General features: G+C 67.2%; 54 protein-coding genes, 2 tRNA genes and 1 pseudogene. 28 read left to right on the top strand and 29 right to left on the bottom strand.

The genetic code is table 11. The features are described from left to right. Positions 1 to 59 precede the first annotated feature (59 nt). Positions 60 to 2,447, bottom strand: a complete 2,388-nt coding sequence (locus C5F46_RS05050) for a ligase-associated DNA damage response DEXH box helicase (protein ID WP_107324271.1) — start codon at positions 2,445 to 2,447, stop codon at positions 60 to 62. Between the two features lie 125 nt (positions 2,448 to 2,572). On the opposite strand from C5F46_RS05050, the gene C5F46_RS05045 reads away from it, so the two are divergent. The 3 genes from C5F46_RS05045 to pdeM are packed head-to-tail and all read left to right on the top strand — an operon-like array spanning position 2,573 to position 6,279. Continuing rightward, a complete protein-coding gene (locus tag C5F46_RS05045; RefSeq protein WP_107324270.1) occupies positions 2,573 to 2,758 on the top strand; it encodes a zinc-finger domain-containing protein in 186 nt (61 codons plus the stop codon). Between the two features lie 51 nt (positions 2,759 to 2,809). Then, positions 2,810 to 5,635 (top strand): DNA polymerase I, encoded by a 2,826-nt coding sequence (gene polA, locus C5F46_RS05040; RefSeq protein WP_107324269.1) that lies wholly within the window; start codon positions 2,810 to 2,812, stop codon positions 5,633 to 5,635. After that, positions 5,632 to 6,279 carry a ligase-associated DNA damage response endonuclease PdeM gene (pdeM, locus tag C5F46_RS05035; protein ID WP_107324268.1) on the top strand — a complete coding sequence of 216 codons (648 nt, stop codon included), beginning with the start codon at positions 5,632 to 5,634 and terminating at the stop codon, positions 6,277 to 6,279. Before polA ends, pdeM begins: the two co-directional genes overlap by 4 nt. Here pdeM and C5F46_RS05030 read toward each other — a convergent pair. Then, on the bottom strand, positions 6,168 to 7,076 hold the full coding sequence (locus C5F46_RS05030; RefSeq protein ID WP_133618419.1) for a LytTR family DNA-binding domain-containing protein: 909 nt from the start codon (positions 7,074 to 7,076) through the stop codon (positions 6,168 to 6,170). The genes pdeM and C5F46_RS05030 overlap by 112 nt on opposite strands. Positions 7,077 to 7,191: 115 nt before the next feature. Between C5F46_RS05030 and C5F46_RS05025 the strand changes: the two genes are divergently transcribed. Next, a complete protein-coding gene (locus C5F46_RS05025; protein WP_107324266.1) occupies positions 7,192 to 7,626 on the top strand; it encodes a PaaI family thioesterase in 435 nt (144 codons plus the stop codon). 13 nt (positions 7,627 to 7,639) lie between these two features. Here C5F46_RS05025 and folD read toward each other — a convergent pair whose 3' ends face one another. From folD to tatA, 18 genes are all read right to left on the bottom strand, one after another. Continuing rightward, complete coding sequence (folD, locus tag C5F46_RS05020) at positions 7,640 to 8,530, bottom strand: bifunctional methylenetetrahydrofolate dehydrogenase/methenyltetrahydrofolate cyclohydrolase FolD (protein WP_107324265.1); 891 nt, start codon at positions 8,528 to 8,530, stop codon at positions 7,640 to 7,642. Next, complete coding sequence (locus C5F46_RS05015; protein WP_107324264.1) at positions 8,527 to 8,832, bottom strand: chorismate mutase; 306 nt, start codon at positions 8,830 to 8,832, stop codon at positions 8,527 to 8,529. Before C5F46_RS05015 ends, folD begins: the two co-directional genes overlap by 4 nt. Before the next feature lie 62 nt (positions 8,833 to 8,894). Continuing rightward, the gene (locus C5F46_RS05010) at positions 8,895 to 10,562 is read right to left on the bottom strand and encodes a formate--tetrahydrofolate ligase (protein ID WP_168796836.1); all 1,668 of its coding nucleotides are present in this window, start codon (positions 10,560 to 10,562) and stop codon (positions 8,895 to 8,897) included. Between the two features lie 33 nt (positions 10,563 to 10,595). Then, entirely contained in the window at positions 10,596 to 11,366 is a 771-nt protein-coding gene (locus C5F46_RS05005; RefSeq protein WP_107324262.1) for a methyltransferase domain-containing protein, read from the bottom strand. A gap of 12 nt (positions 11,367 to 11,378) precedes the next feature. Continuing rightward, the gene (gene ftsH, locus C5F46_RS05000) at positions 11,379 to 13,283 is read right to left on the bottom strand and encodes an ATP-dependent zinc metalloprotease FtsH (RefSeq protein WP_107324261.1); all 1,905 of its coding nucleotides are present in this window, start codon (positions 13,281 to 13,283) and stop codon (positions 11,379 to 11,381) included. A gap of 79 nt (positions 13,284 to 13,362) precedes the next feature. Further along, a complete protein-coding gene (gene tilS, locus C5F46_RS04995) occupies positions 13,363 to 14,592 on the bottom strand; it encodes a tRNA lysidine(34) synthetase TilS (RefSeq protein WP_107324324.1) in 1,230 nt (409 codons plus the stop codon). A 44-nt stretch (positions 14,593 to 14,636) separates the two neighbouring features. Beyond that, positions 14,637 to 15,464, bottom strand: coding sequence for a tol-pal system protein YbgF (gene ybgF, locus C5F46_RS04990; RefSeq protein WP_107324323.1), 828 nt, complete (start codon positions 15,462 to 15,464; stop codon positions 14,637 to 14,639). A 10-nt stretch (positions 15,465 to 15,474) separates the two neighbouring features. Beyond that, the gene (gene pal, locus C5F46_RS04985; protein ID WP_107324260.1) at positions 15,475 to 15,993 is read right to left on the bottom strand and encodes a peptidoglycan-associated lipoprotein Pal; all 519 of its coding nucleotides are present in this window, start codon (positions 15,991 to 15,993) and stop codon (positions 15,475 to 15,477) included. An 84-nt stretch (positions 15,994 to 16,077) separates the two neighbouring features. Beyond that, positions 16,078 to 17,409, bottom strand: coding sequence for a Tol-Pal system beta propeller repeat protein TolB (tolB, locus tag C5F46_RS04980; protein ID WP_107324259.1), 1,332 nt, complete (start codon positions 17,407 to 17,409; stop codon positions 16,078 to 16,080). A 55-nt stretch (positions 17,410 to 17,464) separates the two neighbouring features. Then, positions 17,465 to 18,601, bottom strand: coding sequence for a cell envelope biogenesis protein TolA (locus tag C5F46_RS04975; protein WP_107324258.1), 1,137 nt, complete (start codon positions 18,599 to 18,601; stop codon positions 17,465 to 17,467). 20 nt (positions 18,602 to 18,621) lie between these two features. Beyond that, positions 18,622 to 19,107 (bottom strand): ExbD/TolR family protein, encoded by a 486-nt coding sequence (locus C5F46_RS04970; protein ID WP_107324257.1) that lies wholly within the window; start codon positions 19,105 to 19,107, stop codon positions 18,622 to 18,624. Positions 19,108 to 19,110: 3 nt separating this feature from the next. After that, entirely contained in the window at positions 19,111 to 19,806 is a 696-nt protein-coding gene (gene tolQ / locus C5F46_RS04965) for a protein TolQ (protein ID WP_107324256.1), read from the bottom strand. A 111-nt stretch (positions 19,807 to 19,917) separates the two neighbouring features. Next, positions 19,918 to 20,319, bottom strand: a complete 402-nt coding sequence (gene ybgC / locus C5F46_RS04960) for a tol-pal system-associated acyl-CoA thioesterase (RefSeq protein WP_107324255.1) — start codon at positions 20,317 to 20,319, stop codon at positions 19,918 to 19,920. 70 nt (positions 20,320 to 20,389) lie between these two features. Then, entirely contained in the window at positions 20,390 to 21,013 is a 624-nt protein-coding gene (locus tag C5F46_RS04955) for a hypothetical protein (protein WP_107324322.1), read from the bottom strand. 23 nt (positions 21,014 to 21,036) lie between these two features. Further along, entirely contained in the window at positions 21,037 to 21,876 is an 840-nt protein-coding gene (locus C5F46_RS04950; protein ID WP_107324254.1) for an ATP-binding protein, read from the bottom strand. Beyond that, positions 21,873 to 22,775 (bottom strand): twin-arginine translocase subunit TatC, encoded by a 903-nt coding sequence (tatC, locus tag C5F46_RS04945; RefSeq protein ID WP_107324253.1) that lies wholly within the window; start codon positions 22,773 to 22,775, stop codon positions 21,873 to 21,875. Before tatC ends, C5F46_RS04950 begins: the two co-directional genes overlap by 4 nt. Further along, positions 22,772 to 23,179 carry a Sec-independent protein translocase protein TatB gene (gene tatB, locus C5F46_RS04940; protein WP_107324252.1) on the bottom strand — a complete coding sequence of 136 codons (408 nt, stop codon included), beginning with the start codon at positions 23,177 to 23,179 and terminating at the stop codon, positions 22,772 to 22,774. The genes tatC and tatB overlap by 4 nt, the downstream gene beginning before the upstream one ends. Positions 23,180 to 23,231: 52 nt before the next feature. After that, the gene (gene tatA / locus C5F46_RS04935) at positions 23,232 to 23,450 is read right to left on the bottom strand and encodes a twin-arginine translocase TatA/TatE family subunit (RefSeq protein ID WP_107324251.1); all 219 of its coding nucleotides are present in this window, start codon (positions 23,448 to 23,450) and stop codon (positions 23,232 to 23,234) included. Positions 23,451 to 23,630: 180 nt separating this feature from the next. Between tatA and C5F46_RS04930 the strand changes: the two genes are divergently transcribed. Together C5F46_RS04930 and C5F46_RS04925 are read left to right on the top strand one after the other, a co-directional pair. Further along, positions 23,631 to 24,248 carry a MarC family protein gene (locus C5F46_RS04930; RefSeq protein WP_107324250.1) on the top strand — a complete coding sequence of 206 codons (618 nt, stop codon included), beginning with the start codon at positions 23,631 to 23,633 and terminating at the stop codon, positions 24,246 to 24,248. Positions 24,249 to 24,298: 50 nt separating this feature from the next. After that, positions 24,299 to 24,877, top strand: coding sequence for a retropepsin-like aspartic protease family protein (locus C5F46_RS04925; RefSeq protein ID WP_107324249.1), 579 nt, complete (start codon positions 24,299 to 24,301; stop codon positions 24,875 to 24,877). 32 nt (positions 24,878 to 24,909) lie between these two features. On the opposite strand, the gene C5F46_RS04920 is transcribed toward C5F46_RS04925, so the two are convergent. Continuing rightward, positions 24,910 to 25,383, bottom strand: a complete 474-nt coding sequence (locus tag C5F46_RS04920) for a DNA polymerase III subunit chi (RefSeq protein WP_107324248.1) — start codon at positions 25,381 to 25,383, stop codon at positions 24,910 to 24,912. Between the two features lie 5 nt (positions 25,384 to 25,388). Continuing rightward, positions 25,389 to 26,861, bottom strand: coding sequence for a leucyl aminopeptidase (locus C5F46_RS04915; protein WP_107324247.1), 1,473 nt, complete (start codon positions 26,859 to 26,861; stop codon positions 25,389 to 25,391). Between the two features lie 176 nt (positions 26,862 to 27,037). Here C5F46_RS04915 and lptF point away from each other — a divergent pair, with 176 nt between their 5' ends. From lptF to C5F46_RS04875, 8 genes are all read left to right on the top strand, one after another. After that, positions 27,038 to 28,183 (top strand): LPS export ABC transporter permease LptF, encoded by a 1,146-nt coding sequence (lptF, locus tag C5F46_RS04910; RefSeq protein WP_107324246.1) that lies wholly within the window; start codon positions 27,038 to 27,040, stop codon positions 28,181 to 28,183. Continuing rightward, entirely contained in the window at positions 28,180 to 29,295 is a 1,116-nt protein-coding gene (gene lptG, locus C5F46_RS04905) for an LPS export ABC transporter permease LptG (protein ID WP_107324245.1), read from the top strand. The genes lptF and lptG overlap by 4 nt, the downstream gene beginning before the upstream one ends. Then, the gene (locus C5F46_RS04900) at positions 29,295 to 31,475 is read left to right on the top strand and encodes an LPS-assembly protein LptD (RefSeq protein WP_107324244.1); all 2,181 of its coding nucleotides are present in this window, start codon (positions 29,295 to 29,297) and stop codon (positions 31,473 to 31,475) included. The genes lptG and C5F46_RS04900 overlap by 1 nt, the downstream gene beginning before the upstream one ends. A gap of 84 nt (positions 31,476 to 31,559) precedes the next feature. Continuing rightward, positions 31,560 to 32,783 (top strand): peptidylprolyl isomerase, encoded by a 1,224-nt coding sequence (locus C5F46_RS04895; protein ID WP_107324243.1) that lies wholly within the window; start codon positions 31,560 to 31,562, stop codon positions 32,781 to 32,783. A 1-nt stretch (position 32,784) separates the two neighbouring features. Next, positions 32,785 to 33,783, top strand: coding sequence for a 4-hydroxythreonine-4-phosphate dehydrogenase PdxA (pdxA, locus tag C5F46_RS04890; RefSeq protein ID WP_107324242.1), 999 nt, complete (start codon positions 32,785 to 32,787; stop codon positions 33,781 to 33,783). Positions 33,784 to 33,863: 80 nt separating this feature from the next. Beyond that, positions 33,864 to 35,009: a Hint domain-containing protein gene (locus C5F46_RS04885; RefSeq protein ID WP_107324241.1), complete on the top strand. Its 1,146-nt coding sequence runs from the start codon at positions 33,864 to 33,866 to the stop codon at positions 35,007 to 35,009. 63 nt (positions 35,010 to 35,072) lie between these two features. After that, positions 35,073 to 36,452 (top strand): L-serine ammonia-lyase, encoded by a 1,380-nt coding sequence (locus tag C5F46_RS04880; protein WP_107324240.1) that lies wholly within the window; start codon positions 35,073 to 35,075, stop codon positions 36,450 to 36,452. 90 nt (positions 36,453 to 36,542) lie between these two features. Then, complete coding sequence (locus C5F46_RS04875; protein ID WP_107324239.1) at positions 36,543 to 37,376, top strand: GNAT family N-acetyltransferase; 834 nt, start codon at positions 36,543 to 36,545, stop codon at positions 37,374 to 37,376. Between the two features lie 35 nt (positions 37,377 to 37,411). Here the strand turns inward: C5F46_RS04875 and C5F46_RS04870 are convergent, their stop codons facing one another. Then, positions 37,412 to 38,581, bottom strand: a complete 1,170-nt coding sequence (locus C5F46_RS04870) for an FAD-dependent oxidoreductase (RefSeq protein WP_107324238.1) — start codon at positions 38,579 to 38,581, stop codon at positions 37,412 to 37,414. 87 nt (positions 38,582 to 38,668) lie between these two features. Next, a complete protein-coding gene (gene dksA, locus C5F46_RS04865) occupies positions 38,669 to 39,091 on the bottom strand; it encodes an RNA polymerase-binding protein DksA (protein WP_107324237.1) in 423 nt (140 codons plus the stop codon). A 195-nt stretch (positions 39,092 to 39,286) separates the two neighbouring features. Here dksA and C5F46_RS04860 point away from each other — a divergent pair, with 195 nt between their 5' ends. From C5F46_RS04860 to C5F46_RS04840, 5 genes are all read left to right on the top strand, one after another. After that, on the top strand, positions 39,287 to 40,123 hold the full coding sequence (locus tag C5F46_RS04860; RefSeq protein ID WP_107324321.1) for an AAA family ATPase: 837 nt from the start codon (positions 39,287 to 39,289) through the stop codon (positions 40,121 to 40,123). A gap of 138 nt (positions 40,124 to 40,261) precedes the next feature. After that, positions 40,262 to 42,292 (top strand): ASKHA domain-containing protein, encoded by a 2,031-nt coding sequence (locus C5F46_RS04855; protein WP_107324236.1) that lies wholly within the window; start codon positions 40,262 to 40,264, stop codon positions 42,290 to 42,292. A 116-nt stretch (positions 42,293 to 42,408) separates the two neighbouring features. Then, the gene (locus C5F46_RS04850) at positions 42,409 to 43,089 is read left to right on the top strand and encodes a type 1 glutamine amidotransferase (protein ID WP_107324235.1); all 681 of its coding nucleotides are present in this window, start codon (positions 42,409 to 42,411) and stop codon (positions 43,087 to 43,089) included. Positions 43,090 to 43,123: 34 nt separating this feature from the next. Further along, on the top strand, positions 43,124 to 44,479 hold the full coding sequence (locus tag C5F46_RS04845) for a glutamine synthetase family protein (RefSeq protein ID WP_107324234.1): 1,356 nt from the start codon (positions 43,124 to 43,126) through the stop codon (positions 44,477 to 44,479). After that, on the top strand, positions 44,476 to 45,780 hold the full coding sequence (locus tag C5F46_RS04840; RefSeq protein WP_107324233.1) for an NAD(P)/FAD-dependent oxidoreductase: 1,305 nt from the start codon (positions 44,476 to 44,478) through the stop codon (positions 45,778 to 45,780). Before C5F46_RS04845 ends, C5F46_RS04840 begins: the two co-directional genes overlap by 4 nt. A 4-nt stretch (positions 45,781 to 45,784) precedes the next feature. On the opposite strand, the gene C5F46_RS04835 is transcribed toward C5F46_RS04840, so the two are convergent. The 3 genes from C5F46_RS04835 to rlmB all read right to left on the bottom strand — a co-directional run bounded on the left by C5F46_RS04835 (position 45,785) and on the right by rlmB (position 47,745). Then, positions 45,785 to 46,240, bottom strand: coding sequence for a CoA-binding protein (locus tag C5F46_RS04835; RefSeq protein WP_107324320.1), 456 nt, complete (start codon positions 46,238 to 46,240; stop codon positions 45,785 to 45,787). Positions 46,241 to 46,430: 190 nt separating this feature from the next. Continuing rightward, positions 46,431 to 46,889, bottom strand: a complete 459-nt coding sequence (locus C5F46_RS04830) for a YHS domain-containing (seleno)protein (RefSeq protein WP_107324232.1) — start codon at positions 46,887 to 46,889, stop codon at positions 46,431 to 46,433. 73 nt (positions 46,890 to 46,962) lie between these two features. Beyond that, a complete protein-coding gene (gene rlmB / locus C5F46_RS04825) occupies positions 46,963 to 47,745 on the bottom strand; it encodes a 23S rRNA (guanosine(2251)-2'-O)-methyltransferase RlmB (protein WP_107324231.1) in 783 nt (260 codons plus the stop codon). A 133-nt stretch (positions 47,746 to 47,878) separates the two neighbouring features. On the opposite strand from rlmB, the gene C5F46_RS04820 reads away from it, so the two are divergent. The 9 genes and pseudogenes from C5F46_RS04820 to C5F46_RS04780 all read left to right on the top strand — a co-directional run bounded on the left by C5F46_RS04820 (position 47,879) and on the right by C5F46_RS04780 (position 53,704). Further along, positions 47,879 to 47,962, top strand: a tRNA-Tyr gene (locus C5F46_RS04820). A gap of 167 nt (positions 47,963 to 48,129) precedes the next feature. Then, a pseudogene (locus tag C5F46_RS04815) lies at positions 48,130 to 48,243 on the top strand (IS3 family transposase); the annotation flags it as partial. A 138-nt stretch (positions 48,244 to 48,381) separates the two neighbouring features. Further along, positions 48,382 to 48,457, top strand: a tRNA-Ile gene (locus C5F46_RS04810). Positions 48,458 to 48,771: 314 nt separating this feature from the next. Beyond that, positions 48,772 to 49,647: a glycosyltransferase family 2 protein gene (locus C5F46_RS04805; RefSeq protein WP_235820084.1), complete on the top strand. Its 876-nt coding sequence runs from the start codon at positions 48,772 to 48,774 to the stop codon at positions 49,645 to 49,647. Next, the gene (locus C5F46_RS04800; RefSeq protein WP_107324230.1) at positions 49,647 to 49,964 is read left to right on the top strand and encodes a lipid-A-disaccharide synthase N-terminal domain-containing protein; all 318 of its coding nucleotides are present in this window, start codon (positions 49,647 to 49,649) and stop codon (positions 49,962 to 49,964) included. The genes C5F46_RS04805 and C5F46_RS04800 overlap by 1 nt, the downstream gene beginning before the upstream one ends. Positions 49,965 to 50,029: 65 nt before the next feature. Then, complete coding sequence (locus tag C5F46_RS04795; protein WP_133618417.1) at positions 50,030 to 50,401, top strand: hypothetical protein; 372 nt, start codon at positions 50,030 to 50,032, stop codon at positions 50,399 to 50,401. Next, positions 50,398 to 51,180: a phosphatase PAP2 family protein gene (locus tag C5F46_RS04790; protein WP_107324228.1), complete on the top strand. Its 783-nt coding sequence runs from the start codon at positions 50,398 to 50,400 to the stop codon at positions 51,178 to 51,180. Before C5F46_RS04795 ends, C5F46_RS04790 begins: the two co-directional genes overlap by 4 nt. Then, a complete protein-coding gene (locus tag C5F46_RS04785; RefSeq protein ID WP_168796835.1) occupies positions 51,177 to 52,829 on the top strand; it encodes an ArnT family glycosyltransferase in 1,653 nt (550 codons plus the stop codon). Before C5F46_RS04790 ends, C5F46_RS04785 begins: the two co-directional genes overlap by 4 nt. A 155-nt stretch (positions 52,830 to 52,984) precedes the next feature. Then, positions 52,985 to 53,704 (top strand): phosphatase PAP2 family protein, encoded by a 720-nt coding sequence (locus tag C5F46_RS04780; RefSeq protein WP_168796834.1) that lies wholly within the window; start codon positions 52,985 to 52,987, stop codon positions 53,702 to 53,704. Positions 53,705 to 53,906: 202 nt separating this feature from the next. Here C5F46_RS04780 and C5F46_RS04775 read toward each other — a convergent pair whose 3' ends face one another. Continuing rightward, positions 53,907 to 54,824, bottom strand: coding sequence for a DUF6635 family protein (locus tag C5F46_RS04775; RefSeq protein ID WP_235820083.1), 918 nt, complete (start codon positions 54,822 to 54,824; stop codon positions 53,907 to 53,909). A 721-nt stretch (positions 54,825 to 55,545) separates the two neighbouring features. Next, positions 55,546 to 55,890, bottom strand: a 345-nt coding sequence (locus C5F46_RS04770; RefSeq protein WP_107324224.1) for a hypothetical protein, incomplete at its 5' end; no start/stop codon positions are given.

The following is a 55,890-nucleotide window of genomic DNA, read 5'->3' as shown; positions in this document are numbered from 1 at the left end:
TCGCGCGCACCCTATCTGTGGGGGGCCGCGATGGCAAGGCAAGGCGCCGTCACGCCCGATCACGACACAAGGCCCGCCGCCGCCATCAGCCGCGCCGCCATCTCGGCCTCCAGCCGGGCGCGGCCCGCGCCCTCCACCGGCACCCGGCCCGCCTCCAGCAGCAGCGGCGCAGCCAGCGGCGGCACCGTCTCCAGCCGCATCAGGTCGATGCGCCCGGCGGTGCGGGCCAGCATCTCCTCCAGGCGCGCGAAATCGACAAGGCCGCGCATCGCCTCGTCGCGGGTGGCGCGCAGCATCAGGTGGCCGGGGTCGTGGCGGCGCAGCGTATCATAAAGGATATCGGTCGAAAACGTGGCCTGCCGCCCGCTTTTGCGTGCACCCGGCACGTTGCGCTGGATCAGCCCTGCGATGGTGGCGACGGTGCGAAAGGCGCGCTTCATCACGGCATTGGCCGCCAGCCATCCCTCCAGCCCGTCGCGCAGGCCCTGCGCATCCAGCAGCGCGGCGGGGTCTGTGACTGCCTCCAGCCCCCAGATCGCCACCGCGTAATCCGACGCGACAAAGCCCAGCGGCGCCAGCCCGGCCTGGTCCATCGCCCGCGTCATCAACAGACCCAGCGTCTGCATCGCGTTGCGCCCGGCAAAGCCCCAGATCACGCAATAGGCCCGCCCCTCATGCGGAAAGGTTTCAACCAGCAGCCGCCCCGGCACGGGCAGCTGCGACCGGGCGGCCTGCAACGCCACCCAGTCGCGCGCACTGTCGGGCAGCGCCGCGGGGCGGTGCAACAGCCGCAGGATGCGCGCCGAAAGCTGGGTCGATGTGGCGAATTTGGTGCCCGAAAACACCGCCACCTTGGGCTCTCGCCCGCGGCCGGGGCTGACCTCGACGGTCAGTTCCCGCAACCCCTCATAGCGCACCACCTGCCCGCCGATCAGGAAGGTGTCGCCGGGGGTCAGGCTCGCCGCAAAGGCCTCCTCCACCTCGCCCAAGGGCGCGCCGCCACGGATCAGGCGCACCTTGAGCAGGTCGGTATCGACGATGGTGCCAATGTTCATGCGCAGATCGCGCGCCGCGCGCGGGTCGCGCAACTGCCACAGGCCATCGCGCTGCATCAACCGGCGCCAGCGGTCATAGGCGCGTAAAGCATAGCCCCCCGTCGCGCAAAACTCCAGGCAGGCGTCGAAATCGCCCCGCGGCAGGTCGGCGTAGGGGCCAGCCCGGCGGGCTTGCGCAAACAGGTCATCGGCGGCAAACGGCCCCGCGCAGGCGGTCAGCAGGATGTGCTGGCAGAGCACATCCAAAGGCCCCGGCCCGCGCGGCTCGCCATCCAGATCATGGTCCGCCACCGCCTCCAGCGCCGCTGCGCATTCGATCTCCTCGAACCGGTTGGCAGGCACCAGCCGTGCCTTCGACGGCGCGTTGTAGCGATGGTTCGCCCGCCCGATCCGCTGAACAAGCCGCTTGACGTTTTTGGGCGCGCCGATCTGGATCACCAGGTCCACATCGCCCCAGTCGATGCCCAGATCGAGGCTGCCGGTAGCCACCACCCCGCGCAGGCTGCCCGCCACCATCGCGGCCTCGACCCGTTCGCGCGCCTCTTTCGACAGGCTGCCGTGGTGGATGCCGATCGGCAGATCGTCGGTATTGGCCAGCCACAGGTCATGAAAGAACAGCTCCGCCTGCGCGCGGGTGTTGTGAAAGATGATCGTGGTGCGATGCGCCGCCACCGCCGCCAGCACCGCGGGGATCGCATGGCGCCCGCCCGCCCCGGCCCAGGGCGCGCGCGGGCACCCCTCCAGCAGGGCAATGTCGGGCGCGGGGCCGGGGTCGGCCAGCAGCACCGCGCACCCCTCGGGCGCCAGAAACCGCGCCAGCGCGGCGGGATCTTCGACCGTGGCCGACAGACCCACCCGGCGCAGCCCCGGCGCCAGCGCCTGCAACCGCGCCAGGCACAGCATCAACTGATCGCCCCGGCGGCTTTCGGCCAGCGCGTGAACCTCATCCACTATCACACGGGAAAGGCTTGAAAAAATTTGCGGCGCGTCGGGGTAGGACAGCAGCAGCGCCAGGCTTTCGGGCGTGGTCAGCAGAATATGCGGCGGGTCGGCGCGCTGGCGGCGGCGCTGGGTGGCGCCGGTATCGCCGGTGCGGTCCTCGATGCGGACGCCCAGCCCCATCTCGGCGACCGGCCCGGTCAGGTTGCGCCGGATATCGGCCGCCAACGCCTTCAGCGGCGAGACGTAAAGCGTATGCAGCCCCGCCCGCGGAGCGCGCGCCAGATCGGCCAGCGTCGGCAAGAACCCCGCCAGCGTCTTGCCCCCGCCGGTGGGCGCGATCAGCAGCACCGCCGGATCGCCGGCGCGCGCCAGCATCTGCGCCTGATGCGGGTGCAGCGCCCAGCCGCGGGCGGCAAACCAATGTGCAATGGGGGCGGGCAGGTCGGGCATGGGCGCACTCTAACCCCGCCCGATGGCACCGCAAGGCCCGCCAACCCTTGCCCGCCCCGGACGGATCGCTATCATGGCGCGCAGCCGGGCCATGCAGCCCCACCCCTTCCAGACCCGAGGCCAAGATGACCCTGCCCGCGCCCGAGACCAAAACCGTCACCACCTGGAAAGTCGCCTGCGACGGCGGCGAGGGCGCGCTTGGCCATCCGCGGGTCTGGCTGGTGATCCCCGAGGATACCGGCTTTGTCGATTGCCCCTATTGCGATGCGCGATATGTGATCGACCGCGACCACGCCCATTCCGACCACTGACCCAGCGGACGGCCCCGCCCGTCCGGGGTGCCAACCCCGAGGGAGGGGACCATGACCTTTGGCAACGGCTGCCATCTGCATCTGATCGACGGCTCGGCCTTCATCTTCCGCGCCTATCACGCCCTGCCTCCGCTGACGCGCAAGTCAGACGGGCTGCCGGTGGGCGCGGTGGCAGGCTTTGCCAACATGATCTTCAAATATATCGAGGATGCCAAGGGCACCGATGCCCCGACCCATGCTGCGGTGATTTTCGACCACAGCTCCAAGACCTTCCGCAACGATATTTACCCGGCCTACAAGGCCAACCGCCCCGAATTGCCCGAAGACCTGCGCCCGCAATTCCCGCTGACGCGCGAGGCGACACGGGCCTTCAACCTCGCCTGTATCGAGGTCAAGGATTACGAGGCTGACGACATCATCGCCACCCTGGCGCGGCAAGCGCGCGAGGCGGGCGGGCGCGTCACCATCATCTCGTCCGACAAGGATCTGATGCAGCTTGTGGGTGGCGGGGTCGAGATGCTGGATGCGATGAAGGGCCTGCGCATCGGCCCCGACGAGGTGGCCGAGAAATTCGGCGTCGGCCCCGACCGGGTGGTGGACGTGCAGGCGCTGGCGGGCGATTCGGTCGATAACGTGCCCGGCGCCCCCGGCATCGGCATCAAGACCGCTGCACTGTTGATCAACGAATATGGCGACCTTGACAGCCTGTTGGCGCGGGCCGACGAAATCAGGCAGCCCAAGCGGCGTCAGGTGCTGCTGGACAATGCCGATCTGATCCGCATCTCGAAGCGCCTCGTGACGCTGGATGCCAACACGCCGCTGGAGTTCGGGCTGGACGATCTGGAGGTCAAAGACCCAGACCCCGCCGCGCTGATGGATTTCCTGTCGCAGATGGAGTTTCGCACCCTGACCCGCCGCGTGGCGGAAAAGTTCGGAACTGCCGTTCCGGCCCCGATCGAGGCCGCCGCGCCGACGGCGGCAGGCACACCCGAGGCGCCTGCCGCCTCCGCGACCCTGCCCTTTCGTCCTGACGACTACACCTGCATCCGCGATGCACAGACGCTGACGCGCTGGCTGGATCAGGCCCGCGCGCGGGGCTGGGTGGCGGTCGATACCGAAACCACCAGTCTGGACGAGATGCAGGCCGATCTGGTGGGCGTGTCGCTGTGCATCGAGCCGGGGCGCGCGGCCTATATTCCGCTGGGCCACAAGGCGGGAGGCGATGATCTGTTCGGCTCCTCCAGCCTCGCTCCCGGCCAGATGCCGATGGATCAGGCGCTGGCGCTGCTGAAGCCGGTGCTGGAGGATGACAGCATCCTCAAGATCGGGCAGAACATGAAGTATGACTTCAAGATTTTTGCCCGCCACAGCATCCGCGTGGCCCCGATTGACGACACCATGCTGCTGTCTTACGCGATGCATGCGGGGCTGCACGGGCATGGCATGGACCATCTGTCGGACCGCTACCTGAACCACAGCCCGATCCCGATCAAGTCGCTGCTGGGTGGCGGCAAGGCCGCCATCACCTTTGACCGGGTGCCGGTGGACGAGGCGGTGAAATACGCCGCCGAAGATGCCGATGTGACGCTGCGGTTGTGGCACCTGTTCAAGCCGCAGCTTGCCCACGCCCGCGTGACCACGGTCTACGAGACGATGGAGCGCCCATTGGTGCCGGTGCTGGCCGACATGGAAATGGCCGGTGTGCGGATCGACCCGACCGCACTTGCGCGCATGTCGAATGCCTTTGCGCAAAAGATGGCGGGGCTGGAGGCCGAGATCGCGGCGCTGGCGGGCCAGCCCTTCAACGTGGGCAGCCCCAAGCAGTTGGGCGAAATCCTGTTCGACACGATGGGCGTGCCCGGCGGCCAAAAGGGCAAGACCGGCGCCTATGCCACCGGTGCCGAGGTGCTGGAGGATGTGGCCGCGCTGGAAGATCACCCCAAGGCCGCCGAACTGGCTGCCCGCGTGCTGGACTGGCGCCAGATTTCCAAGCTGAAATCAACCTATACCGACGCGCTTCAGAGCCACCAGAACCCGGAAACGGGGCGGGTTCATACCTCTTACGTCATCTCTGGGGCGGCGACGGGGCGGCTGTCCTCGACCGACCCGAACCTGCAAAACATACCCGTGCGCAGTGACGAGGGCCGCCGCATCCGCGAGGCGTTCGTGGCCGGCCCCGGCATGACCCTGGTCAGCCTTGACTACAGCCAGATCGAGTTGCGCATTCTGGCCCATGTGGCCGACATCCCCGAACTGAAAGAGGCGTTCCGCAAGGGCATCGACATTCACGCGATGACCGCCTCGGAAATGTTCAACGTGCCGCTGGACCAGATGACCCCCGACATCCGGCGGCAGGCCAAGGCGATCAACTTTGGCGTGATCTATGGCATCTCGGGCTTTGGGCTGGCGCGCAACTTGCGCATTCCGCGCGCCGACGCGCAGGGCTTCATCGACCGCTATTTCGAACGCTTCCCCGGAATCCGCCGCTACATGGACGACACCGTGGCCTTTGCAAAGGACAATGGCTTCGTGCAAACGATCTTTGGCCGCAAGATACACACGCCCGAGATCAACGCCAAAGGCCCCGGTGCGGGCTTTGCCAAGCGCGCGGCGATCAACGCGCCGATCCAGGGCGCGGCCGCCGACATCATCCGCCGCGCCATGGTGCGGATGCCCGCGGCCATCGCCGATCTGCCCGCAAAGATGCTGTTGCAGGTGCATGACGAGCTGATCTTCGAGGTCGAGACAGGGGCCGCCGATGCGCTGACCGCGATCGCCCGCCGGGTGATGGAGGGCGCTGCCAATCCGGTGGTGCATCTGTCGGTGCCGCTGGTCGTCGATGCGGGCCGTGGCGCAAGCTGGGCCGAGGCGCATTGACCGGCCACGCCTTCAACCTGAACGGCACGGCGCTGATCGCGCGGGGGGCGGGCACGCTGTGGCTGGCCGCCGAACGGGCGCTGATCGTGTCTGACCTGCATTTTGGCAAAGCAGCCCGCCTTGCGCGGCGCGGCACCCTGCTGCCGCCCTATGACACCGCCGAAACGCTCGCGCGGCTGGATGCCGAGATCGCGGCGACAGCCCCCGCGCAGGTGATCTGCCTGGGCGACAGTTTCGACGATCTGGCTGCTGCCGACCTGCCCGAACCCGAGGCGCTGTGGCTGACCCGCCTGATGGCCGGGCGGCGCTGGGTCTGGATCGCGGGCAACCACGATCCGGGGCCGGTGGCCCTGGGCGGCAGCCATCTGGCCGAACTGCGGCTGGGGCCGCTGACCTTGCGCCATATCGCGCAGCCGGGAACGTCAGGCGAAGTGTCGGGCCATTATCACCCCAAGGCGCGGATCGGGCGCGGCCCCGCGCGCCCGGCCTTTCTGATCGACGCGGCGCGGGTGATCCTGCCCGCCTTTGGCGCCTATACCGGCGGGTTGCTGTCGTCTGATCCGGCGCTGGCGCGGCTGATGCGCCCCGAGGCGCTGGCGGTGCTGACCGGGCCGCGCGCGCTGGCGCTACCGATGCCGCGCTGAGCCGGCGTCAGCAGGCCACGCTCGATCAGGTCGGGCTGATAGGGCCGCGACACCGGCACCGCGCTGCCGTCGCACAGCCGCACCTGCACCTTGCCTGCGCGCCGCTCGGCTCTGCTCACCGCATCCAGCGCAACCCAGTGCGACCGATGCACCCGCAGCCCGCAGACCCCGTCAAGTTCAGCCAGCGCGTCCGCAAAGCGCATCAACAGGCTGGCCTGCCCGGCGCCTGTCACCACATCAACATAGTGATCCCGCACCGACAGCCGGATCAGCGGCGCCCGCAAAGCCGGATCAAGCCGTGCCATCAGCCGCGGCGCGGCGCTGTGCGGGGCCACCTCCGCGGGCGCCGGGCTGGCGGGCGTCGGGTTGGCCGCCGCCCCCCGCGGCTGCTGCGCCAGCGCATAACGCATCGCGCTGACGCTGATCGAGCACAAAAACACCAGCCCACCAAGTTCGACCCAATGCAGCCGCATCGCCTGCGACTCAGGCAAGAACTGGACCGTTGCTGCGTAAAGCGGTGGCGTCATGACCACCGCGGCCAGCACTGCCAGAACCGGCGCGCCGACCAGATCGCCGCGCAAGCCAAACACCTCGACCACCATCACTCGCAGCCCGGCGCACAAGACAATGCCCGCCCCGATGACCACGGGCCAGAACAGCAGCCGCTGCGGACCCGAAAGCCCCTCCAACGTGCCAAAAGGGCCAGCGACAATGCCCAGAAGCGAGAACACCGCCCAACTGACAGGCACTGCCGGAGCCTGCAGCAGGGCCAGCCATCGCACAACAAATCGTGACATAAGCACCGACATCGTCATTGAAATACGACGGTTTGATACGCGTTTGCGACTGTCGGCGCAATGATCTTGCCAACATTACATCGCCGCGAGCAAAATCGTTGCAAAGGAGACCCGCATGACACCGACCAGCGCCGACCGCATCACGAACAGCTTTGCTCAACAATCCCTGATGCAGACATTCGGCGCCGCAATCACGCGGATCGAGCCGGGCCTGTGCGAGATCGCAGCCCCGATCCTGCCGCTGGCACGCCAGCAGCATGGCATGGGCCATGCCGGGCTGACATTTGCGCTGGGTGACACCGCGGCGGGCTATGCCGCGCTGACGCTGATGGCGCCGGGGGCCGAGGTGATGACGGCCGAGATGAAGATCAACCTTCTGGCACCTGCCGCGGGGGGCCGGCTGATCGCGCGGGGCCGCGTGGTCAAGGCCGGGCGGCGGCTGAGCGTGGTCACCGCCGAGGTCGAGGCCGAGGCACCAGACGGCGCGCGCAAGCTGATCGCGGTGTTGCAGGGCACCATGGTGCCGGTCGATCCCGGCCCCCTGGCCTAGCAGGGGCGGCGGATCAGGCCGTCAGCCCTTCGGGTTCTGCCAGGCCATGCGCGCGGCAGGCAGCGGTGACGGTATTGGCCAGCAGGCAGGCGATGGTCATCGGCCCCACCCCGCCCGGCACCGGGGTGATTGCCCCCGCCACGCCCACCGCGCTGGCGAAATCGACATCGCCCACCAGCCGCATCTTGCCATCGCGTTCGACCCGGTTGATGCCCACGTCGATCACCGTGGCGCCCGGCTTGATCCAGTCGCCGGTGATCATTTCGGGGCGGCCCACGGCGGCCACCAGAATGTCGGCGCGCCGGCACACCGCCTCGATTGTCCGGGTCCGCGAATGGGCAATGGTCACGGTGCAGCTCTCGCCCAGCAGCAATTGGGCCATCGGTTTGCCCACGATGTTGGACCGGCCCACGACCACCGCCTCCAGCCCCGACAGGCTGCCCAGATGGTCGCGCAGCAGCATCAGGCAGCCCAGCGGGGTACAGGGCACCATCGCCTTTTGCCCGGTGCCCAACAGCCCCACATTCGAGATGTGGAACCCGTCCACATCCTTGGCCGGGTCAATGGCGTTGATCACCAGTTCGGCGTTCAGATGCGCGGGCAGCGGCAGTTGCACCAGAATGCCATGCACCGCAGGCGCCGCATTCAGCCGCGCGATCAGCGCCAGCAAATCGGCCTCGGTCGTGTCGGCGGGCAGCTTGTGCTCGAAACTGGCCATGCCGGTTTCCTGCGTCTGCTTGCCCTTGTTGCGCACATAGACCTGGCTGGCCGGGTCTTCGCCCACCAGCACCACGGCCAGACCGGGGGTCAGGCCGTGGCCGTCCTTCAGCCGGGTCACATGGGCAGCCACGCGGCCGCGCAGCCGTTCGGCAAAGGCCTTGCCGTCAATGATCGTGGCACTCATGCGCCCTCTCCCTTTCCCAGAACCGCCTCTTCGCGCTTGATCGACCAGTCGATGATCTGCCGCCACAGCGTTTCAACCAGATCCGCCTCCAGCCCTTCGGCCATGGCCCGCGCGCGCACCTTGGCAACCACGTCTTCCACCCGTGCGTCAATGCGGGCAGGCAGGCCCTCAGCCGGTTTCAGCGCAATCGCCCGGTCGATCAGACGCGCGCGCGCGGCAAGGCCCGCAACCAGCCGCGCATCCAGCGCGTCGATCTCGGCGCGCAGTTCGGCCATCGAGGAAATACCGTCGAGTTCCCGCATCAACGCCCCCTTTTAGTTGGCGCGCTTGTGCCCGGTTTCGGCGGCAATCTCAACCCTGTCGATCAGAACAGCCCGACGACGTTTCCGGCCTGATCCAGCCCGATGCTTTCGGCGGCGGGCACCCGTGGCAGGCCCGGCATGGTCATGATCTCACCGCAGATCGCGACCACAAAGCCCGCGCCTGCGGCCAGCCGCACCTCGCGCACCGGCACCACATGCCCCGAGGGCGCCCCCCGCAACGCGGGGTCAGTGGAAAAGCTGTATTGCGTCTTTGCCATGCAGACCGGAAGAGGACCGTGGCCCGCCGCCTCGAAGGCCGCAAGCTGGGCGCGCACGGCCGGGTCGGCCGCCACCTCGCCCGCGTGATAGATCCGCCGTGCGATCGTCTCGATCTTGTCCCACAGGGGCAGATCGTCGGGGTAAAGCGGGGCAAAACGCGCACCCGCTTCGGCCAGCGCCACAACGCGGCGGGCCAGATCCTCTGCGCCAGCGCCGCCCCTTGCCCAGTGATCGCACAAGATCGCCTCGGCGCCCTGCCCGGCCACATAGGCCTGAAGCGCGGCGATCTCGGCCGGGGTGTCGGCGGCGAAATGGTTGATCGCCACCACCACCGGCACGCCAAAGCCGCGCACATTCTCGATATGGCGACCAAGGTTGGCACAGCCCACCCGCAGCGCCGCCACATCTTCGCGCGCCAGATCGGCCCGCGCCACACCGCCATGCATCTTCAGCGCCCGCACCGTGGCCACGATCACCGCCGCCGCGGGCTTCAGCCCGGCCTTGCGACACTTGATGTCAAAGAATTTCTCGGCCCCCAGATCAGCACCAAAACCCGCCTCGGTCACCACATAATCGGCCAGTTTCAGCGCCGTGCCCGTGGCCATGACCGAATTGCAGCCATGCGCGATATTGGCAAACGGCCCACCATGAACAAAGGCCGGGGTGTTTTCCAGCGTCTGCACCAGATTGGGCTGCAACGCCTCGCGCAACAACACCGTCATCGCGCCATCGGCCTTGAGGTCGCGGCAAGTGACCGCGGTCTTGTCGCGCCGATAGCCCACCACGATCCGGCCCAGCCGGTCTTGCAGATCGTCCAGATCGCGCGCGAGACACAAGATCGCCATCACCTCTGACGCCACGGTGATGTCAAAACCCGTCTCGCGCGCATAGCCGTTGGCCGGGCCACCAAGCCCCACCACGATGTCGCGCAGCGCGCGGTCGTTCATGTCCATCACCCGCCGCCAGGTGATCCGCCGCGGGTCCAGGTCAAGCGCGTTGCCCCAGTGGATATGATTGTCGATCATCGCCGCCAGCAGATTATGCGCCGCCGTAATCGCGTGGAAATCGCCGGTGAAGTGAAGGTTCATCTCCTCCATCGGCACGATCTGTGACAGCCCGCCCCCCGCAGCGCCCCCCTTCATGCCGAAGTTGGGGCCAAGGCTTGCCTCGCGGATGCAGATCGCCGTGCGCTTGCCGATCCGCGCCAACGCGTCGCCCAGGCCCACGGTGGTGGTGGTCTTGCCCTCGCCCGCGGGCGTCGGGCTGACCGCGGTGACCAGGATCAGCCGCCCCTCGGCCCGGTCGTCCAGCCCTGCAATGAAACTGCGGTCAACCTTGGCCTTGTCGCGCCCGTAGGGGATCAGCGCCGCCTCGGGGATGCCCAGTTTCGCGCCGATCTCGGCAATCGGGCGTTTTTTCGCGGCGCGCGCGATTTCGATGTCTGTCAGCAAAATTCCGGCTCTCCCTCGTCCTGCGCCGCCCGATCAGACCGTCAGCGTGAAGAACAGACGGCGGAAGGGGAACAGCACACCGCCATCCTGTTCCACCGGATAGGCCGCTGCAAGCGCCGCGTCATAGCGCGCGGCAAAGGTGGCCGCCTCGGCCTCGGTCATCTTGTCGAGAAACGGTCGCATCGCGGTCGCCTCGGTAAAGCGGCGCACCGGATGGCCCGCCGCGCTCGCCTCCAGCCGCTGAACATAATCGGTCTGCCAGACATCGACCGCCCCCAGCGGCGCCAGCATGCGGTGATAATCGGCCGGCATCGCCACCGGCGGTTGCCAATGGCTGAAATCAAAACGGTCCGGGAACATTTCAGCGGCGAAATCGCGCAGGAAACGATGGCTGGGGGCGCTGTGCTGGCGTGGCATCTGCACTGCCAGCACACCGCCCGGCACCAGCAGCCCGGCCAGCCGGTGCAGCAGCGCGGCATGGTCAGGCAACCAGTGCAGCAGCGCGTTGGAAAAGATCAGCGCGGGCGGGGTTTCGGGTTGCCAGCCCGCCACATCGCCCCCGGTCAGCGCGTCATAGGCGCCGGTTGCCGCCGCCGCCTCCAGCATCGCGGGCGAGGCGTCGATGCCCACCAGCCGCCGCCCGGCAAAGCGCGCGCGCAGCGCCGGCCCCACCGCCCCATTGCCACAACCCAGATCGACCAGATCCCCCGGCGGCAGCGCCCCGATCCGGGCGATCAGGTCCAGCGCGGGGCGCAAACGCAAGCCCCGAAACCGGGAGTAGGTTTCGGGGCTCCAGTCGCTCATGGCTGTGGCCGATCAGACGGTGGGTTCGGGGGCCGCATCGCCCTTGGGCGCTGCGGGCTTGGTCCGCGGAATCGCCGTGACCGAGGGGATCGAGCCCGTGGGCGTCGAGCCGGCATCGTCACCACCCAGCGTCTCGCCGCGGGTAACGCGGCGGATTTCCTCGCCGGTCAGGGTTTCATATTCCAGCAGGCCCTTGGCCAGACGCTCGAATTCCTCGGATTTCTCGATCAGTAACTTGCGGGCCAGAACATAGCCCTCCTCGATCAGGTCTTTAACCTCCTGTTCGATCAGTTCCTTGGTATGGGCCGACACCGAAAAGCCCGCAGTATTGCCGGAATAGCCCTCGTGTGCCTCGGCGTAATCGACCGAGCCCACCTTGTCGGACATGCCCCAGCGCATCACCATGGCGCGCGCCAGCGCGCTGGCCTGCTGGATGTCGCCCGCAGGCCCGTTCGACACGCCTTCTTCGCCATACTTGATGATCTCGGCGGCCTTGCCGGCCATGGTCATGGCGATGCGCTGCTTGGCCTCGTCCTTGTGCATGTTCAGCCGGTCCATCTCGGGCAGGCTGACGACCATGCCCAGCGCGCCGCCGCGCGGGATGATCGTAGCCTTGTAGACCGGGTCGCATTTCGGCAGCGCCATGCCGACGATGGCGTGACCTGCTTCGTGATAGGCGGTCTTTTCCTTCTGCTCGGGCGTCAGCACCATGCTGCGGCGTTCAACGCCCAGCATGACCTTGTCCTTGGCATTCTCGAAATCTTCCATGGTCACAAAGCGGCGACCGATGCGGGCCGCCAAAAGAGCGGCCTCGTTCACCAGATTGGCCAGATCGGCGCCCGAAAAGCCCGGCGTGCCGCGCGCAATCAGGCGCAGGTCCACATCGGGGCCTTGCGGCACCTTGCGGGCATGCACGGTCAGGATCTTTTCGCGGCCCTTGATGTCGGGGTTCGGCACATGGATCTGGCGGTCAAACCGGCCCGGACGCAGCAGCGCGGGGTCAAGCACGTCGCGGCGGTTGGTGGCGGCCACGATAATGATGCCCTCATTCGCCTCGAACCCGTCCATTTCGACCAGAAGCTGGTTCAGCGTCTGTTCGCGTTCGTCATTGCCGCCGCCGATGCCCACGCCGCGCGACCGGCCCACGGCGTCGATCTCGTCGATAAAGACGATGCAGGGGGCGTTCTTTTTCGCCTGTTCGAACATGTCGCGCACACGCGATGCGCCAACACCAACGAACATTTCCACGAAATCCGACCCCGAGATGGTGAAGAACGGCACGCCCGCCTCGCCCGCAATCGCGCGCGCCAGCAGCGTTTTACCGGTGCCCGGAGGGCCGACCAGCAGAGCGCCCTTCGGGATCTTGCCGCCAAGGCGGCTGAATTTCTGCGGGTTGCGCAGGAATTCGACGATTTCTTCAAGCTCTTCCTTGGCCTCGTCGATGCCCGCAACATCGTCAAACGTCACGCGGCCATGCTTTTCGGTCAGCAGCTTGGCGCGGCTTTTGCCAAAGCCCATTGCCCCGCCTTTGCCACCGCCCTGCATCCGGTTCATGAAGAAGATCCAGATCCCGATCAGCACAAGGAACGGCAGCCACACGCCGATCACCGACATGATGCCCGACTGTTCCTGACGCTCGACCTTGACCTCGACCTTGTTGTCGATCAGCCGGGCTGTAATGTCATCGGTCTGCGGCTTGACCGTGGAATATTGCACCCCGTCATTGCCGCGGAACACGACCTGTTCGCCATCAAGCGTGACGCTTGCCACCTCGCCACTGTCCACGCGGCCGATGAAATCGGAATAGCTGACCGAGCGGGCGTTCATCGTGCCCTGCCCGCCGCTGAACAGGTTGAACAGCGCCAGAATCAGCAGGAACAGCACGACCCAGAAGGCGATATTGCGCGCGTTACCCAAAGGTTGTCCTCCAACAGTCCTACGGCGCCGGGGTGTGCCCTGCGCCTTTGGACTGAAAATAGGGATAAAGCGCAAAGGTTCAATGCGAGAAAAGCGATGAGGGAAAATCGCGCGCAAGTTCAACCTGCCAGCCCAGCGCCAGACCGGCCAGCGGCGCAGCCGCCAGATGCCCCGCCCGCCACACCGCCGGATCGGCGCTCAGCGCCAGCCGGGGCCGACCGCTGGCGCGCCAGTCGGGGCACTGGGCAAGGCCAGCCTCGCCCAGCGCCGCGATCTGGCAGCCTTCGGCGGTGGCGGGGCCGGTCAGGCGCCAGCGCCCGTCCCACAGATCGCCGGGTCGCGCCGTGACGCCCGCAACGGCAGCCGGTTCGCGGCAAAGCCGCAGGTTTGCGCCCTCGGGGCGGGCCAGACACCCGTGCAGCGCGGCGCCCTGCCCGGCCTCGACCGCCCGCATCAGCCGCGCCAGATCGGCCCCGCGCGGGGTATAATCAGACGTGGCGATCCAGCGCAGCGCGGCGGCCAGCAGGCGACGGCGGATTTCAACGGGAAGCGCCGCCAGCCCGGCCCGGTCGATCACCAGATCGCCCGCCTCGGCCCGCGTCAGGGCCTGCGCCGCGGCGTGGGTCTGCGCGTCCAGCGCCGCGCGCACCTCACGCAGATGTGCACTGACCTCGGCCAGAACCGGCACGCCCAGCCCCAGCGGCTCCAGCGCGGCCAGCGCCGCGCGGGCGCGGATGCGGGCATAGGCCGGGTCGGCATTGGTCGGGTCATCGGCCCAACCCACACCGCGCGCGCGCAGGGCCGCGCGCAGATCGGCCCGACGCGCGGCCAGCAGCGGGCGCAGCCACAAAATGCCCTGCGCGCGACGTTCGGGCGCCATCGCCGACAGCCCGTCTACCCCTGCGCCACGGGCCAGCCGCATCATAAAGGTTTCGGCCTGATCGTCGGCGGTATGGCCCAGCGCCACCGCCGCGATGCCCTGCGCCCGCGCCCAGTCAGCCATCAGCCCATAGCGCGCGCGCCGCGCCGCGTCGGGCAGGTTGCCGCGCCCATCCCAACCGCGCCAGCGCAGCACCTGGTGGGGCAGGCCCAGCCCCGCCGCCACCCGCGCCACCATCGCGGCCTCGTCGGCGGCCTCGGGGCGCAGGCCATGATCAACCGTCACCACCGCCAACGCCGTGCCCGCGGCCCCCGTCCTCGCCGCGGCCCGGTCGGCCAGCAGATGCAGCAGCGCCAGCGAATCGCTGCCCCCCGAAACGGCAACGCCCAGCCGGGGGAACCGGCCGGGCGGCAGCGCCGCGGCGATCATCGCCGCCAGCGGGCAGGCAGTGCCGGTCACGGGCAGGACGCCGGTCACGGGCAGGACAGGCCCTGCCGCACGCTGGCCGCCTGCGCCGCAGCGGGCGAGGCGGGAAAGCGGAACCCGACCTCGGCCAGCGTCGCGCAGGCCTCGGAGCGCTGGCCCAGATCGCCCAGCGACTGCCCCAGCGCCAAAAGGTTGTCGGCCGCGCGCGGCCCGTCAGGCGCGGCCGAGAACGCCTCTAGCCAGGCACGCGCCGCGCCTGCGGTGTCGCCCGCCTGCGCCAAAGCCTGCCCGCGCAGATACATCGCCTCTCCGGTCAGCGGACCGCCCGTGTAGGTTTGGGCAAAGGCCGCAAAGAGGTCAGCGGCGCCGCGAAAGTCACCTTGACCGAGCACCTCCCGGGCCCGGTCAAAATCGGCCTGTTCGTTCATCGCAAACGACCCGGTGGCCGCAGGGGCCGCGGGGGCGGCCAGTTGCGCGCCCGACCCGCCCAAAGGCGCCGCCGCCCCCAGCGCGCCGATGTCACAGCCAGGCTCGATCTCGCACAGCCGGAACTCCAGATCGCCAAGGCGGTTGGTGCCATCGGCGACGACCCGGTTGACCCGGTTTTCCAGCGCCTCGGCCTGCGCCGTCAGCCGCGACAGCGCGGCCTCCATCGTGTTCATCCGCTCCAGCGCGCTGGCGCCGCCCGCCGCCGCCAACCCCGACTGCCCCGAGGCCAGCAGTTCAGACCGCAAGCCCTGGATCTGCGCCGACAACTGGCCCAGTTCGGCCCGGATGTCGGCCAGCGTCTGCGCGCTGGCCTGCGCCAGCCCCGCCTGCGGCAGCGCCAGCGTCAGGCCAAGCGCCAGCGCCGCCTTAAGCCCGAATGCCCGCATCATGCGCCCCTCAGCTGCCCGCGCCCTGCGAAAGGACCGTGACCGCGCGGCGGTTCTTGGCATAGCAATCCTCGGTCGAGCAGACCTCCAACGGGCGCTCCTTGCCGTAGGAAACGGTGCGCAAGCGGTTCGCGGCAACGCCTTGCGAAATCAGGTATTCCTGCACCGAGCTGGCGCGGCGCGCGCCCAGTGCAAGGTTGTATTCACGGGTGCCCTGTTCGTCGGCATGGCCCTCGATGATGGCCGAATACTGGGTATTGTTGCCCAGCCACTGCGCCTGCCCCGACAGGACTGTGCGCGCCTCGGGCGACAGGGTGGACTGATCGACCGCAAACAGAACCTTGTCGCCGACGGTCTGGCTGAAATAGGCCGGGCTGCGCGGATCGTTCACGCCGCCCAGGCTGGATTGGTCGATGCCACCGGCACCGCCCGCGCCACCCGCACCGCCCGCGCCGAAACGGTCGGGGTTGTTGCAGGCCGCAAGCGCCAGCGCGCTGACAAGAAGAAGGGCTTTGGGAAGAAGGGTCATCGGGTTACCGCCTTTGTTTGTGGCTCGATTGCCAGCAGTCTAACATGTTGTCGGGGCCTTGGGAATCGGCCGCCATCACCCGGATCAGGGCAACAGCGGCGACCAGGCCGGGTCTGACGCGGCGCCCGCGGTGGGCACCGGTTTCAGGTTGCGCCCGGAAATATCGACCGAATACAGCCGCGGCTCGCCGCCTGCCCCTGCAGTTTCGCGCGTGAACATGATGACGCGTCCATTCGGGGCCCAGGTCGGCCCCTCGTCAAGGAACGAGGCTGTGAGCAGTCGCTCTTCGCTGCCATCGGTGCGCATCACGCCAATATGGAAGCGGCCCGCGTTCTGTTTGGTAAAGGCCACCAGATCGCCGCGCGGCGACCAGACCGGGGTGCCATAGCGCCCTTCACCAAAGGAAATCCGCGTGGCCTCGCCGCCGCTTGCGGGCATGATGTAAAGCTGTTGCGTGCCTGATCGGTCGGATTCGAACACGATCCGCGACCCGTCGGGCGAGAACGAGGGCGCAGTTTCGATCGCCGGGGTATTGGTCAGCCGGCTGGCCGAGCCAGAACCGATGTCCATCACCCAGATGTCGGTGTTGCCGCCCTGCTCCAGCGAATAGACCACGCGGCTGCCATCGGGCGAAAACCGCGGCGCAAAGGTCATGGTGCCGGGCTGTTCAGCCAGGAACCGGCCCGTGACCGAGGCCACGTCGATCATCTTGATCCGCGGAAAGCCGGTTTCGAACGTGGTATACAGCACCCGGTCGCCGCTGGGCGAGAACCGCGGCGCCAGCACGATCGTGCTGCTGTCGGTCAGATACTGCACATTGGCGCCGTCGTAATCCATGATGCCCAGCCGCTTTTGCCGGGCATTCTTGGCGCCCGCCTCGGCGACAAAGACCACGCGGCTGTCGAAATAGCCGCCCTCGCCGGTGATCCGGCTATAGGCGGCATCGGCCACCTTGTGCGCAAGCCGCCGCCAGCTCGCGGTCGAGGCGGCAAATTGCAGCCCGTCGCCCAGTTCGGCGCCCGAGAACACATCGTAAAGCCGAAACTTGACCGACACGCGCCCGCCCGACACCGCCACCGCCCCGGTGATCAGCGCCTGCGCGTTGATCGCCTTCCAGTCGGCATAGCTGACCGGCGCCTCGAAACTGGACACGCGCGAGATATGGGCATTTTCGGGAATTTCGCGGAACAGCCCGGTGCCCGCCAGATCGGCGGCGATCACGCGTGTGATGTCGGCTGCGAATTGCGCGGCCTCGCCATTTTCGGCCACGAAGGTCGGCGCGGCAAAGGGCAACGGCTCGATCACACCTTCGGTGATCTCGATGCGCAGCGGGCCTTGCTGCGCCAGCGCAGCAGGCGCCGGAGCGAGTGCGGTCAGCGACAGGGCAAGAACAGGAAGCGTCAGGAAACGAAACATCGGGGCAATCCCTCGGAACGGGTTGAAGCGGACAGGGCGGGGGCGGCAGGGGCGATCACTTCATCCTCATCTTTTCGGGGTTGAAGACAATCTCGACCTGCGCCCATTGATCGAATTTTTCGGGCGGCAGCGGAAAGCCGTTGGCGCCGCAGCGCAGGATCGCACGGCGACCGGCCTCATAGGCCTGCGCGGCGGCGGTCTCATTGCCGCCCTCGTAGGACAGGCGGCGGATCGAGGCGCCGACGGGGCGGCCATCGGGGGTCATGTCAAAGCCCACCGTGACCACCGTGCGCAGCGCGTCCGACGACAGCGCGCCGACGTTCCAGCAGGCCTTGACCGCAATCACCAGCGCATCCTTTTCGCCCGAGGTCAGCGGCGGGCCAGACGCGGCGCGGCCCACCCCGCCGGTGCCTTCGGTCGCGGCCCCGGCCAGAGCCTCGGCCAGCGCATCGGCCACGGCATCGGTGCGCGTCTGGGCGGTTTGCGTTGGCGCGGGTGCGGCGGGTTTGGCCGGTTGCGCAGGCTTGGCGGGCCGGGTTTTCGGCCGGGACGATGTCAGCGGCACTGAAGATTGCGCCTTTTGCTCGGTTTCGGTGGCCTCGGTCACGATCTGCGTCGTGGCCTCGGGCGGGGCCGCGTTTTCCTTGGGCGGCTCCACCACCTCTTCGGGTTCGGCAGTATCTTCGGGGCGGGTTTGCTCGACCGCGGTATCGGCGACCTGCGCATCGGGTTCGGGCGCCTCGGCGGGCGTAGGAGCAACCCGCGGCGCGGGCTTGGGTTTCGGGCGCGGGCTGACCTCGGTCAGCATCTCCGACGGCACCTCGACCGGCGGGACCGGCAGGGGCGGCGGCAGGTCGGCCACCTCGGGTTCGGGGTCTGGCTCGGGTTCCGGCGTGGGTTCAGGTGCAGGCTCAGGCTCCGGCTCGGGTGCGGGGGTCGGTTCGGGCTCGGGCGGCTCGGGCCGGGCGGCGGGGCGCGGCGCCTCGGGCTCGGACACGGGCCGGTCCGACGGCTTCGGCGCCGCAGCGACCAGCGCAGCAAACTCGGCCTCCGACATCACGGCGACTTCGGTCATTTCGATCGCCTGCGGCGGCTTGGGGCGGAACAGCCAGTCGCCAAAGGCGACCCAGACGATCAGCCCCAGATGGAGCGCCGCCGAAAGGCCAATGCCGATCCTGTCTGTCCGGTTCATGGGCATCCCGTTTGCCCGCCTCAGTTCCCCGGCTCCGGCGTCCCGGTCAAGGCGGGGCCGCCGGTGTCGGTCACCAGAACGATGTTGGAAAACCCGCCCGCATTCAGCGCGCCCATCACCTGCACGACCTTTTCATACGGGATAGCCCCGTCGGCGCGCAGGAACAGCTTGTCGCTCTCGCGCTCGGTGGCGATGGCCTTGAGCCGGTCCACCAGACCGTCAGCCGGAACCTCGGTGTTCATCACCATGATCTGACCCTCGACCGTCAGCGAGATGGTCAGCGGCTCTTCAGCCTCGGTCGGCACCGATTTGGCGGCGGTCTTGGGCAGTTCCAGCGGCACGCCCACCGTCATCAGGGGCGCTGCCACCATGAAGATGATCAGCAGCACCAGCATCACGTCCACAAAGGGCGTGACGTTGATCTCGCTCATCGCGGCGTGCTTGCCGCGGGCCGACCGGCGGCGGCGCCCGCCGCCACCCGCCTTCTTCATCACCCCGGCGCCCATCGCTCAGGCGTCCAGCTGGCGCGACAGGATCGTCGCGAATTCGTCGGCAAAGGCTTCATATCCCGCGATAATGCGGTCGCTGTCCGACGACAGCTTGTTGTAAAAGATCACCGCCGGAATGGCAGCCAGCAGGCCAAGCCCGGTGGCCAGCAGCGCCTCGGCGATGCCCGGCGCCACTACGGCAAGGCTGGTGTTTTGCGAAATTGCGATTTCCTCGAAGGCGACCTTGATGCCCCAGACGGTGCCGAACAGGCCCACGAAGGGCGCGGTCGAACCGACGGTGGCCAGAAACGGCAGGCCCGCGTTGATCTGTTCGCTTTCCTTGGCGATTGCCACATCCATCGACCGATCGATCCGCGCCTGCGCGCCGGTGATCAGCCCGCCATCCTGCCGGTGGCTGCGCCGCCATTCCTGCATACCGGCGGCAAAGATCTTTTCCGAGGCGCCGGTGGGCGCGGGGCCGATTGCGTCGAACAGCTCGTCCAGCGGCTCGCCCGACCAGAAGGCGCGATCGAACACCGCCGCCTCGCGCCGGGCGATGCGATAGGCCAGGAATTTGCGGATGATGATCGACCACGACCAGAAACTGGCCGCCATCAGCAACAGCATTACCAGCTTTACGGTCAGGGAGGCGCGGGCAAAAAGCGCCAGCAAGGAGAAGTCGATCTCCTGCGCCATCGCAAGGGTCTGAGGTTCCATGTCTCTGCTCGCCGGTTGGGCCGCATTGGCGCGGCTCTTTGGGCTTGCAATACCACGGTCAAACGCACGGGGCCATAACTCTCACGCCGGATTTACGCCGCAACTGCACAATCAATGCAGGCTGGGCGCAAGTTTGCGGCGAATTTCCGCCGAAAGCCGCGCCGGTGCCCCGGTTTCGGTCAGACAGACAATCGTGACCGTGGCCGCAAACAGCCGCTCGGTGCCGCGCAACACCTCCTGTTCAAGAACAAAGCGCGCCCCGGTCACCGCCAGCGCGCGGGTGGTCACAGTCAATTCGTCATCGAATTTGGCGGGGCGCAGGTAATCGGCCTCCACCCGGCGGACGGCAAAGACGACGCCCTGATCCCGCTTCAGCGCGACCTGATCGACCCCCAGACCCCGCACCCATTCACTGCGGCCACGCTCGATGAACTTCAGGTAATTGGCATAATAGACGATACCGGCAAGGTCGGTATCCTCGTAATAGACGCGGACCGGAAAGCTGTGGGTCATGACACCTCCGTAAGGCGCGGACCATCTCGGGGCCGGGCCAGAAATTTTCCTTGCGCACACGCCCCGTCTCTCAGGCCGCGGCGGCGATCCGGGCGGCCAGCCGCAGGGCGTGGGTGGCGTCGCGCGCGCAGCCCGGCAGAACCGGATCATAGGCGGCACGGATCACCGCCGCCACCTCGGGGCGCAGCACCGCCTGCCCCTGCACCTCGGCCAATGCACCACGCGGCCCAAAGGCGCCCTCGCCCCAGGTCAGGATCATGGCCACCGCCTGCGCCAGCGCCAGCGCGTCGGCGGGCTGCGCGGCCAGGGCGTCATCGATCCGCACAAAGGACAGGCAAGCGCGGATCGCCCCGTCCGCCTCGAACCGGAACAGCCGATACTGGTTGGCCCCCGCCGCCTTGATCTGCGCAACCCGATCGGGCAGGTTGTCGGCCAGCCGGTCCAGATCGGGCAAGGCCAGCAATTCGTCCCAGTCGCGAAAGAAGAACAGCATCAGGTTGGCGCCCATCTCGGGGTCAGTTTCGGCCATCTTGTGACCTGCCAGTGCCACCACCGCCTCGACCGCGCCCTTGACGACAGCCAGCGTTTCCATCTCAAGCCCGAACACCACCGGCACGATCGGGCGCGCCCAGCGGGCGCAAAGATAGGCGCCCGACGGGCCGGTGAACAGCGTCTGAATATCGCTTGCCTGCATCATCACGCCCGCCGCCTGCGCCGTCACAACGCCACGCCCCGCCGCCCGGCAAGATCAGTAAAGAACTGCCACGCCACCCGCCCCGACCGCGCGCCGCGCGTGGCCTGCCATTCGATCGCCTCGGCGCGCAACTGATCGGGCGGCACCGCAAGACCCCAGGCCGCGCAATAGCCCTCGATCATCGCCAGATAGTCGTCTTGCCCGCAGGGGTGGAAGCCCAGCCACAGCCCGAAGCGGTCTGACAGCGACACCTTTTCCTCGACTGCCTCGGAGGGGTTGATCGCGGTCGATCGCTCGTTCTCGATCATGTCGCGCGGCATCAGGTGGCGCCGGTTCGATGTGGCATAGAACAGCACATTGGCCGGGCGCCCCTCGATCCCGCCATCCAGCACTGCCTTGAGGCTTTTGTAATGCTGATCGTCATGGCTGAACGACAAATCGTCGCAAAACAGCACAAAGCGCCGGTCGGGCGCCGCGCGCAGATGCGCCAGCAGGCGCGTGACCGAGGGCAGATCCTCGCGCGACAGTTCCACCAGCGTCAGCGCCAGCCCCTCGGCCCGCACCGCGGCGTGAACCGCCTTGACCAGCGAAGATTTGCCCATCCCCCGCGCGCCCCACAGCAGCGCATTGTTGGCCGCAGCCCCGCGCGCAAATTGCAGCGTGTTGGCCAGCAGCGTGTCGCGCGCCCGGTCGATGCCCTGCAAAAGGCCGAGATCGACGCGGGCCACCTGCGCCACGGGTTCCAGCCGGTCAGGCGCGGTGTGCCAGACAAAGGCATCAGCGGCGGCGAAATCGGGCGCATGCAGGGGCGCCGGCGCCAACCGCTCCAGCGCCTGAGCGATCCGTTCCAGCGGATCGGTCACTTCGGCGCCTCTTTGGTGTCGGGCGTATCGGCCTCGTCCTCGAACCACAGCCCCTCGGCGCGCAATTGCGCCTCGCGCTTCTTTTCGATCCGGCGAACAAGGAAGATCGACACTTCGTAAAGCCCGTAGACCACGGTAAACAGAACCAGTTGCGACACGACATCCGGCGGCGTCACCAGCGCAGCTACCACCAGAATGGCCACGACAGCATATTTGCGCACGCCGCCCAGCCCCGCCGAACTGACCAGCCCGGCCTTGCCCATCAGCGTCAGCAGCACGGGAAGCTGAAAGCACATGCCAAAGGCTACGATGAACTTGATCGTCAGCCCCAGATATTCCTGCACCGAGCCTTGAAAGATCACCCCCGCCTGCGCCAGCGCCGCGCCGGGTTCGGTGGCCGGATCAACCGCGACCTGCGCCGCATCGACAGCCTCGGGTGTCAGCGGCCCCTGCTGGAAGCCCAGAAAGAACTCGAACGCCAGCGGCAGGATGACGTAATAGGCGAACGACGCCCCCAGAATGAACATGATGGGCGAGGCCAGCATGAACGGCAAGAACGCGTTCTTTTCCGATTTATAAAGCCCCGGCGCCACGAACCGCCACAACTGGTAGCCGATGATCGGGAAGGCCAGCACAAAACCGCCAAGGAACGAGATGTTCACGGCGACGAAAAAACCTTCCTGCAGCTTGATCAGCACCAGACCGCAGTCCTGACCGCGCGTATCCAGCGCGGCGCAGATCGGCTGCGTCAGAAAGTTGAAGATCGGGTTCCAGACGGTGAAACAGATCACCATCGCGGCGACAAAGGCCAGCGCCGACCAGATCAGCCGGGTCCGCAACTCGGCCAGATGTTCGATCAGCGGGGCGGCGGTTTCGTCGATCGTGTCGTCGCGGCTCATGCCTCACCCTTGCTGGTGGTGTCGGGGGTTGCCAACGCGGTCGGTGTCGGCGCGGAGGGAGCGGCAGGCGTGCCCGCGACAGGGCTTGCGGCGTCGGAACCCGCGGCGCCGGAGCGGCCCGGCTCCCATTTCTCGAATTTGCTGGCGGCTTCCTCCAGCGCATCAAGGCCCAGCGCCTTTTTCGACGCCAGCCCCTTGAGATCCTTCAGATCGCCCGCCGCGTCCTTCAGCCCCGACTGGTCGGCAGCATCTTCCATGGCGCGCGAAAATTCCCGCGCCATGCTGCGCGCGCGGGCGGTGAACCGGCCCAGCGTGCGGAACATCACGGGCAAATCCTTCGGCCCCACCACGATCAGCGCAACGACGCCGATCAGCAGAAGCTCGCTCCAGCCGATATCAAACATGATCGCACGGACCCCCGGTCAGACCTGCGGAATGGGCGAGTTCAGCCCCTGTTCAGACCTTGTCCTTGTCGGCGGCAGCGGGCGTCACGTCGCGCGCGGCATCCGCCGTGGTTTTCTCGATTTCGGCGGTTTCTTCCTTGACGCCCTTCTTGAAGGCGGTGATGCCCTTGCCGACCTCGCCCATCAGCGACGAAATCTTGCCGCGACCGAACAGCACCAACACCACGACCGCAATCAGAAGAAGCCCCGGAAGGCCGATATTGTTGAGCATGACACACTCCCTGTCAGGCGCGGCCCCGCCGCGCCGAAAACCGTCTTATCCATTTATGGCCAAGGCAACGGCAATCAAAGCCCCATTCCGTCGCATCCGGCGGTTTTTTTCCGATCCGGCACCGCCCGAGGCACTGGCCGAGACCGCAGGCCACGGCTAATCTGCCCGCCGGAGGGACCAATGGACAGCGCCACCTACATCACCGCCTTTGTCACGCTGTTCGTGGTCGTGGACCCGATCGGGCTGGCGCCCTTGTTCATCGCGCTGACGCAGGGCATGACGGCGCGGGCGCGGCTGAGGGTCGGTGGCAGGGCGCTGCTGATCTCGGCCGCGCTGATGACGCTGTTTGGCCTGCTGGGCGACCGGCTGCTGGGGGCGGTGGGCATTTCGATGCCCGCCTTTCGCATCGCGGGCGGGGTGCTGTTGTTTCTGACCGCGCTCGACATGCTGTTTGAACGCCGCACCCAGCGCCGCGAGGGTCAGCAGGCCGAGCCGGAGCACGACCCCTCGGTGTTTCCGCTGGCCACGCCGCTGATCGCGGGGCCGGGCGCGCTGGCCACGATGATCCTGCTGGCGGGGCAATCGGATGGCTGGGCGCATCTGGCGGCGGTGCATCTGGTGATGGCGGCAGTTCTGGCCTGTGTTTTCGTGCTGTTTCTGCTGGCCTCGCCGATCGAACGGGCGCTGGGGCGCACCGGAACGATGGTGGTGACGCGGCTTTTGGGGATGCTGCTGGCGGCGCTGTCGATCCAGTTCATTCTCGACGGGTTGCGCGGCGCGGGGTTTTTCGCGGCGTGACCCGGTGACAGGGCGCCCCCCGGCCCCTACATCGCATCCAAGGAGGCGCCATGGATCAGGATATGTTCGCCCGGCTGGCCTATCTGGCGCTGCTGCTGGTCGCAGTTGGCGGCTGGCTGATCATTGACCTGCGCCGCAATCCGGGCCGCAGCCTGCAACAGGCGGCGATCTGGGTGCTGATCTTTCTGGGCGTGGTTGCGGCGGTGGGCCTGTGGGGTGACATTCGCCGCGACATCGCCCCGCGTCAGGCGGTGATGGAGGGCGGGCGGGTTGAATTGCCGGTGGCCGCCGACGGCCATTTCTACCTGCTGGCCGAGGTGAACGGGGTCACGGTGCGCTTTGTCGTGGACACAGGCGCATCAGATATCGTGCTGACGCGGCGCGATGCGGCGCGGGTCGGGCTGGACCCGGACGGGCTGTCTTATTTCGGGCAGGCCAATACCGCCAATGGCCGGGTCGTGACCGCGCCGGTGCGGATCGCGGAATTCGCGCTGGGCGGCATCGTGGACCGTGACCTGCGCGCGGTGGTCAACGGTGGCGAGATGGACGGCTCGCTTCTGGGCATGGCCTATCTGAACCGCTTTTCGAGGCTGGAACTCAGCCGTGACCGGATGGTGCTGGAACGCTGAACGCCTGACCGGGCGCGGCCATGAGACGGCGGCTACAAAGCGGCGGCGCGTTCCGATTTCATCTGCCAGCGACCGCTTTCCTCGCTCCAGTATTGCGCGGCAAGGCCCGCGCCGGTCAGCGTCTTCCATTGCGCGCGGGCATGATCGACCGCCGCCGGGTCGGCACCGTCGAACAGCAGCCAGACCCGGTCCCGCGCGGCCACCTCGTCGGCGCCGACCGGGGCGCCATCGACCGACATCAGCGCCTGCGGGACATTGCCCGCCGCCTCGCCCGGCAGGGTCAGCAACACAGGTTGCAGCCGGTCATTCGGCCCGCCCGCAATGCCATGCGGCAAGAACCCATCCTCGGCCCCCAGCCACAGCCGCGCATCCAGCGCCGCGCGACGCTCGGCGTCGGGGCTGCGCAATTCCACCCGCCAGCCCGCGGCCAGCGCGCGCTCCAGAAGGCTCGCGGCCACGGCTTCGGCGGGCGAGCGGGTCAGGTGATAGAACAGCGCGGCCCCCACCGCGCTCAGTCCGCCTCGAACCGGTCGCGGACCAGACGGTCCAGCGTCATCACGCCCCAACCGCTGGCCCCCTTGGGCGCCAGATCGGTTTCTGACGGCGGCAACGCCACACCGGCAATGTCGATATGCGCCCAAGCCATGCCCTCGGGCACGAATCGCGCCAGAAACCGCGCCGCGGTGATCGCGCCTGCGGGCCGACCGCCGGTGTTCTTGACATCGGCGATGCGCGATTTGATCTGCCCGTCATACGCGGCCTGCAACGGCATCCGCCACGCGCCCTCGCCCTCGGCGGCAGCAGCTTTCAGAATGCCCTCGGCCAGCGTGTCGTCATTGGCAAAGACGCCCGCGTTTTCGTGGCCCAGCCCGATGATGATGGCCCCGGTCAGGGTGGCAAGGTCGATCATCGCGGCGGGTTTGAAGCGATCTTGGGCATACCACAGCACATCGGCCAGAACGAGGCGCCCCTCGGCGTCGGTGTTGATCACCTCGATCGTGTCGCCCTTCATCGAGCGCACCACATCACCCGGCCGCTGTGCGCGCCCGTCGGGCATGTTTTCCACCAGCCCGACGACGCCCACCACATTGGCCCTGGCCCCGCGCAGGGCCAGCGTGCGCATGACCCCCGCCACCACGCCCGCGCCGCCCATGTCCATCGTCATCTCTTCCATGCCCGCCGCGGGCTTGATCGAGATACCGCCGGTGTCGAACACCACGCCCTTGCCGATCAGCGCCAGCGGCGGTTCATCCGCCGCGCCGCCCTTCCACTGCATCACGACGACCTTGGAGGGGCTGTCCGACCCCTGCCCCACCGCCAGCAGCGCATTCATGCCCAGCGCCTGCAACTCGGCCTCGTCAAGGATTTCGACCTCAAGGCCCAGTTCGTGCATCGCGGCCAGACGCGCGGCGAAATCGTCTGTGGTCAGCACGTTGGCCGGTTCGTTCACCAGATCGCGGGTGAAGAACACGCCCTCGGCCAGCGCGGCCAGCGGGCGGGCGCGAGCGGCCACGGCCTCGGGTTCGGCCACCATGAAATCGACTGCGCCAAAGGTTTTCGCCTCGCCGGTCTTGTGCGCGCCAAAGTCATAGGCCCGCAGCGCCAGCCCAAAGGAAATGTCGGCCGCCATCGGGTGACGTTCGGCCAGCACAACGGCGCCCGCAGCCCCCAGCGCCTTGCCGATCACGGCGCCGGCCTTGCGCGCCTGATCGACCGGGCAGCGGCGCGGCAGCGCCACGACTTGCACCGCCTCGGCCACCAGCCCCGCAGGCCAGGCCAGATCAAGCGACTCGCCCGGTTTCAGCCGGGCGAACGCCGGGCTTTCGACCGCGCGTGCCAGCGCGCCGCGCATCGCCTTGTCCAGCCGCCGGGCCGCGGGCGACAGCTTGCCCCCCGGCTCGTGGAGCAGCGCGATCCGGCCCGGCACGGCGGCCAGCGCCTCAAGGTCGGTTTCGCGGAAATGGATAGCGACGGGATGGGGCATTGCAGTCTCCGGGCGTGTGCAGGGGCTATTCAGGTCTGGGCACCGGGCGGCCGCCCGGCAGATCGGCAAAGCCTAGCCGGGGCCGGTGGAAATGAAAAGCCGCGCTGCCCGGCGGGCCTTTTCGCGCGAGCCGGGGCAGGCTAAGGAAGGGGAACCGCATCCGGGGGAACCGCGCCTTGTCCAGACTGGACCGATATATTCTGTCGCAACTGATGGCGCTGTTCGGGTTTTTCGCCCTTGTTCTGGTGTCGGTCTATTGGGTCAACCGGGCGGTGCGGCTGTTCGATCAGCTGATCTCGGACGGTCAGACCGCCTGGGTGGTGCTGGAATTCACCGCGCTGACGCTGCCCTATGTCATCCGCATCGTGCTGCCGGTGGCGGCTTTTGTGGCGACTGTCTACACTATCAACCGGCTGATGACCGAAAGCGAGATGGTGGTGATGCAGGCCACCGGCGCCTCGCCCTGGCGGCTGGCGCGCCCGGTGGCAGTGTTCGGGCTGATCGTGGCGCTGATGATGGCGGTGCTGGTGCATGTGCTGGTGCCCGCCGCGCGCGAAAAGCTGGCCGACCGGCAGGCGCAGGTGGCGCAAAACATCACCGCGCGGTTCCTGACCGAGGGCAGTTTTCTGCACCCGGCCCACGGGGTAACGCTTTACATCCGTGAAATCACCGCCCGCGGCGAGTTGCTGGACCTGTTCCTGTCGGACACCCGCACCCCCGACCTGCACACCGCCTACAGCGCGGAAAAGGCGCTGATCGTGCGCGCTGAAGTCGGGCCAAAGCTGGTGATGCTGGATGGCATGGCGCAAAGCCTGCGCAGCGCCGACGGGCGGCTTGCCGTCACGCGGTTTTCCAATTTCACCTATGATATCGGCGCGCTGGTGCCGATGGATGCCGCCCGCCGCCGCGTGCTGGAGGAATTTTCAACCGCGCATCTGATCACCGCGCCCGAGGCCGCCGAACTGGCCACTGGCGCCACGCCCGCACGGGTGCGGCTGGAGCTGCACGAACGCCTGACCCAGCCGCTGCTGGCGCCGGTGGTGGCGCTGCTGGGCTTTGCCGCGCTGATGATCGGCGGGTTCAGCCGGTTTGGTATCTGGCGCCAGATCGGGCTGGCCGTGGTGCTGATCATCGGGGTTCAGTTCCTGTCGAACCTGATGGCCGACATGGCCGCGCGGCCCCCGGCGCATTGGGGGCTGTTCTATCTGCCCGCAGGCGCGGGGTTGGCGGTGGCTGCGGCGCTGTTGGTCTGGGCCGGGCGCCCGCGCCGGGTGCGGCGCCCCGTTTCCGGCCCCGACCTTGTGACGGAGCCCGCACCATGACGCTTTCGATCTATCTGGCGCGGCGCTTTCTGCGGGCCTTCGGCATGGTGCTGGGGGTATTTCTGGGCATTCTCTATCTGATCGACATGGTCGAGCAGGTGCGCCGCTTTGGCGGGGCAAGCCTGAGCTTTGGCGATCTGGCGGTGCTGTCGGCGCTGAACGTGCCCGGCGCGCTTTATACCATTTTGCCGCTGATCATGGTGCTTTCCGGAGTGACGCTGTTTCTGGGGCTGGCGCGGACCTCAGAACTGGTGGTGATCCGCGCCGCGGGTCGCTCGGCGCTGCGGATGCTGGCGGCGCCGGTGCTGGTGGCGCTGGTTCTGGGCGCGGTCGCCGTGGGCTTTGGCAACCCGATCGTCGCCGCCACCCAGAAACGCTATGAAACGCTGTCGGACAATTTCAGCCGCGGCGGCGCGCAAGCGGTGTCGATCGGGCGCGAGGGGGTCTGGCTGCGACAGGGCAACCCCGAGCGGGGCGATGCCACCGGCATCGGCCAGACCGTGATCCACGCCGGCCGCGCCAATCTGGATGCGACCACGCTTTATGACGTGCGCTTTCTGATCTTTGCCCCAGAGGCGGGGCCGATGCGCCGGATCGACGCCGCTGAGGCGCGGCTGATGAACGGCCAGTGGCATTTGCGCGCGGCCAAGGACTGGCCGCTGACCGGCGCCAACCCCGAACGCGCCGCGCTCTGGCATGACAGCCTGACGCTGGCATCAGACCTGACGCCCGAACGCATCCGCGACAGTTTCGGCACCCCCTCGGCGATCCCGGTCTGGGATCTGCCCAAGTTCATTGCCGGGCTGGAACGCGCGGGCTTTTCGGCGCAGCGTCATCAGGTCTGGTTGCAGATGGAACTGGCGCTGCCGCTGGTGCTGGCGGCGATGCTGTTGCTGGCGGCGGGCTTTACCATGCGCCATGTCCGCTTTGGCGGCACCGGCGTCAGGGTGCTGCTGGCGCTGGCCGCGGGGCTGGGGATTTTCTTTTTGCGCAACTTCGCGCAGGTTCTGGGGGATAATGGCCAGATCCCGGTCGCCTTGGCCGCCTGGGCCCCGCCTGCGGTGGCGCTGATGCTGGCGCTGGCGCTTTTGCTGCATCTGGAGGATGGCTGATGGCCCCGCGCCGCCCCTGCCTGCCGCTGTCGCGCCTCTCGGCCCTTGTTCTGGCCGCGCTGCCGCTTGCGGCACTGGCGCCCGCCCCGTTGCCCGCCCAAGAGGCGGCCCCACGCAGCGCGGCGCGCAGCGATGCCGCCACGGTGCTGGCAGACCGGGTTTATCTGAGCGGCGACAACCGGCTGACCGCCGAGGGCGCGGTCGAGGTGTGGTATCGCGGCAACCGGCTGACTGCATCGCGCATCGTCTATGACCAGACCACCGACCGGCTGACGCTTGACGGCCCGATCCGGCTGACCGAACCGGGTGCAGCCGGAACCGTTCTGGTGGCCGACAGCGCCAATCTGTCGGCCGATCTGCGCGATGGCGTGCTGCGCGGCGCGCGGCTGGTGCTGGCGCGCGAATTGCAACTGGCCGCCGACACGATCACCCGCGTTTCGGGGCGCCATACCACGCTCGAACGGGTGGTGGCCTCATCGTGCCAGATCTGCGCCGACGACCCCACGCCCTTGTGGGAGATCCGCGCCCGGCGGGTGACGCATGACACCGAAACGCGGCAACTGACCTTTGACGGCGCGCAGTTCCGCGCGATGGGCCTGCCGATCGCCTATCTGCCCCGGCTGCGGATGCCCGACCCCACCGTCGAACGGATGAGCGGCTTTTTGCGGCCGACCCTGCGCAGCACCTCGGGGCTGGGCACCGGGATCAAGCTGCCCTATTTTCTGGCACTGGGCGACAGCCGCGATCTGACCATCACGCCCTATATCTCGACCAACGCCACCCGCACTCTGGAGGCGCGCTATCGGCAGGCCTTTGGCTTTGGCGATCTTGAGGTCAGCGGCGCGGTTTCGGACGACGATATCCTTGAGGAGGAAACCCGCGGCTATCTGTTCGCGGATGGCGATTTCAACCTGCCCGGCGATTTCCGGCTGGGGGTCGATCTGCGGCTGACCACCGACGATGCCTATCTGCTGGATTACGACGTTTCCGACGACGACCGTCTGTGGAGCGGGGTAACGCTGGAACGGGTGCGCACCGATCAGCTGATCTGGGCGCGGCTGGGCAATACCCATTCGCTGCGCGAGAGCGAGTCGAACTCGACCGAGCCGATGCTGGCGGGCGATGCCAACCTTGTGCAGGTCTGGCGCCCCGCAACGATCGGCGGCGAACTGGTGCTGGACTGGCAGTTGCACGGCCACCGCCGCGCCTCGGATCTGGATGGCGATCCGGGGCGCGACATCGGCCGCGCCTCGGTCAGCGCGGAATGGCGGCGCAACTGGCTGTTGCCGCAGGGGGTGCTGGCCTCGGGCATCGCCGGGCTGGCGGCCGATCTGCACAACATCTCGCAAGACAGCAATTTCGACCCGACAGTCACCAACATCCTGCCCGCCGTGGCGGTCGAATTGCGCTGGCCCTGGGTCAAGACCTCGGGGCGGGCGGCCCATGTGATCGAGCCGGTGGCGCAACTGATCTGGAGCCGTGACAGCCTGAACGACCTGCCCAACGAAGACAGCCTGCTGGTCGAATTTGACGAGGGCAATCTGTTTTCACTGTCACGCTTTCCGGGGGCCGATGCGCGCGAACGCGGGCTGCGCGCCAATCTGGGCGTCGGCTGGACCCGGCATGACGCTGCGGGCTGGTCGCTGGGGATGACCGCGGGGCGGGTGCTGCGCGCCGACGATCTGGGGCAGTTCGGCACCGGGTCGGGGCTGTCGGGCACCCGGTCCGACTGGCTTTTGGCCACGCATTTTTCCACGCGCGGGGTGACACTGTCGAACCGGGCGCTGTTTGATGACGACTTTTCCTTTACCCGCGACGAATTGCGGCTGGTCTGGGCGGGCACCCGCCAGACGCTGGGCGCGGCCTATATCTGGATGGAGCCCGACCCGACCGAAGGCCGCGATGCGGCGACGTCGGAACTGACGCTGGATACCGGCTGGCGCTGGGACAGCGGCTGGAGCGGGCGCTTTGAAACCCGCTACGATTTCACCGCCGACCGCGCCGCCCGCGCCGGATTGGGGATCGAATACCGCAACGAATGCGTCACCGTCGATCTTTCCCTCTCGCGTCGTTTCACGTCCTCGACTAGTGTAAGGCCCGAAACCGGGTTTGGCCTTTCGGTCGAGTTGGCAGGATTTGGCGCTGGCGGTGGCGGGCCGCGCCGGGTCTGCGCGCGCTAGGCCGCACCAGCGGCCCGTGCAACCGGAACAGACAGGTCACCGGCCCGCCGGTGACCCCAGACACAGAGCGGACGGACGAACGGAATGATGCGCGCATATCTTCTTACGGCAGCCCTGATCGCGGCGCTTGGCGCGGGTGATCCGGCGCAGGCGCAATCGGGGATGTTTGCCCCGGTGATCCAGGTCAACGATTCCGGCATCACCGGCTATGAGATCGAACAGCGCACACGATTTCTGACGCTGCTGGGCGCGCCCGGCGATGTGCGTGCCGCCGCTGAAAAGGCGCTGATCGAAGACCGGCTGCGGTTGCAGGCTGCCAAAAGCCTGGGCGTCACTGCCACCGATCAGGCGGTGATGGCGGGGATGACCGAATTTGCCGCCCGCGCCAATTTGAGCGCCGAACAGTTCATCGAGGCGCTGGGGCAGAACGGGGTAGACCCGCAAACCTTCCGCGCCTTTGTCGAGGCCGGGATCATCTGGCGCGATGTGGTGCGGGCCAAATTCGGCCCCTCGATCACCGTCACCGATGCCGAGATTGACCGCGCCCTTGCCGAACCGCAGCCCGAGGGCCGCGGCGCGCGGCTGCTGATGTCGGAAATCATCCTGCCCGCAGGCCCCGGCAAAGAGGCCGACGCCGCCGAAACCGCCCGCAAGATTTCGGCGATCACGACCGAGGCCGAGTTTGGCGCAGCCGCGCGGCGCTGGTCGTCGGCCAACTCGCGCACCGACAGCGGCAAGCTGAAATGGCTGGCCGAGGAAGCCCTGCCCGAGGATGTGCGCGCCGTGGTTCTGGCGCTGAAGCCGGGGCAGATTTCGCGGCCGATCCGGCAAGAGGGCGCGATCCTGTTTTTCATGATGCACGAGATCGAACCCGCAGCCGGCCCGGCCCAGGGCGGCGCGCTGGTTGATTTCGCGCGCCTGCTGATCCCCGGTGGCCGGTCCGAGGCGGCGCTGGCCGAGGCGGCGCGGCTGCGCGGACGCATCAACACCTGCAACGATCTGTATGGCGAGGCGCGCAACCTGCCGCCCGAACAGATGCTGCGCGATGTGATGCCCGCTTCGCAGGTGCCTGCCAATATCGCCGCCGAACTGGCGCGGCTTGATCCGGGCGAGGTGTCAACGGCGCTGACCTCGGGCGATGCGCTGGTGTTTCTGATGCTGTGCTCTCGCAACACGGTGCGCGAGGTCGATGCGCAGGCCCCCGACCGCGCCGCGGTGACAAACCGTCTGCGCAATGCGCGGCTGGCGGCGCTTGCCGATGGCTGGCTGGCCGATCTGATGGCCGAAGCAATCATCCGCCGCCCCTGAAATGACCGCCGCACCGGTTCTGATCAGTTGCGGAGAGCCTGCGGGCATCGGGGCCGAACTGGCACTGAAGGCGCGGGCAGAACTGGGCGCCAGCCTGCCCTTTGTCTGGATCGGCGATCCGGCGCATCTGCCGCCTGGCAGCCCGCTGGCGGTGATCGACCACCCGTCCGAGGGGGGGCGCGTGGCGCCTCACCTGCTGCCGGTGCTGGCCCATCCCTTCCCCGCACCGGCCATTCCCGGCCAGCCCGACCCGGCCAATGCCGCGGCAGTGATCGACGTGATCGCGCGCGCCGTGGCGCTGGTGCAATCGGGCGCGGGGTCGGCGCTGTGCACCGCGCCCATCCACAAGAAGGCCTTGCAGGATGGCGCGGGCTTTGGCTTTCCGGGGCATACCGAATTTCTGGCGCATCTGGCGGGCGATGTGCCCGTGGTGATGATGCTGGCCTGCGACGCGCTGCGCGTCGTGCCCGCCACCATCCATATCGCGCTGGCCGAGGTGCCGCGCGCGCTGACACCCGATCTGCTGGCGCAGACGATCCGGCTGACCCATGCCGGGCTGATCCGCGATTTCGGCCTGCCCGTGCCGCGGCTGGCGGTGGCTGGGCTGAACCCGCACGCCGGCGAAGGCGGCGCGATGGGGCGCGAGGAAATCGACTGGATCGCCCCGCTGCTGGACCGACTGCGCGCCGAAGGTCTGGCGATCGCGGGCCCCCTGCCCGCCGACACGATGTTTCACCCCGCCGCGCGGGCGCGCTATGATGCGGCGATCTGCATGTATCACGATCAGGCGCTGATCCCGATCAAGACGCTGGATTTTGCGGGTGGCGTGAACGTGACGCTGGGCCTGCCCTTTGTGCGCACCTCGCCCGACCACGGCACCGCCTTCGACATCGCAGGCCGCGGCATCGCCGACCCGTCGAGCCTGATCGCCGCACTGCGGATGGCGCAAACCATGGCACAGGGGCGCGGCGCCAGCCCGGCTATGTTTACCGCGCATTAGTAAAATTCCCTTACGTCTATTGGCTGGTCCACGGGGCCATGTAGCCGTAATATCCGTTCTGTGGGGTGAAAGGGGCAGCTATGGCGACGGTCAATCTTATACTGCGCGGCGATCAACTGGGCACCTACACGGCGTTGTCAGGAACCGGTAACAATGCTGATCGCGTTACCACCCTGACCGGGGTGCAGGCGCTGGGCACCTCTGATCAGTTCTATATCGCTGTGGTCGAACAGATAAACGACGGCGTGACCGAGTTTCAGAACGGCCAGTACATCACGATCTATGCCGCGGTCAAGGATGCCAACGGCAATTGGGTGCCGGGCACGACGCAGGTAATGCCGCGCACCGGCGTCCAGCCAGACGAAGAACAGGGGATGGCCGGTGGCGACGAACACCTGATCATCACCGGCACCAAGTTTCTGATCGACCTTGGCGGTGTGCCCGCGACGCCCACGACCGTGACCTATTCACAGGCCGATCAGGTCAGCGCCCCTGACACGGGCGACAATGACGGCAATCTTGATTTCACTGATTTCCCCTGCCTCGCCGCAGGCACGCTGGTGCAGGCGAAGACCGGCCCGGTTCCGGTGGAAACGCTGCGCCCCGGCGATCTGCTGCGCTGCGCGGGCGGCGCGCTGCGCGAAGTGCGCTGGGTCGGCCAGCGCACCCTGACGTTTGACGATGACGATGACCGGCACAAACCGATCTGCCTGCGCGCGGCCAGTCTTGGCGCGTCATATCCGACCCGCGATCTGATCGTGTCGCCCCAGCACCGGATCGCCGTCAGCGGCCGCCTGGTCACCGAGATGTTCGAGACCGACACCGTTCTGGCCCCCGCGCGCGGGCTGGTGCCGCTGGCCGGGGTGCGGATGATGCGGGGTCGCAAATCGGTGACCTATGTGTCGGTCCTGCTGGATCGTCACGCCGTGATGCTGGCCGAAGGCGCGCCGGTGGAAAGTTTCTACCCCGGCCCCGAGGGGATGCGAACGCTTGGCCCAAAGCTAGCTGCCGAAGTCTGCGCGGCGGTGCCGGGGCTGGCCAAGGCCGGGGTTTTTGCGGCCTATGGCGCGCCTGCGTGGCCGGTGATTTCGGTCTCCGAGGCGCGGCTTTTGGCACAGCGCATGTTGAACGCCCGCCGGATCGTGACGGGGGCAGGCCGCCTTGGGCTGATGTCGGGGGCGGCTGGGCTTGATACCGCGCCAGCGCGTGGCGCCGCCGCCGCCTGATCGGTCGCTTTCCACCCTTGCGCCCGCCACCGTCTGCGGCACTCTGACCGCAGGGGGGGGGCCATGTTTCTTAGCGTATTTGATCTGTTCAAGATCGGCGTCGGGCCATCGTCGTCGCATACCATGGGGCCGATGGTGGCGGCGGGGCGGTTTCTGACGCTGCTGCGCAGTTCACCCTTCCATGCGCACGGTCTGCGCGCCAGCCTGCACGGCAGCCTGGCCTTTACCGGCAAGGGCCATGCGACGGATCGGGCAACGATTCTGGGGCTTGCCGGGTTTTTGCCCGACAGCTACGACCATGCGGCCGCCGAGGCGGTGCTGGACGCCAACCGCAACAGCCGGACGCTGACCACGCCGGGGCTGGGGACGCTGCGCTTTGACCCCGAACAGGATCTGGTCTTTGATTATGGCCACCCCCTGCCCGGTCATGCCAACGGCATGATCCTGTCGGCGACCGATGCGCAGGGCGACGTGATCCTGAAGGAAACCTATTATTCGATCGGCGGTGGCTTTGTGCAGACGGCGGCTGAACAGGCGGCCCTGGACGACCGGGCGCTGAACGCGCGCCCGCCGGTGCCTTACCCGTTCCGCAACGCCGCCGAAATGCTGGCGATGGCGCGCAGCGCTGGCCTGAGCATCGCGCAAATGAAACGCGCGAACGAGCGGGTGTTCCTGCCTGACGCCGCGATTGATGAGGGGTTGAACCGCATCTGGGCCACGATGAACGCCTGTATCGAACGCGGCCTCGCCGCCGAGGGCATCCTGCCCGGCGGGCTGAAGGTCAGGCGGCGCGCCCGCGCAATCCACCAAAGCCTGCTGGCCGAACGCGGGCTGAACCTGACCGCGCCGCATGTGATCAACGACTGGATGAGCACCTATGCAATGGCGGTGAACGAGGAAAACGCCGCTGGCGGGCAGGTGGTAACGGCACCGACGAACGGCGCGGCGGGCGTGCTGCCCGCAGTACTGCGCTATTGGCTGGACCATGTGCCGGGGGCCAGCCCCGCGCGGGTGGGCGAATTTTTGTTGACCGCCGCCGCGGTGGGCGGGCTGATCAAGATCAACGCCTCGATCTCGGGCGCGGAATGCGGCTGTCAGGCCGAGGTGGGCAGCGCCGCCGCGATGGCCGCCGCCGGGCTGGCCGCAGTGCTGGGCGGCAGCCCCGAGCAGATCGAGAACGCCGCCGAAATTGCGCTGGAGCATCATCTGGGCATGACCTGCGACCCGGTGAAGGGGCTGGTGCAGGTGCCCTGCATCGAGCGCAACGGGCTGGGCGCGATCAAGGCGGTTTCGGCGGCCTCGCTGTCGCTGCGCGGCGACGGGCAGCATTTCGTGCCGCTTGATGCCGCGATCGAGACGATGCGGCAGACCGGGCGCGACATGCACGACCATTACAAGGAAACCTCGCTGGGCGGGCTGGCGGTGAACGTGCCGAACTGCTGAGGGCAAAAAATCCCGTCCCGCTCTGGCATTGGGGCGCGATCCGGGGCAGGATCGCCCACCTTTGCAATCGCCATGGGGGCTGCCTGACCGATGATCCGCTTTCGCACCATGACCCGCCTTGATCTGGACACGGTTCTGCACTGGGCCGAGGCCGAGGGCTGGGCACCGGGGCTTGACGATGCCCGCGCCTTTCTGGCGGCCGATCCGGCGGGGTTCGTTCTGGCGCAATCGGATGCCGAGGGGCCGGTGGCGGCGCTGGCGGTGGTCAACCACAGCGCCGGCTTTGCGACCGTAGGCCTGCATCTGTGCCGCCCCGAATGGCGTGGCCGGGGCATCGGGCTGGCGCTGTGGCGCCATGCGCTGCCCCATGCGGGCGGGCGCAGCCTTGGGCTGATCGCACCCGCACCGCTGGAGCAGGTCTATGCCCGGTCTGGGTTCGAGACGGTGGGCGGCACGCTGCGGCTGTCGGGCATGCTGGAGGCGCGCGACGACCCCGCGATCCGCCCGGCGGGGCCTGCCGATCAGGCATCGCTGGTGATGCTGGATGCGCAGGCCATTGGCTATGCCAGGCCCGGCTTTCTGGGGGCGTGGCTGGCCGGGGCAGAGGGACGGCACACCGTGGTGCTGGGTCCGCCGGGCCAGCCCTCGGGCTTTGCCACGATCCGCGTCAGCCGCAGCGGCGCCCGGATCGGCCCGGTGGTGGCGCCGGGTGCGGGGGCGGCACTGCGGCTGATCCGCGCCGCCTGCGCCCGGATGCCGGGGGTGCCGGTCAGCCTCGATCTGCCGCAAACCAGCCGCGCCCTGGCCGAGGCGTTGACGGATGCGGGGCTGGAACCGGGCGCAAAGGCCGTGCAGATGATCAAGGGCCGGGCGCCGCTGGCCACGGCCATGCAGCAGGCGATTGCAACGCCCGAACTGGGCTGAGGGCAAAACCGGGCCGAGGGCGGTGGCGCCCCGCCTCAGGCGGTGCCCGCGCCGCCGGTCACGTCGTGGTCATAGACCCAGTCGTATTGTGCCAGCAACCGCCCCGGCGCCACCAGCCCCAGCCCGCGCAGGCCCAGATGCGCCACCACACGCGCCGCCCCCGACAGGTGATAATTGCGCGCATTGCGGTTGGCCGCCTCGACGATCTGGCGGCAGCGCGGCGCGCGGGCGGCCTGATAGGCCGCCAGCGCCGCCGTGTCGCTGTCATGCCGGGCCAGGCTTTCGGCCAGCACCCAGGCGTCCTCGATCGCCATCACCGCGCCCTGCGCCAGAAACGGCAGCGTCGGATGCGCGGCATCGCCCAGAATCACCGCGCCGTCGCCCTGCCAGCGCGCCGCGACCGCATGCCGGAACAGGCCCCACAGCCACGGCTGTTCGACCTGCGCCAACCAGCCCTGAACCTGCGGGCAGAACCCCTCGAAAGCGGCGCGCAGCGCGCGCGGGTCATCGCGCAGCGACCAGCTTTCCTCGACCCAGCGGCGGCGTTCCTCGACGGCGACGATGTTGCGCAGGCCCCCCTGCAACGGATAGCTGACCAGGTGCCGACCCGGCGCGACGAACACCTGCGCCACAGGCCGTGCCCCCGGCTCTGCCGGGATCAGCGCGCGCCAGGCGACCTGATGGGTGAACATCGGCGCCTGCGGCCCGTTCAGCGCCGCCCGCACCCTGGAATGCAGACCATCCGCGCCCACCAGCAGATCGGTTTCGATCTCGGCCCCCTGTTCGGTCACCAACCGCGGCGGATGCGCGCCAAGGCTGACCGAGGCCACCTTTTGCAACAGGCTGATCTGGACCCCGGCCGCGCGCGCCCCCTCGGCCAGAAACGCGATCAGCCGGGCGCGGTGCAGAAACCGGAACTCGCCCTTGCGCGCCAGATCGAGCCGCGCCAGGCGGCTGCCGGTCAGCCCGTCGTGCATCTCGACCGCATCGCCGCGCAGCCCGGCCTCGGCCAGCGCATCGCCCAGCCCCAGCGCCCGCAGCACCCGCACGCCATTGGGCGAAATCTGAAGCCCGGCGCCCACTTCGCGGATCTCGGGCGCCTGTTCCAGCACCGTCACCTCGGCCCCGCGCAGCGCCAGCGCGCGGGCCACCGTCAACCCGGCCACACCCGCGCCCAGAACTGTCACCTTGCGTCCGATCAGCACGCACCGCCCCCTTCAAAGCAAACCACCGGAAGCCTGGGCCTCCGGTGGCGGAAAGTCACCCCCCTTGACGCCCGTTTCCGGGCGCGCTCAATCGTCGCGGTGAACGCGCTCGCGGCGTTCGTGCTTTTCCTGCGCCTCAAGCGTCATCGTGGCGATCGGGCGGGCATCCAGCCGTTTCAGGCTGATCGGCTCGCCGGTCATTTCGCAATAGCCATATTCGCCATTCTCGATCCGGCGCAGGGCGGCGTCGATCTTGGCCACCAGCTTGCGCTGCCGGTCGCGGGTGCGCAGTTCCAGCGCGCGGTCGGTTTCCTCGCTGGCGCGGTCGGCCAGATCGGGCACATTGCGCCCCGATTCCGCCAGACCTTCCAGCGTCTCGGCGGATTGTTCGAGCAACTCGTGTTTCCAGGCAATCAGCTTGCGGCGGAAATACTCCAGATGCCGGTCGTTCATGAACGGCTCGTCTTCGGCGGGGCGGTAATCTTCGGGAAGAAACACTTCGGGCTTCATCACTCATCCCTTTTGATGGCCGGGCGGCACGCATCCTGAACAGACTCGACCGGCTTGGCTTCGGCGCCCGCATACCCGATGCGCGACGCGATGTCACTCCCCCGATTGCGCCCAAAGCCGCGTGGCGCGCGGCTTGTGGCGGGGGGCGCACGCCGCTAGTCTCGCCCCGCAGCAACCATGGGGAAGATGGCGGGCATGAAGTTTCACTCGACCCAAAGCTATGTCGCGCCCGAGGATCTGACGCAGGCGGTCAATGCCGCCGTGCGACTGGAACGCCCGCTGCTGGTGAAGGGCGAACCGGGCACCGGCAAGACCGAACTGGCCCGTCAGGTCGCAGCCAGCCTTGGCCTGCCAATCGTGGAATGGGTGGTGAAATCGACCACCCGCGCGCAGCAGGGGCTTTATGATTACGACGCGGTGTCACGCCTGCGCGACAGCCAGTTGGGCGACCCACGGGTGAATGATGTGCGCAACTACATCCGCAAGGGCAAGCTGTGGCAGGCGTTCGAGGCCGACACCAAGGTGGTGCTGCTGATCGACGAAATCGACAAGGCCGATATCGAGTTTCCCAACGACCTGTTGCAGGAACTCGACCGGATGGAATTTCACGTCTACGAGACCGGCGAAACGATCCGCGCGCGCCACCGCCCGGTGATCGTGATCACCTCGAACAATGAAAAAGACCTTCCCGACGCGTTCTTGCGGCGTTGTTTCTTTCACTTCATCCGCTTTCCCGATGCCGACACGATGCGCGCCATCGTCGATGTGCATTTCCCCGGCATCAAGCAGGGGCTGGTGGCCGCCGCGCTGGCTGAATTCTATGGGCTGCGCGAGGTGTCGGGGCTGCGCAAGAAGCCCTCGACCTCGGAGATGCTGGACTGGCTCAAGCTGTTGCTGGCCGAGGATGCCGCGCCGGGCAGCCTGCGTGCCGAGGGCGCGGCGCTGCCGCGGCTGCATGGCGCGCTGCTCAAGAACGAACAGGACGTGGCGCTGATCGAACGCGCCGCGATGATGGCGCGCGGGCGCCGCTAGGCCCAAAGGCCTGTGACGACCGATTTTCGCCCCGCCCTTTCCGCGCCCCGCCGCAGCCAGCGGGTGAAACGACGGTTTGGGCATTGCCCTTGGCCGCATCGGCCCTAGAACGGAAGCGGTCAGCCGACAGGAGCCCCCATGACCCAGGACGCGCTTGTGATCTTTACCCCCTCGGGCAAACGGGGGCGCGTGGCGCTCGGCACCCCGGTTCTGACCGCCGCGCGGCAGTTGGGCGTCGATCTTGATTCGGTCTGCGGCGGGCGCGGCATCTGCTCGAAATGTCAGGTGGCGCCGCAATTTGGCGATTTCGCCAAGCACGGGCTGAGCGTGGCCCCCGATGCCCTCAGCCCGGTGAACGCGGTCGAAGAGCGCTATGACCGCATCCGCGGGCTGGCCGCCGGGCGACGGCTGGGGTGTCAGGCCTGCATCATGGGCGATGTGGTGATCGACGTGCCCGCCGAAAGCCAGTTGCACCGCCAGGTGATCCGCAAATCCGCCACCGAGCGGGTGATGGAGATGGACCCCGCCACCCGCGCCTTTTACGTCGAGGTGGCGCAGCCCGACATGCACGCCCCCGAGGGCGATTTTCAACGGCTGGCCGCTGCGCTTGAATTTCAATTCCAGATCAAGGGTCTGGCTGTCGATCTTGAGGTCATGCGTCACCTTCAGCCGACCTTGCGCAAGGGCGACTGGGCCGTCACCGCCGCGGTGTATCAGGGCGGCGGTGCGCCGCGTCTGGTCGGCCTCTGGCCCGGCCTGCGCGAGGCGCCACTTTACGGGCTGGCCATCGACCTGGGTTCGACCACCATCGCCGGGCATCTGGTGGAATTGACCGACGGGCGCGTTCTGGCCTCGTCAGGATTGATGAACCCGCAAATCCGCTTTGGCGAAGACCTGATGAGCCGCGTCAGCTATGTCATGATGAACCCCGGCGGCGCCGCCGAAATGACTCGCGCCGTGCAGCAGGGGCTGGCGCAACTGGCCACGGCGCTGGCTGATGAGGCGGGTGTGCCGCTGGCCGATGTGGTCGAGGCGGTGCTGGTCTGCAACCCGGTGATGCATCACCTGATGCTGGGCATCGACCCGGTGGAACTGGGTCAGGCACCGTTTGCGCTGGCATCGTCCGACAGTCTTGATCTGCGGGCGTCCGATCTGGGGATCGCGGGGCTTGCTCCCGGCGCGCGGGCCTATGTGCTGCCGCTGATCGCGGGCCATGTAGGCGCCGATGCCGCAGCCGTGGCCCTTTCCGAGGCGCCCGAGATGCGGCCGGATCTGACGCTGATTGTCGATGTCGGCACCAATGCCGAAATCATTCTGGGCAACAGCAACCGCGTTCTGGCCTGTTCCTCGCCCACCGGCCCGGCCTTTGAGGGGGCGCAGATCAGCGCGGGACAGCGCGCCGCGCCGGGCGCGATCGAACGGGTGGAAATCGACCCCGCCACGAAAGAGCCGCGCTTCAAGGTGATCGGCTGCGATCTGTGGTCGACCGAGCCGGGCTTTGCCGCGGCCACGGCGGCCACCGGCATCACCGGCATCTGCGGGTCGGGCATCATCGAGGCGGTGGCCGAGATGCGGATGGCGGGTATCGTCGATGCCTCGGGGCTGATCGGCAGCGCCGAACAGGTGGGCAGTTCGCGCAGCGAGCCGCAGGGCCGGACCCATGCCTATCTGCTGCACGACGCCACCGCGACCGGCGGGCCGCGCATTGCGGTCACGCAGGGCGATATCCGGGCGATCCAGCTTGCAAAATCGGCGCTTTATGCAGGCGCGCGGCTGTTGATGGACGAAATGGGGGTGGATGCGGTGGACCGGGTGGTGCTGGCCGGGGCCTTTGGCGCCCATATCAGCCCGAAACACGCGATGGTTCTGGGCATGATCCCCGATTGTCCGCTGGAGCATGTCACCTCGGCGGGCAATGCCGCGGGAACGGGCGCGCGGATGGCGCTGTGTTCGGTATCCGCGCGCCGCGCGATCGAGGCGCAGGTGCGGCGCATCGCAAAGATCGAAACCGCGATCGAGCCGCGCTTTCAGGAGCATTTCGTCGCCGCCAACGCCCTGCCCCACGCCACCGCCCCCTTCCCGCATCTGGCAAGCGTCGTCACCCTGCCCGATGTGGCCTTCAATACCGGCGGCGGCGATGGCGGCCGCCCGCGCCGCCGCCGCGGCTGACGGCGGGCGGCAAGTTAAGGACAAACAGTTCCGGCCCCCCGCATCGACCATCAGCCCCCCTTGCGCGGTGCGTATCGGCAAGGCTAGGCTGCGGCATATCAACCAACAGGCGTTTCATGCTGATCGGCATCCTGCAATGCGGCCAATCCCCCGATGTGCTTCGGGCGGAGATGGGCGATTACCCCGACATGATGCGAGCCTTGCTGTCGCAGCACGATTTCACGTTCAAGACCTACCATGTCGAGGCGATGGAATTTCCCGAAACCGTGCGCGACTGTGACGGCTGGCTGCTGACCGGCTCGCGCCACGGCGCCTATGAGGATCACCCCTTCATCCCCCCGCTGGAAGCGTTCATCCGGCAGGCTGTGGCGGCGCGGGTGCCGGTGGTGGGCATCTGCTTTGGCCACCAGATCATCGCGCAGGCGCTGGGCGGCAAGGTGGAACGGTTCGTCGGCGGCTGGGCCGTTGGCCCGCAAGAATATGATTTCGATGGCGAAAAGTTGATCCTGAACGCCTGGCATCGCGATCAGGTGACGCAGCGCCCGGAGGGAGCCGAGGTGGTAGGCTGCAACGACTTTTGTGAAAACGCCGCGCTGATCTATGGTGACCGCGCCTTCAGCGTGCAGGCCCACCCCGAGTTTTCGGATGCCTTCGTCAAGGGGCTGATGGAAACCCGCGGCCCCGGCCTTGTGCCCGACCCGCTGCTGGCCGAGGCGGGCGCGCGGCTGGGCGCGCCCAATTCCTCCGCCCGACTGGCCCGGCGGATCGCCGATTTTTTCCGCCACCCCCGCGACTGACTCCGCTTTCTCTGACCCCTGAAAGGCAGATCCCATGTCCGACTGGATGGACAAACTCCCCCAAGCCGCCCGCGATTTCATCGCCGGGCGCCGTGTTGACGAGGTGGAATGCATCGTCGCCGATATCGCGGGCGTTGCCCGTGGCAAGGCGATGCCCGCATCGAAATTCGCGCATCAGGACCGTTTCTTCCTGCCCAACTCGATCTTTCTGCAAACGATCACCGGCGAATGGGCCGACAACCCCTCGGGCGCCTTCACCGAGCCCGACATGATCCTGACGCCGGATTACGCCACCGCCTCGGCCGCGCCCTGGACTGCGGATGTGACCTTGCAGGTGATCCATGACGTTCTGGACCAGCAGGGCAACCCGGTGCCGATGGCGCCGCGTAACGTGCTCAAACGTATCCTCGCCCTTTATGAGGCCGAGGGCTGGCGCCCGATCGTGGCCCCCGAGATGGAATTTTTCCTTGTCGCGCGCAACCTTGACCCGAACCAGCCGATCATCCCGCCGATGGGCCGTTCGGGCCGCCGCGCTGCTGGAAAGCAGGCCTATTCGATGAGCGCGGTCGATGAATACGGCAAGGTCATCGACGACATCTATGATTTTGCCGAGGCGCAGGGTTTCGAGATCGACGGCATCCTGCAAGAAGGCGGCGCGGGTCAGGTGGAAATCAACCTTGCCCACGGCGACCCGGTGGCGCTGGCCGATCAGATCTTTTACTTCAAGCGGCTGATCCGCGAGGCGGCGCTGCGGCACGATTGTTTCGCGACCTTCATGGCCAAGCCGATCGAGGGTGAGCCGGGCAGCGCGATGCACATCCACCAGTCGGTGATCGACATCGCCACCGGCGAAAACATCTTTTCCGACGCCGAGGGCAGCGAAACCCCGGCCTTCCTGCATTTCATCGCCGGGATGCAGGCCCACTTGCCCGCCGCGGTCGCACTGCTGGCGCCCTATGTGAACAGCTACCGCCGCTATGTTCCCGATTTCGCCGCGCCCATCAATCTGGAATGGGGCCGCGACAACCGCACCACCGGGCTGCGGGTGCCGATTTCGGGGCCTGCCGCGCGGCGGCTGGAAAACCGGCTGGCGGGGATGGATTGCAACCCCTACCTCGGGCTGGCCGCCAGCCTTGCCTGTGGCTATCTGGGGCTGAAAGAACAAAAGATGCCGCGCCCCGAATGCACCGGCGACGCCTATATGAGCGAGGACGAGTTGCCCTATAACCTGGGCGATGCGCTGGACCTGATGGCCGACAGCGCCCCGATGCGCGAAGTGCTGGGGGTCGAGTTCTGCAATGTCTACGAAGCCGTGAAGCGCAACGAATACAAGGAATTCCTGCAAGTCATCAGCCCGTGGGAACGGGAACATCTGTTGCTGAACGTATGAACCTGCTGTTCGCCAACGACCGGGCGGGGGAATACCCCACCAGCTTTTACGCCGCCACCCGCGACGCGGCGCCCGAGCGGCCCGCGCTGGCGGGGGCGTTGCGCGCCGATGTCTGCGTCGTGGGCGCGGGTTATACCGGGTTGTCGGCGGCGCTGCATCTGGCCCGCGCCGGTCGCCGCGTGGTGGTGCTGGAGGCGCACCGCGCGGGCTTTGGTGCCTCGGGGCGCAACGGCGGGCAAATCGGCTCGGGGCAGCGGCTTGAAGTCACCGACCTGGAGCGGATGGCAGGCCAGGCCACCGCGCGGCGACTGTGGAACATGGCCGAAGAGGCCAAGGCGTTGACCTATGCGCTGGCCGCCGAGGCGGGCGTGCCCACCTTTCGCGGCATCGCCCACGCCGGGCGCAGGCCGACCGAGGTGGATGATCTGCACCGGATGGCCGACCATCTGGCACGCCATTACGACTATGACCAGATCGACAGGCTGGACCGCGAGGGGCTGCGCGCGCTGATCCCCTCGCCGGTCTATGTGGGCGGCGATCTGGACCGGGGCGCGGGCCATGTGCATCCGCTGAACCTTGCGCTGGGCATCGCGCGGTTAGCCGAGGCGGCAGGGGCGGTGATCCTTGAACGCACGCCCGTGACCCGGATCGACCACGGCACCGCCACCACCCCCAGCCGCGTCGTGACCGCCACAGGCGAGGTGCTGGCCGATCACGTCATTCTGGCCGCAAACGGCTATCTGGACCGGCTGGAGCCGCAGATCGCCGCGCGGGTGATGCCGATCAACAACTATATCGTGGCCACCGAACCCCTGGGCGCGCGCGCACGCCAAGTGCTGACGGAAAACATCGCCGCGCATGATCTGAAATTCGTGGTGAATTACTGGCGCCTGCACGACGACCGGCTGATCTTTGGTGGTGGCGAGACGGTCAGCTACCGCTTTCCGCGCGACATTGCCGCCAAGGTGCGCAAGCCGCTGGAAGAGGTCTATCCGCAATTGAAGGGCGTAAAGATCACCCATGCCTGGGGCGGCACGCTGGCGATCACAGTCAACCGGATGCCCTGTTTCCGCCGCCCGGCGCCCAACTGTCTGTCTGCCTCAGGCTATTCGGGGCATGGGGTGGCTCTGGCCTGTCTTGCGGGCAGGCAGATGGCGCAGGCGATCACCGCCACCGGCGACGGGTTCGACGTGATGGCGGCGCTGGCACAACCCGCCTTCCCCGGCGGTGCCACGCTGCGCTGGCCGCTGCTGGTGGCCGGGATGACGTGGTTTTCGCTGCGCGACCGGTTGGGGCTGTAACCCCTCAGACCTCGTAATTGGTAGGCGGCTGGCCCGGAAACCACAGCCGCGCCGCTTCTATCTTGGGGCAGCGATCCTCGATCACCAACAGCCCCCGTGCGCGGGCGCGCCCGGCGGCCTGCGGGTGGCGGATGCCCAGTTGCATCCAGATCACCGCCAGTTGCGGCAGATGCACCAGCGCCTGATCCACGATGTCGGGCACCGCTTCTGACCGGCGAAAGATATCCAGCGTATCGACAGCGGTTTGTGCGGGGATCGCCGCCAGATCGGGCCAGACCTGTTCGCCCAGAATCAGCTCTCCGGCATGGCCGGGATTGACCGGCACGATCCGCGCGCCCCAGCCCTGCCAGAACTGCGCCACCTGATACGATGGCCGCGCCGGGTTGGGCGACAGCCCGACAATCGCCACCACATGCGCCCCGTCCAGCGCGCCGCGCAGGATGTTGTCGTTCGGCTCGATCACCGCGCTCGCCTCCTGCGGGTAAAAAAGCGCCCGGTCCAAAGGCCGGGCGCAAAGTGCGGAACGAGGGACAGTCGAATGAAACAGGCAGTTCCGATGCCATGCCCCAACCTTAATGTAGCAACAGACTTGCCAAATTTAAACGACAGCCCAACGTCATCTCGGGGTTGTGAACGGGATCAGGCGCTGTTCAGTCGCCGGTCTGGCGCCAAGCTGCCTGCGCGCGGGCGATCACATCAGGCTGGGCAGCCAGCCGCGCCTTCGCCTCGGCCGAACCCAGCAGATAAAGCCGTCCGTCGCGGATCACGAACAGCCGCGGATCACCCGGCGCAGGATGGCCGTCTGACACCGACACGACGCAATGCCCGCCGAACTGCGGCAGATAGGCCGCAGGGTCGGCCTCAAAGGCCGCGCGGCTTTCAGGGGTGGCAAACAGCCAGATCGCACCCCGCCATTTCAACGCATAGGCGCGCAGCCCCGGCTGCGGGACGCCTTGGGTGAAATAGGCTACCGGGTCATAGCCCGCCACGGCCCAATTCTCATGCGCAGGCGGGTCGGCGCGCAGCGGTTGGCCCGCCAGAGCAAGCGTCAGCCCCACGGCAAAGACGGCGACGGCAAGACGGGCGGGGAGCATGGCAAAAGTCATCATGGGCGCACCTTGACAGATCGGCGCGCGCAAAAAAACCCGGCGCGCGCGGATGTGATCGCCTGTTCCCTGCGGCCTATCGCGTCACCGCAGCATAAAGCGCCACCGCCGCCGCATTCGAGACGTTGAGCGAGCCAAACCCCCCCGGATAAGGGATCTTGACCAACCCGTCGCAGGTGGCGCGCGTCTTGTCGCGCAGGCCCGGACCCTCGGCCCCCAACACCAGACCCACCGGGCGCGACCCCGCCGCAGCCAGCGCCGCGCCCAGCGTCTGATCAGCCTGCCCGTCCAGCCCCAGCAGGACAAAGCCCATCGCCTGCAATTCCTCCATCGCCTCGGCCAGATTGGTGACGCGCAGATAGGGCTGGCGTTCCAGCGCGCCGCTGGCGGTTTTTGCCAACGCCCCGGTTTCAGGCGCGGCATGGCGGGCGGGCGCGATCACCGCGCGCGCCCCGAACACCTCGGCCGAACGCAGGATGGCACCCACGTTGTGCGGGTCGGTCACGCGGTCGAGCAGCACCACCAGCGGAGCACCCTGCCCAGTCAGGCAGACCTCGTCAAGGCTGCCCCAGGTGAGCGGCTTCACCTCCAGCGCGGCGCCCTGATGGACCGAGTCGGGCGCCAGAGGCACATGCGCATCGAACCTGCGCGGATCGACGATCTCAGGCTCCAGCCCGCCCGCCGCCACCGCCTCGCCCAGCCGGTCGGCGGCGTTTTTCGTCAGTACCAGCCGCAGTTTGACCCGCGCCGGGTTTTGCAGCGCATCGCGCACCGCATGCAGGCCGAACAGCCAGACCGTTTCCGCCGCCGCCGCCCGGCGCCCGCGTTCCTTGTCGACGACCCAGGACGGTTTCTTCATCTTTCGCCTTCCACAAAGCCCCGCCTGTTCCTGCGCCGCAAAGCCCCGCCTTGGCAAGCCCGCGCGGCGGCGGCGGCGCGGGATTTTCCCGCTTGACGCCCTCGGGAGGCTTCGGTATTCCCCCGCCAGCGTCGGGCGACGTGCTGCAAGGTGCGGCAGCGGACTGTAACTCCGCCGGGGAGACCCATGCCTGGTTCGATTCCAGGGTCGCCCACCATTATACCCTGAAACCATTGAGCTTTTTAGAGAATGGTAACTCTGCCTGAGGATTGCCAAAGGCAACCGATCGGGCAGCTTTGAACCGTAACAACCCAAGGTAATCCCCCGACAGTAAGGGGATGCACAAGTAGAATTTTCTCGCCAAGATGAACGGGGAGATTCTGAATGGAGACAAGCAGATAAACTGGCGCGCAGAGCCTTGCGATCCTGCGTCAGGCCGAAGGCGGGATGCCGGTGGCCGAGTTGCGCCGTGAGCATGGCATGAGCAATGCGTCATTTACAAGCGGTGGGCGAAGTCTGATCATAACCTCAGGCTATCGGGGATTTTACACCAGCTTGACAGACACGACCGCCTCAAACGAGACCTCGGCAAGCTTGACCCGATACACGAGAATGCCTAAGCCTTAGCGCACTCTGGGGCCTGTAGCTCAATGGTCAGAGCAGGGCGCTCATAACGCCTTGGTTGGGGGTTCGAGTCCCTCCGGGCCTACCAAACCCCATCTATTTATCCTTTATTTTCATTGCCTTGGATGATTTATTGGCGAACCTTTGGGGAAGGTTCACCACGGTGTGTTCCTGGTTTGGCCGGGAAAGCGGCTTGGCATGGGCAGAATCTGCAAGCCCCTCGCGCATCGCTGTAACGCTGTAACGCTGTTTCGCTGTAACGCTGCACTGTCGCCAGCGTCCTGTGACCCGTGATCAACATGATTTCATGCGCGGGTTCCACGACTGGCCGTCGCAAATTCGCCGTGCATCTGTGGCCGTTCTGACATGCAGAATTTGCAATCGGCGGATAGCACATTGCTCATGAGCATGACCACTCCGATCACGACCTCTGCTTTTGTGGTGCCGAAGACCGGACGCACACCGGATGCGCTACCCGGGGTTTCGGTCGTTGTGCCTCTCTTGAACGAGCAAGAGAGCATCCCGGGCCTCGTGGCCGAAATCCACACCGAGATGTCGAAGATCTGCACATTTGAAATCGTGCTGGTCGATGACGGATCGCGCGACCACACGCGGGCCGTATGCCTGGATCTGGCAACCCGGTTCACAGGTCTCCGCGTGATCGGTCACGCACGACCCGCCGGACAATCGGCAGCAGTGCATTCGGGTGTATTGGCGGCCCGCGGTGCGGTGATCGCCACACTGGACGGTGACGGCCAAAACCCGCCCGAAAACCTGCCGCGCCTGCTGGCGCCGTTGCTGGCGCAACCAAAAGGGCCAGGGCCGCGGTCGGGGCCTTGTCTGGGGCTGGTTGCGGGGCAGCGGGTCGGGCGCAAGGACAGCCTGTCAAAACGGCTTGCCTCGAGGCTGGCGAACCGATTGAGGATGGCCCTGCTGAGCGATAACACGCGCGATACCGGCTGTGGACTGAAGGCGTTTCGCCGCGATGCCTATCTGGCGCTGCCGTTCTTCAATCACCAACACCGCTACCTGCCGGCGCTTTTTGCGCGCGACGGTTGGGGGGTGGCGCTGATCGATGTCAGCCACGCAGCGCGGCAGCACGGCCAGTCGAAATACGGAAATCTGTCGCGGGCCCTCGTCGGCATCTCCGATCTGGCCGGGGTGGCTTGGCTGATCCGGCGGCGCAAGACCGGGCACCCGGTCGAAATACGCGATGCCCTGCCCGACCTGCCGGTGGGCGCGGGGCCTGAAAGCCTGCCTGCCAAGGAGACGATCTGATGCAGGAGTTTTTCTGGTCGGCTCTACATGTCTCCAGTTGGACCGAATTCACCTGGGTGTTGGTGGGGCTTGGGGGGCAACTTTTGTTCACCGCCCGCTTTCTGGTCCAGTGGATCGCCTCCGAGCGGCAGCAGCGATCCGTTATCCCGATCGCATTCTGGTATTTTTCAATCGCAGGTGGGGTCGTCCTGCTGAGCTATGCGCTTTGGCGGCGTGACCCTGTGTTTGTTCTGGGCCAGTCGATGGGCCTGCTGATCTACATCCGTAATTTGTGGCTGATCCATGCAGAAGGCCCCCGCACGGCAGTCGAAAACTGAGGTCTGGCCAAGCATGGATTCACCCCGTTTCACCATCTCTGGCAAAGCGCGGGATGCCGCAGGGCGTGGCCCGTTGGCACCCAGATCTGGCAGGCGCGCTGCGCTTTTTGGCCGAGCAGTTGATCGTGATCGGGCCGGCGATGGTTCCTGCCCTGCTGCTGGCGCTGGCTCGAACCAGACGGGGCACGGTGCAGGCGGAGTTTGTCGCGATGGCGGGCGTTCTGCGGCTGGCCGTTCTGGGGCAGGCGTTTGCAGCAGGCAAGGCGCTGGCGAACTGGGCCGTGGTGTCGCTGATGCCCGCGGCTGAGCTTGCGGCTGGTGTTCTTGTGACCTGGGGGCGGCTGCTGGCGCTGTCGTCGCGCTTGGCCTTGGCGGTTTCGGTCGCGCTGCCGCTGGCCAACCCAGGCTGTCTTTCCGCACATGAGGCCAAATCGTGACCGACCCCATTTATTCCCGTCTTTTGATGACCTTCCTGTTTGCCGTCATCATCGCACAGGCCAGCTTTGCCGCCTTTCCGGAGCTTGACCTTGCCGTCTCGCATGCCCTGACCGACGGGGCGGGCAGCTTCGTCGCCACACATGGACCGCTGCCGGTGCTGAATGCCGTCATGAAGTGGTCAATGGAGACGGTTGCCCTGCTGGTCGTGCTGGGCACGCTTGCGGGCTGGGTCGGCGGATGGTTGCGAGGCGCGGCCCTGCGCTGTGCGATCTTTGCGACGGTGAACGTGCTGATCGCACCGGCGCTGATCGTGAACCTGCTGCTGAAAGCCAACCTTGGCCGCGCGCGCCCGGTCAATATTACCGAATTCGGCGGCACGGCGAATTTCACCCCCGCCTGGCAGTGGGCCGACCAGTGCGCCCGAAACTGCTCGTTCACCTCGGGTGAGGTGTCGGTAACCGCCACGCTCACGCTTTGCGCGGTGGTGCTGGCTTGGCCCTGGCTGAACGGGCACAGGCGTCAGCGGGCGGTTCTGGCGGGGCTGGCGCTGGTGGTCATCGTCGCCGCAATGCGGGTATCACTGGGGCGGCATTTCCTGTCGGATTCGCTGTTCTCGGGGCTGATCTCGGCGGGGGTCGCGCTGGCAAGCTACCGGGTGCTGGCAATCGGGCGGGCACGCACGCAGATGGGCCTGTCCGACCTGCGGCCGTTGGCCCTGTGGGCGCAGTCCCTGTTGCAGACCGCTACGGACCGGGCCGAACGATGGCTGCGAGCATGACCAGTTCCATCGCCGGGCTGTCACCTGCGCGCGGGTTGATCGCGCTTGTGTTTCTGTCGCTGGCCGCTTTCCTGCCCGGATTTGCGGCCCTGCCGGTGACCGACCGCGACGAGGCGCGCTTTGCCCAGGCCGCGCGGCAAATGGTCGAAAGCGGCGACCCGATCGACATCCGCTTTGGCGACGAGGCGCGACTGAAAAAGCCTGCGGGAATTTACTGGCTTCAGGCCGGGGCGGCGTTGGCCAGCGGGCAAGGCGACAGGGCGCCGCTGTGGGTGCATCGGCTGCCATCGCTGATCGGAGCCACGGCGGCGGTGGTTCTGGTGGCGGTGGCGGGCGCGCCGCTGGTGGGCTGGTCTGCGGCGCTTTGGGCGGGCGCACTGATGGTGGTAACGCTGGTTCTGGGCGCCGAGGCGCGGATCGCCAAGACCGACGCCGCACTGCTTGCCACGGTTCTGGCGGCGCAGGCCGTGCTGATGCAGCTGCACATGGCCGGTAGCGTATCCAAAGGGCGCGGTATGGCCTATGCGTTCTGGCTGGCGGTGGCGGCGGGCGTTTTGCTGAAAGGGCCGATCGGCCCGGCCGTTTTGGCCCTGACCGCCACCACATTGGCGCTGTTGCGGCGCGAGGCGCGCTGGCTGCGCCCGCTGGCGGCACCGGGGCCGATTGTTTTGGCGCTGGCCGTGGCGCTGCCGTGGTTCGTGGCGATCACGCTACGCGACGGGGCGGACTTCTGGCAAGGCTCGGTCGGGGTGGACCTTTTGCCCAAGATCGCCGCAGGGCAAGAGGGCAAGGGCGCACCTCCGGGCAGCTACCTGCTGGCACTGTGGCTGACGTTCTGGCCCGGCAGCGTGCTGCTGGTGCTGGCCCTGCCGGGGCTTTGGCGCGAACGCCGCACGCGCCCGGTTCAGGCCCTGCTGGCTTGGGCGGTACCGTTCTGGATGGTGCTTGAGGCGGTGCCGACCAAACTTGTGCATTATCCGCTGCCGGTCTACCCGGCACTGGCGCTGGCGGCGGCGGCCTGGGGGCCTGCGGGGCTGGCCATGGCCGGGCGGGGGCTGCGACTGGCGGCGGCCCTGGCGCTGCTGCCAGGGCTTTTGCTTGGTCTGGGCGTGTTGTGGTTCGGCTTTGCTCACGGATCGGACCTGCCTGCGCTGTGGCCGTTGGTTCTTGGCTTGGCGGCAGCGACCGTTCTGTCGGGGGCGGCTGGCCTTGCGCTTGCACGGCGGCAGGTGGCGCGGATTGTTCCGCTTTCGGTGCTTGCCGGGCTGGCGCTTTATGCGGGTCTGTTTCCCGGTTTTGCGCGACTGGAAGCGCTTTGGCCCGGCCACCGCGCCGTGGCCGCAGCCCAGCGCCACGCCGAGGCCAGCGGCTGCACGGCCGCCCCGGACCTTGTCGGCTGGGGCTATAACGAACCCTCGCTGATTTGGCTTGCGGGACGCGACACGCGGAGGATTCGGGCAAATGAGGCGCTGCCCGACGCGGTGTCTGCGGGCGCGCGCTGCACCTACATCATCCGCGCCCGGCGTGACGGCCTGCCACCGCCGCCCGCAAACGCAAACTGCCCCCTGATCGGGCAGTTCGAGGGGCTGGCCATCGGGGCGGGAAAATGGGTGACACTTGATCTTTTGACATGCGAGGTAGCACGATGAAACGCGGTCGCTTGGCTCTTCTCATCGACCTCCCAACTCCGTCTGAGGACCGCCCCCCAAAGCGCAACCCGCCAAAGCCCGGCCCTGTGGCGCTGTTATTGCACGGGCAAAGCCGCGCTTCGCTGGCGGTAGCCTTCCTGATCGGGATGTTTCTGGTGGTCCTTTTTCTTGACCCGCCGGTGCATCAGCTTGCGCTTTCGCTTGACCCTGATTTGCGATCAGTGCTGCGCACATTGACCCGACTGGGCAATTCCGCCTGGCCGCTTGGATTTGGGCTTCTGGCCTTTGCGGTGCTGCGGCTGCTTTTGCCGCAGGCGCGGGGGCGCGCCAAGGTGGCGTTACGCCGGGCTCAGGCCTGCGTATTGTTGCTGATGACTGCGGTGGCGGGCAGCGGGCTGCTTGCAAGCCTGTTCAAGAACATGATCGGACGCGCCAGACCAACGATGCCCGAGGGGGGCGTGTTTGACTTCTCGGTTCTGGCTTTCCAGCCGGGCTGGGCCAGCTTTCCCTCGGGCCATGCCACCACGGCGATGGCGATGATGACCGTGCTGGCAATGATCTGGCCACGGCACGCGCTGGCACTGGTGTTCACAGGCGCCTTGATCGCGCTGACCCGCGGGCTGATCGGGGTGCACTGGCTGTCAGATGTTTTGGCGGGAATGACGTTAGGCGCGCTGGTGACACTGGCCCTGCGACAGCGGATCGACGGCCAGCGCCGACGCGCGCTGTTGTCGCCCGCGATGGCGGCGTTGGCCGCAGCGGCATTGCGCGACGGAGGGCAGAATATTTGGCATCACGGCACTGACGTTGCGCGATCACGGGGCACGTTTTGCCTGCGCGATGACGGGCCGCAACTGCTCGATAAGGCCAAGTAACAACACAGAGGTCAGGAGCTACCGCCCGAGGCCGAGCTACAGACAAATGGCGTGGCACACAGTTATGGCGATGCACTCCAGTCGATCTGTTGGCGTTTTCGGTCAAGGACGCGCTGCATCGCATCGCTGCTGAGGCCTCGGATCAGCCACGACCTGCGGCCGTGAATATCCGGCGCAAAAGCCTGGCGCCCGCGTTGATGCGTCAGCTTCGCAATGCACGCAGCGCGCTGAGAGCGGCATCCCAAAGGTCCAGCGCACGGGCGAAATAATGCTCCGGCGCGGTGAATGGCTTTGGCGCCGCACCGTCAAGTTCGGCCTGAAGCGTGTCGATCAGGCGCATCAGGCGGCGGTGATGGATGCCAAGGCGGCTTTGGACCGGATCGGCGATCACCCCGGCAAAGGCCGCGACGACCGCCCCGGTCATGACCAGCCCGATGACTGTTGCCGCAAGGGCCAGGGCGGATGCACCGGTCGGAAAGACGCCATACCACAGCCCGCCCAGGGTTTTACCCAGAGGGAAATCAGCAATCGCCGCGGTGCGCGACACGGCATCGGCCAGATCGGGTGCGAGCGAGATCATTCCCGGCGTCAGCGCCTGAAAGGCAACCGCCCCCGCGATCAGCGTGACCAGCGCGGTCGTCATCTCGGCCACGGCTGAACGGGTGCCGGAATAGTCGGCCAAGGTCACCGCGATCCGGCCTGCCAAGGCCTGCGCTTCGACAACGCTTTCGCGCTGACGGATCACATCCCGAAACTGCGGCGCAGACAGCACGGCCCGCGACAGCGCCAAAGGATCACCGGCAGTAGCGCCTTCGGGCAGCGGCACCTCCAGCAAATCGGTCACGATCAGGGTTTCGATCCGGCGCGCGACCTCGGTCCGCAGCAGGATACGGCGCCGCGCCAGCCACGCCGACAGCCGCGCCAGACCGACCCGGCGGCACAGCCATGCAAGCACACGGATCAGCACAAGCACCGGCGCAAGAGCCACATTGACCGGGGCGCGCAGGATATCGCGACCGAAGGCCACAGCATGCAGGCGCAGGGTTCCGGGCACACTGAAGTGGCGCTGCACAAAGCCATCCACCCGCGATCGCCGATCCGAAAAATATGCCGCTTGCATGCCGTGCCTCACCGTGTAGCGGGACATGGCGTCCCCTGCCCCGCGTGGCGCAACATCGCTGCCCGTCGGAAACCTCAACTTACAGATAATACCATCGGGGGCCGGTTGAAGGGGCAATAGTATCCCGATCATCGTGAAAACACCATGACGCCCGCTGTCGCGACAAACCGGGCCACGGGGCGATGCTGACGCCCCCCTCGCGCGTTCCTGCAAAGGTGATATCTTTCACGTTCCCACCAAACTCAGTTCAAAGGCAGCGTTACCAGAAGATGTCAGCGGTCCGCGCGCCATCGCGGATGGCTCGGGGCGGTCGGCTTGCGGTCAAGAGCCTGTGGCGTGCTTGGTCCACCAATCCCAGATCGCAGTTTTCCCGCCGCGGCGGGTGGGCGCGAAGTGCTACACCAATTCGGCAGCGATTTGGGTAGCGTCCGTCAATCTGGTGCAAATTTTGGGATGGCCGCTCGGGATCATCGGTCAGGCGGACTGTGCGGTTGAGCTGTGCAACTTGTGTTCAGTGCGCACAAAAGAAAAAGCGCAGTAAAAACTGCGCTTTTCCAAGTGATTACTGTAGTAAAATGTAGCTTCCAGCTTAACGCTTGGCTAACTAGCGTTTCTGTAACTTACTGTTTCTACTGCCATTTTGAAGCCAAACAACACGTTGTGAAACATGTGTTGACCCAAAAACTGCGAAAATGCAGCACTTTAGAAACAGCTACAGCAGCTACTTCGCACGCGCCATAGCCATCGCAACCGCCTTGTCTAGTTCTCCACTTTCCGCAGCAGCCTTAAACGCAGCCAGCACGTCCGCCACCTCTTGCAGCGTAGCCACCCAAACCGCGTTGCTCTTGCCGTTCAAGTGCAAAACCCGTGCACCGTATCTGCACTGCACGTACCAGCCGTTGTCCTGCTCAAAGTACCAAGCCCGTGCACGCTTTTCCGCCGCCTGCTCTACCCGTTCGCCTTCTGCGTTCGTAACCTTGCGCGTAACGCGTACCGTGTACGTCTCACCCCGCAGCGCCGCCTCAAGCACGCGCTGCTGTTCGTCAATCCCAGCAATCAGCGTAAG

The sequence above is a fragment of the Phaeovulum veldkampii DSM 11550 genome (genome assembly GCF_003034995.1).
In the GTDB taxonomy this organism is placed as follows: Bacteria; Pseudomonadota; Alphaproteobacteria; order Rhodobacterales; family Rhodobacteraceae; genus Phaeovulum; species Phaeovulum veldkampii.
The sequence above is the reverse complement of the archived record's forward strand: the minus strand, read 5'-3'. Positions and strand labels throughout refer to the sequence as shown.

Excerpts from the sequence above, each read along its gene's own strand:
- C5F46_RS05050 (WP_107324271.1), bottom strand. The coding sequence starts at position 2,447 with ATGCCCGACCTGCCCGCCCCCATTGCACATTGGTTTGCCGCCCGCGGC.
- C5F46_RS05045 (WP_107324270.1), top strand. The coding sequence starts at position 2,573 with ATGACCCTGCCCGCGCCCGAGACCAAAACCGTCACCACCTGGAAAGTC.
- polA (WP_107324269.1), top strand. The coding sequence starts at position 2,810 with ATGACCTTTGGCAACGGCTGCCATCTGCATCTGATCGACGGCTCGGCC.
- C5F46_RS05030 (WP_133618419.1), bottom strand. The coding sequence starts at position 7,076 with ATGTCACGATTTGTTGTGCGATGGCTGGCCCTGCTGCAGGCTCCGGCA.
- C5F46_RS05025 (WP_107324266.1), top strand. The coding sequence starts at position 7,192 with ATGACACCGACCAGCGCCGACCGCATCACGAACAGCTTTGCTCAACAA.
- folD (WP_107324265.1), bottom strand. The coding sequence starts at position 8,530 with ATGAGTGCCACGATCATTGACGGCAAGGCCTTTGCCGAACGGCTGCGC.
- C5F46_RS05015 (WP_107324264.1), bottom strand. The coding sequence starts at position 8,832 with ATGCGGGAACTCGACGGTATTTCCTCGATGGCCGAACTGCGCGCCGAG.
- C5F46_RS05005 (WP_107324262.1), bottom strand. The coding sequence starts at position 11,366 with ATGAGCGACTGGAGCCCCGAAACCTACTCCCGGTTTCGGGGCTTGCGT.
- tilS (WP_107324324.1), bottom strand. The coding sequence starts at position 14,592 with ATGATCGCCGCGGCGCTGCCGCCCGGCCGGTTCCCCCGGCTGGGCGTT.
- ybgF (WP_107324323.1), bottom strand. The coding sequence starts at position 15,464 with ATGCGGGCATTCGGGCTTAAGGCGGCGCTGGCGCTTGGCCTGACGCTG.
- pal (WP_107324260.1), bottom strand. The coding sequence starts at position 15,993 with ATGACCCTTCTTCCCAAAGCCCTTCTTCTTGTCAGCGCGCTGGCGCTT.
- tolB (WP_107324259.1), bottom strand. The coding sequence starts at position 17,409 with ATGTTTCGTTTCCTGACGCTTCCTGTTCTTGCCCTGTCGCTGACCGCA.
- C5F46_RS04975 (WP_107324258.1), bottom strand. The coding sequence starts at position 18,601 with ATGAACCGGACAGACAGGATCGGCATTGGCCTTTCGGCGGCGCTCCAT.
- C5F46_RS04970 (WP_107324257.1), bottom strand. The coding sequence starts at position 19,107 with ATGGGCGCCGGGGTGATGAAGAAGGCGGGTGGCGGCGGGCGCCGCCGC.
- tolQ (WP_107324256.1), bottom strand. The coding sequence starts at position 19,806 with ATGGAACCTCAGACCCTTGCGATGGCGCAGGAGATCGACTTCTCCTTG.
- ybgC (WP_107324255.1), bottom strand. The coding sequence starts at position 20,319 with ATGACCCACAGCTTTCCGGTCCGCGTCTATTACGAGGATACCGACCTT.
- C5F46_RS04955 (WP_107324322.1), bottom strand. The coding sequence starts at position 21,013 with ATGCAGGCAAGCGATATTCAGACGCTGTTCACCGGCCCGTCGGGCGCC.
- tatC (WP_107324253.1), bottom strand. The coding sequence starts at position 22,775 with ATGAGCCGCGACGACACGATCGACGAAACCGCCGCCCCGCTGATCGAA.
- tatB (WP_107324252.1), bottom strand. The coding sequence starts at position 23,179 with ATGTTTGATATCGGCTGGAGCGAGCTTCTGCTGATCGGCGTCGTTGCG.
- tatA (WP_107324251.1), bottom strand. The coding sequence starts at position 23,450 with ATGCTCAACAATATCGGCCTTCCGGGGCTTCTTCTGATTGCGGTCGTG.
- C5F46_RS04930 (WP_107324250.1), top strand. The coding sequence starts at position 23,631 with ATGGACAGCGCCACCTACATCACCGCCTTTGTCACGCTGTTCGTGGTC.
- C5F46_RS04925 (WP_107324249.1), top strand. The coding sequence starts at position 24,299 with ATGGATCAGGATATGTTCGCCCGGCTGGCCTATCTGGCGCTGCTGCTG.
- C5F46_RS04915 (WP_107324247.1), bottom strand. The coding sequence starts at position 26,861 with ATGCCCCATCCCGTCGCTATCCATTTCCGCGAAACCGACCTTGAGGCG.
- lptG (WP_107324245.1), top strand. The coding sequence starts at position 28,180 with ATGACGCTTTCGATCTATCTGGCGCGGCGCTTTCTGCGGGCCTTCGGC.
- C5F46_RS04900 (WP_107324244.1), top strand. The coding sequence starts at position 29,295 with ATGGCCCCGCGCCGCCCCTGCCTGCCGCTGTCGCGCCTCTCGGCCCTT.
- C5F46_RS04895 (WP_107324243.1), top strand. The coding sequence starts at position 31,560 with ATGATGCGCGCATATCTTCTTACGGCAGCCCTGATCGCGGCGCTTGGC.
- pdxA (WP_107324242.1), top strand. The coding sequence starts at position 32,785 with ATGACCGCCGCACCGGTTCTGATCAGTTGCGGAGAGCCTGCGGGCATC.
- C5F46_RS04885 (WP_107324241.1), top strand. The coding sequence starts at position 33,864 with ATGGCGACGGTCAATCTTATACTGCGCGGCGATCAACTGGGCACCTAC.
- C5F46_RS04880 (WP_107324240.1), top strand. The coding sequence starts at position 35,073 with ATGTTTCTTAGCGTATTTGATCTGTTCAAGATCGGCGTCGGGCCATCG.
- C5F46_RS04875 (WP_107324239.1), top strand. The coding sequence starts at position 36,543 with ATGATCCGCTTTCGCACCATGACCCGCCTTGATCTGGACACGGTTCTG.
- dksA (WP_107324237.1), bottom strand. The coding sequence starts at position 39,091 with ATGAAGCCCGAAGTGTTTCTTCCCGAAGATTACCGCCCCGCCGAAGAC.
- C5F46_RS04860 (WP_107324321.1), top strand. The coding sequence starts at position 39,287 with ATGAAGTTTCACTCGACCCAAAGCTATGTCGCGCCCGAGGATCTGACG.
- C5F46_RS04855 (WP_107324236.1), top strand. The coding sequence starts at position 40,262 with ATGACCCAGGACGCGCTTGTGATCTTTACCCCCTCGGGCAAACGGGGG.
- C5F46_RS04850 (WP_107324235.1), top strand. The coding sequence starts at position 42,409 with ATGCTGATCGGCATCCTGCAATGCGGCCAATCCCCCGATGTGCTTCGG.
- C5F46_RS04845 (WP_107324234.1), top strand. The coding sequence starts at position 43,124 with ATGTCCGACTGGATGGACAAACTCCCCCAAGCCGCCCGCGATTTCATC.
- C5F46_RS04840 (WP_107324233.1), top strand. The coding sequence starts at position 44,476 with ATGAACCTGCTGTTCGCCAACGACCGGGCGGGGGAATACCCCACCAGC.
- C5F46_RS04830 (WP_107324232.1), bottom strand. The coding sequence starts at position 46,889 with ATGATGACTTTTGCCATGCTCCCCGCCCGTCTTGCCGTCGCCGTCTTT.
- rlmB (WP_107324231.1), bottom strand. The coding sequence starts at position 47,745 with ATGAAGAAACCGTCCTGGGTCGTCGACAAGGAACGCGGGCGCCGGGCG.
- C5F46_RS04805 (WP_235820084.1), top strand. The coding sequence starts at position 48,772 with ATGAGCATGACCACTCCGATCACGACCTCTGCTTTTGTGGTGCCGAAG.
- C5F46_RS04800 (WP_107324230.1), top strand. The coding sequence starts at position 49,647 with ATGCAGGAGTTTTTCTGGTCGGCTCTACATGTCTCCAGTTGGACCGAA.
- C5F46_RS04785 (WP_168796835.1), top strand. The coding sequence starts at position 51,177 with ATGACCAGTTCCATCGCCGGGCTGTCACCTGCGCGCGGGTTGATCGCG.
- C5F46_RS04775 (WP_235820083.1), bottom strand. The coding sequence starts at position 54,824 with ATGCAAGCGGCATATTTTTCGGATCGGCGATCGCGGGTGGATGGCTTT.